Origin of the sequence: Rhizobium sp. LjRoot254, from assembly GCF_964254105.1 — a bacterium.
Classification (GTDB): Bacteria; Pseudomonadota; Alphaproteobacteria; order Rhizobiales; family Rhizobiaceae; genus Rhizobium_E.
This window is the reverse complement of the sequence record NZ_CAXUSM020000001.1, coordinates 1,293,634-1,350,732: the sequence shown is the minus strand read 5'-3', so window position 1 is coordinate 1,350,732 and position 57,099 is coordinate 1,293,634. Positions and strand designations below refer to the sequence as shown.

The window sequence follows — 57,099 nt, the reverse complement described above, 5'->3', positions numbered from 1 at the left end:
GGCGGCTGCGCCTTCCACGAGCGCATTCTCGGCGCCACCGGCCTGACCGGCGACGGCTACCTGATGGCGGCGGAAGCCGGCGCGATCCTCTCAGGCATGGAATTCACCGGCAAATACACGCTGGCGCCGTACGGCTCCTCGCTCAACAAGGGCCTGCCGTTCCGCTGGGCGACATTCCACCGCGAAGATGGCACGGCCATCATGAACAGCGATGGCGAGCCCTTGATGAACGGGATCGGCGAACGCGAACGCGATATCGCCAAGGCGATGATCGAGGCGCCTGTCTACGCCCGGCTCGACCAAGCCGAACCGGCCTTGCAGGATTGGTTGCGCCAGGGCCAGCCGAACTGTTTCGTGCCCTATGACAGGATGGGCATCGATCCCTTCAAGGATCTGTTCCGGGTGACATTTCGTGCCGAGGGCACGGTACGCGGCACTGGCGGCATTCGCGTCGCGGGTTCGGACTGTGCCACCGACGTGCCGGGCCTCTATGTCGCCGGTGATGCGGCTAGCCGGGAAAACATGACCGGCTCGACCTCCGGCGGCGGCGCGGTCAACTCGTCCTGGGCAATCGCCTCGGGCTGGTGGTCGGGCCACGGAGCCTCGCTTTATGCCAAGCGCCACGGCTCGCGCGGCGCCTTCCGTGCTGTCTCGAAGCCGCTCGGTGAAGCCGGCCTCCGCCCGGCCGGCAGCGTCAAAGCCGGACTGACCGCCAAGGATGTCATTTCCTCTGTGCAGGCCGAAGTCCTGCCGCTCGAAAAGAACTATTTCCGCGACGGCAGCCGACTTGAGGCCAGCCGCGAAAAGCTCGACGGGCTATGGAACGATGTGCGCCAGCATCTCTCGGGCGAAGGACCAGACCGGATCCGCGCGCGCGAAGCAGCATCGATCGCCGCCGCCGGGCGCTGGTCGCTCAAATCAGCGCTCGCCCGGCAGGAAAGCCGCGGCATGCATCGCCGTGCCGATTTCAAGGCCACGGACCAGGCCTTCACCCGCGCCGTGCTGGTCTCCGGCGTCGATGACATCCGCGTCGAGGCCACACCTGTCGAAAACCGCAAGGAGCGCGCCTGATGATTGAAGTCATCTCCGAAACCCGCTGCATCGAATGCGATATCTGCGTGAAGGTCTGCCCGGCCAATGTCTTCGACAAGACATCAGCCGTGCCCGTCATCGCCCGGCAGGATGATTGCCAGACCTGTTTCCTCTGCGAGATCTACTGCCCGACCGACGCGCTCTATGTCGCTGAATTCGCAGACGGGACGGTCGCGATCACCGAAGCCGAGGTCGAGAGCCGAAAGCTGTTTGGCAGCTATTCGCGCGCGCTGGGCTGGAAGCGCGGCAAGCCCAACGGCACCCAATTCGACCCGACGCACCGCATCCGCGTCGCACAGGTCTAGGCACGAGACAAGAAGGACCCATGATCATGGACCGCATCACCATATCAGACGTGCAGAAGACATTCCAACTGAAGCCCGGCCAGTTCATCAATGTCGACGGGCGGGACACCAACGCGATCACCGTGCTCAACGGCGTCGACCTGACCATCCGCAAGGGCGAGTTCATCACACTTGTCGGCCCGAGCGGCAGCGGAAAATCGGTGCTTCTCGACATCATCGGCGGCCTGACCGATGCCTCGCAGGGCGTGGTGAAGATCGACGGCAAGCACATCGTCAAGCCGGATTCCAAGACCGGCTATGTGTTCCAGCAATATGCGCTGTTTCCCTGGCGCACCGCGCTCGACAACATCGAATATGCACTCGAAGTGCGCGGCGTGCCGAAGAAGGAGCGCAGCGACAAGGCGCGCTATTTCCTGTCGCTCTTTGGGCTCTCCGGCTTCGAGGATCGCTACCCCAACCAGCTCTCGGGCGGCATGCAGCAGCGCGTGGCAATCGCCCGGGCGCTTTCGACCGATCCGGAAGTGCTGCTGATGGACGAGCCCTTCGCAGCGCTCGACGCCCAGACCCGTGAAATCCTCCAGACCGAACTCCTCCGCATCTGGGAGAAGATCAACACCACCGTAGTATTCGTGACCCACTCGATCGACGAGGCGATCTACCTCGCCGACCGCATCGTCGTCATGACGGCCCGTCCCGGCCGGGTGAAGGAGATCATCGATATCGACCTGCCGCGTCCGCGCGACGGCGACATCCGTTCCAGCACGGAATTCAACAATCACCGCGGCCGCGTCTGGGAGGCGCTCCGCGACGAAGTGAACAAGGCACAGAAGGACTGGGCGCTGTCGCCCGCCTACGCCGCCTGATCATCGAGGGAAACATCATGGCCTACGTCACCGACAAGACCGGCTTCGTGCCCGGCATCACTGCCCGCCCGCGAGAGAATTCGCGGACGTTGCCGTCAGCGCGGACAGCGCCCGTCGCCAAGCCCACAACACCAGCAAAATCCGCGCGCCGTCCCTTCCAGCTCGGTACGACCGGCTATGGCCTGCCTCTGCTGGCTCTGTTCTTCCTGCTCTGGGAGGTCGCGCCACGCCTCGGCTGGCTCAACTCGCTGTTCTTTCCGCCGCTCTCTGAAGTGATAGTCGCCTGGTGGGCGATGCTGCTCGATGGCACGCTGACGGCCAATATCGGCATCAGCCTGCAACGCGCCTTCATCGGCTTCGGCCTTGCGGTCATCGTCGCCATTCCGCTCGGCTTCCTGATGGGACGCTACAGCACTTTCGAGAAAGTGTCCGACCTACTCGTCCAGACACTGCGCAACACATCGCAATTCGCGCTTCTGCCGGTCTTCATCCTGCTGCTCGGCATCGGCGAGGAATCCAAGATCGCCATCACCTTCTATTCCTCGATCTTTTTCCTGCTGATCAACACGATCTCCGGCGTGAAATCCGTCGATCCGCTGCTGCTCAAGGCGGCGCGCTCCATGGGCACGTCCGACCTCGATCTCTTCCGCAAGGTGATCCTGCCGTCGAGTATTCCCCACATCGTCGCCGGCGCGCGTCTTGCCGTGAAGGCCTCGATCTTTGCCGTGATCGGCGCCGAGATGCTCGCCGCGAAATCCGGCCTCGGTTACCTGATCCAGCAGTCACAGCTGATGATGGAGACCGCCGACATGTATGCCGGCATCCTGACAATGACCATAATCGGCCTCTTCGTGAATTACCTGCTCGTCTGGTTCGAGCGCTGGGCCACGAGCTGGAAAGGCCCGTCCGACAGCGTGACCCACTGACACCCACGACGCTGCACATTAAGTTCAACAAAGGATCCCAACCCATGACAAAGACTCTCACATTGCTCCGCCGGAGCGTGATCAAGGGCATTGCCGCCGCAGCCCTCGGCATCGCCGCGTTCAGCGCTGTCGCTCACGCGGAGGACAAACCCGAAGTACTCCGCATCGGCACCACCGCGCCCGGCCACCTGAAGTTCGTCCTCGCTCGCCACAATGGCGCCTTCGAGAAAGAATTCGCCAAGGACGGCATCAAGGTCGAGCTCGTCGCCTTCACCAATGGCGGCGGCGAGGCACTGACCGCGCTGGCGACTGGCGCGATCGAAGTGACCTATACCGGCAATAATCCCGCCCTTCGCGCCGCCGCCAAGGGTGCCGATGTCAACGCCGTCGGCCTGTCGAGCTTCACCAAGAATTCCTCGACCACGATCATCGTGCTGAAGGATTCGCCGATCAAGACGCTTGTGGATCTCAAGGGCAAGAAGGTCGCCTACCTGCCCGGCACGGTGCGCCATTCGGTGTTTTCCAAGGCGCTCAAGCTGGTCAACCTGACGACCGATGACGTCGATTCGCTCAATCTCGATTTTGCCGCATCCGGCCCGGCACTGATCCGGGGCGATGTCGATGCCATTGTCGAATCCGACAGCTCGACCTCCAAGCTGATCGAAAGCGGCCAGGCGCGCGTCCTTCTCGACAGCAACAAATATCCCGAGTGGTCGGCGCCCTACATCATCTCGGTCAATGGCGAATATGCCAGGAAATATCCTGATATCATCAAGCGCCTGCTGAAGGTCGATATCCAGCTCGCGCGCTGGGCCGACGCCAATCCGGAAGACACGATCAAGATTTTCGTCGAGGAAACCAAGACATCGGAAAAATCCGTCCGCTCGACCTATGAAGGCGGCAAGTTCTATCAGGATCCCAGGATCACGCCCGAGGCGCTGAAGGCGCTGAAGGAAGAGGAAGCATTCATGAAGGAAGCCAAGCTGCTCAAGGGCGCGGTCGACTACGACACCTGGATCGATACCAGCTATCTCGACAAGGCCTACAAGGAAGTTGACGCCAACCAGTGAACGTTGAACACCTGCCCAAATGCCGCCGGGTTTGCGTCTGAGGACCAAACCCGGTGGTTATCGTTTTGCTGCGGGGTATCATCCTAGCCCCCGCGCAGGACAGTGGGGCACCATTCATATCGGATTTTCCGGTATTCAACTTATCCCCATTCTTCCAGATTATCGCTATCCGTGGATAAAGCACTTGACGGAGCGCATTTCCTCGCGCTTATAATGTCATACAAATGGATATGTACCGGAATATCAGGTACAAAGGCTTTCTGGGGAGGAACATGGAAGCTCGGGTCACGGCACACGCACGCTATACGATCGCCGACATCGATAAAAGGCTCTACGGTTCGTTTCTCGAGCATCTCGGGCGCGCCGTCTATACCGGCATATATGAACCCGGTCATTCGACCGCCGACGCAAACGGCATGCGCGGCGATGTTCTGGATCTGGTTCGGGAACTGAATACTCCTGTCTGCCGCTATCCCGGCGGCAACTTCGTGTCCGCCTACAATTGGGAAGATGGCATCGGGCCTAAGGATCAGCGCCCGACCCGCCTCGATCTCGCCTGGCGCACGTCGGAATCAAATCATGTCGGCATCCACGAATTCGCCACATGGGCCGAAGCGGCCAACACGGAAATGATGCTGGCGGTCAATCTCGGCTCGCGCGGCCTCGATTCGGCCCGCAGCTTCGTCGAATATACCAACCATCCCGGCGGGACCTACTGGTCGGACCTTCGCAAGAAGAACGGCCGTGCCGAGCCCTGGGATGTCAGGCTCTGGTGCCTCGGCAACGAGATGGACGGCCCCTGGCAGGTCGGCCACAAGACGGCCGCCGAATATGGACACCTCGCCAACGAGACCGCCAAGGCCATGCGTGCCTTCGACGACAAGCTCGAACTCATCGTATGCGGTTCGTCGCATTCGGAAATGCCGTCCTATCCGCAATGGGAAGCGACGGTTCTGGAGGAGACCTACGAACAGGTCGACTACATCTCGCTTCATATGTATTTCGAGAACTACGAGAAGAACACCGCCGAGTTCCTGGCTTTGCCCGAGAAGCTAGATCGCTACATCGGCACCGTCGGCGGCGTGATCGACTACGTCAAGGCGAAGAAGCGTTCCAAGAAGGACGTCAAGATCTCCTTCGACGAGTGGAACGTCTGGTATCACGAGCGCCGCAACGATTCCAAGCGCATGAAGGAATGGGACTGGCCGCATGCGCCAGTGCTGCTGGAAGACATCTACAATTTCGAGGATGTGCTGCAGGTCGGCTGCATTCTGAACACCTTCATCCGCCGGTCCGATGTCGTGCGCATTGCCTGCATCGCCCAGTTGGTCAACGTCATCGCCCCGATCATGACGGCGCCGGGGGGTGCTGCCTGGCGGCAGACGATCTATTATCCCTTCAAGTTCGCCTCGCTTTATGGCCGCGGCACTGCCCTTTCTCTCGACGTGACCTGCGCCGGCTACGCGTCGAACGTGGCGCCCAATGTCTCTTATCTCGACATATCGGGCGTGCATGATGGCGACGCCGGAACCCTCACCTTCTTCGCGATCAACCGGCACGGCAGCGAGCCGATGGCGGTCGACATCTCGCTCGAAGGGTTCGGGGCGGCCAAATCGGTCGAGCATACCTTGATCAAGCATCAGGACCTGGAGGCCAAAAACACCAAGGAGAACCCGGACAATGTGAAGCCTGTCAGCACGTCTGACGCGGTCCTCAGCAACAATGCGGTACAGGTAACCGTGCCGCCCTATTCCTACTCGATGATCAGAGTACGCTTGTAGATCAATATCCACGTTGCGGCGGGAGGCCGTATAACACATGGGAGGAGAATACAGATGCCGAGACTTATGACTTTGGCGAAGTGCATGGCTTTGGCTGCGGGGTTGTTCGCATCCTCCGCGCATGCCGAGGAAACCGTCGTGTGGTGGGACTTCCTCAGCGGCGGTGACGGCGTCCGGATGAAGCAGTTGCTTTCCGACTTCAACGCCCAACACCAGGGCAAGATCAAGATCGACGCGACGACGCTGGAATGGGGCACCCCCTTCTACGCCAAGGTGCAGACCTCGGCGGCTGTCGGCGAAGCTCCCGACATGATGACCTATCATGCCAGCCGGCTGCCGCTGGCGGTGAAGCAAGGCGTCGTGCAGGAAATCACGGCGGACGACTGGAAGACGATGGGCATCACCAAGGCCGATTATGCAACGGCCACCTGGGACGCAGTAACGGTCGATGGCAAGCAATATGCCGTGCCGTTCGATACCCATCCCATCGTGCTTTATTATAACAAGGACATCCTCAAGAAGGCCGGCCTGCTGACCGACGACGGCAAGCCGAAGGGCATGGAATCGCGCCAGGCCTTCACCGATACGCTCAAGGCTCTGAAAGCAGCCGGCGTAAAATTCCCGCTCGGCTCGGTGACCGCCGACGGCAACTTCATGTTCCGCACCGTCTATTCGCTGATGGGTCAGCAGGACGGGGAACTGATGACCGACGGCAAGTTCCTTGTCGGTGACAACGCCAAGAAGCTCGAAAACGCGCTTGCCGTGCTGCAGGAATGGACGAAGGAAGGGCTGCAGTCGACCTATACTGACTATCCTGCGACGGTGGCGCTGTTCACCTCGGGTGAAGCGGCGATGATGATCAACGGCGTCTGGGAAGTACCCACGATGACCGACCTCAAGAAGGACGGCAAGCTGTTCGAATGGGGCGCCGTGGAACTGCCCGTCATCTTCAACCATCCCTCAACGTACGCGGATAGCCACACCTTCGCCATTCCCGCCAACAAGGGCAAGGACATGACGCCGGAGAAGCGCGCGGCCGTGCTGGAGGTCATCAGCTGGATGGATAAGAACTCGCTCTTCTGGGCGACGGCAGGCCATATCCCTGCCTATGGGCCGGTCACTGCGACTGCCGAGTACAAGGCGATGCAACCGAATGCCACCTATTCGGTGCTGACATCCAACATGATCTTCGACCCCAAATCGCCTCTTGCAGGCATTGCCGGTCCGATGTTCGATGTGATGTCGAATTTCTTCGTCCCGACCCTGAACGGCGAAATGGAGCCGGCCAAGGCCGTTGAGGAAATCAAGGCCGGATTGGACGATCTTTGATCCGATCTGATTGCCGGGTCGTCGAGAGACGGCCCGGCCTACTTCTTGGATGCCGGGAGACCCATAGGCCATGCTCAGGAACAGACAGAGCGAAGCTCTTGTCGCATTCGTCCTCATCGCGCCCTTCGTCGCCATCTATGGGCTCGTCTTCATCTATCCGCTGGTCAAGCTTTTCATCATCAGCTTCACCGACGCTCCGCTTATCGGCGAGGGCTCCTTTGTCGGTGTCGAGAATTACACGCGTCTGATCGGTGACCGGAAGTTCAATACGTCGTTCTGGAACACCGCCTATTTCGTGCTGCTGACCGTCGTGCCCGGCACACTTGTCGCCTTTGGCATTGCGCTCGGCGTCAACCGCCTCGCGGGCAGGATACAGGCGCTGGTCTTGTCGCTGTTCTTCCTGCCCTATATCCTGCCGGTCTCCGTCGTCTATTACATCTGGGACTGGACGCTGAACCTTCAGTTCGGCGTTGCGATGCACGTCTTCGATCTGTTCGGCATTCCCCGCGTGCCGGTGTTCAAGTCGACGACCTGGTTCATGCCGGCCGTGGCGGTCGTGACGATCTGGTGGACGGCCGGCTTTTCCATTCTGCTTTTCCTGGCCGGCCTGCGCGCCATACCGGTCGAGATCTATGAGGCTGCGGCGCTCGACAATGCCGGCATCTGGCCGGCCTTCCGCCGCATCACCTGGCCCTTGATGTGGCCGATCACAGCGCTCGTTCTGACGATCCAGCTGATCCTGCAGCTCAAGATATTCGATCAGGTCTATCTGTTCTCGGTCGGGGGGCGGGTGAACGACAATCTCGTCCTCGTCTATTATATCTTCCAACGTGCGTTCCAGTCCGACCAGGGCGGACGCGCGGCGGCCATCGCGGTCGTGCTGTTCTTCATGGTGATCGTCGTCTCGGTCCTCAATTTCCAGCTGACCCGGCTCTCCGGAGGGCGCAACCGATGAACGCAGTCACCGCCCGCCGCCTCAACGTCGCCGGCCTGATCATCACGCTTCTCACGGTCATCTGCGCCGTGCTCTGGGCGTTTCCCCTCTATTGGGGCGTGGTCTCGTCGCTGAAGCCCGAGGATGAAGTGATCAGGCCCTATGTCGAACTCTGGCCGGATACGCTGACTTTCTCGCATTACATCTTCGCGCTGACCAAGACGGAAATCGGCCGCTGGTACATAAATTCGGTCGTGGTGGCCTTGGCCGTGACAGTCCTGACCGTCGGTTCGTCGCTCCTTTGCGGCTATGCGATCTCGCAGCTCCACTTCCCGTTCCGCAATGCGCTCTGGTGGCTGATCCTGGCGAGCTTCATGGTTCCGCTGCAAACCCTGATCGTCAACCATTTCGAACTGGTCGCCAGCCTTGGCCTGCTCAACACATGGGCCGGCATTGTGCTGCCGCAGCTCATCCATCCGGTCATCATCATCGTCTACAAGCAGTTCTTCGACAGTGTGCCGAAGGACTTCAGGGAGGCGGCCGTGATGGACAACGCGTCGGAATGGCGCATCCTGACGCGGGTCTACATTCCGATGAACTGGGGTGTGACGGCGGCGCTGTCGATCGTCTGCTTCATCTGGGCCTGGAACGCCTTCCTCTGGCCATTCCTGGCGGTCACCAAGACCAATATGATGACCATCACCGTCGGCATCACCCAGGTGAACGACGCCTTCGGCCTTTCCTACGCACGACAACTCGCCGCCGCGGTGCTGGCCGGCATGCCGGTCGCGCTCGCTTACCTGATCTTTCAGCGGCGCGTGACCCAGGCGATCACGCTCTCGGCGGGTATCAAAGGCTAGGGCGGGCGCCCTACCCTCAGTCCTTCGACTGGGCGTGATAGGCCTTGCCGTCGCTGTCGAAGAGATGGACCGCCGAGGTGTCGAAGCTGAGCGTCACCGTGTCGCCGGTCTGGACCGTCGAGCGGCCGTTATCCTGCGCGATCAATTCGGAGCCATCCTCCAGCGTGCAATACACCAGCGTCCGCTCGCCCAGCCGCTCGACCACGCCGGCCGTGGCCGTGGCGGTCGCCACTGCGGTGGCACCACCTGACACGACACGAACCGCCTCGGGCCGTATCCCGAGTTCATAGGTGCCGGGACCTGGGTTTGCGATATCGATCTCGAATGCATTGCTACCCGCCAGTTTCACGCTGGCTCTTCCGGTACCCGAGACTTCGGCCTTGGGGAAATTCATGCCGGGGCTGCCGACGAAACCCGCGACGAATCGGGAGGCGGGTCGGAGATATACCTCCATCGGCGTCCCAATCTGCTCGATCCTGCAATTGTTCAGCACCACGATGCGATCGGCCAGCGTCATTGCCTCGGTCTGGTCATGGGTGACATAGATCATCGTCGCCTTCATGCGCAAATGAAGCTGGGCGAGCTCAACACGCGTGCGCACGCGAAGCGCCGCATCGAGGTTGGACAAAGGCTCGTCGAACAGGAACGCCTTCGGTTCCTTGACGATAGCACGGCCGATCGCGACACGCTGGCGCTGGCCACCGGAAAGCTGGGCCGGGCGCCGCTTCAGCAATGCTTCCATTTCAAGCATGCGGGCAGCTTCGCTGACGCGGGCGTCGATATCCTTCTCCGCCATCCCGATATTGCGGAGGCCGAAGGCCATGTTCTCCTGCACGGTCATATGCGGATAGAGCGCGTAGTTCTGGAACACCATGGCAACGTTACGCTGGCCCGGCGCGAGATTTTCGCTGCGCTTGCCATCGATCGTCAGCGTGCCGCCATCGATCGTTTCAAGTCCGGCGATCATGCGCAGAAGCGTCGATTTTCCGGAACCCGACGGCCCGAGAAACACCATCAACTCGCCGGGATTCACGGCAAACGAAATGTCATCGATGACATTGACGCTGCCAAAACTCTTCGACACGTTGTTGAGCGTAATCTCCGCCATGCAATCCTCCCGGCTTTTGATCCATCATTCCCGGTATGTATCAGAAGTCAAGATATAGTTTGCCAGAAGCGACCTTCCCACAGGGTTCCGCGGACCTCAGACGCCGCCGCGATTCCAGCCGCGGCCGCGTTCGCCGAACATCTCGTAGCCGCCTTCCTTGATCGTCAGCGTATCCTCGAGCTTGATGAAGCCTCGCTTGGGATGCAGCATCGTTGTTTCCACCGAAATGACCATGCCGACCTCGAGCGGCCTGTCGCCGTCAATGCCCTCATAGGCAACGGGATGGTTGGTCATCAGGAACGGCGCTTCATGCGTAATGAGGCCCATGCCGTGGCAGAAGAAATCGGTGAAGGCGACCGAGGGCGACTTCTTCAGCAGCGTCTCCGCCGCCTCGATCATCTCTGTGCCGGGAGCACCGGCTTTGACTTTCGAAAACGCCGCCTGCTGGATCGCATCGACTTCCGCCAGCAGGTCCTGCAGCTCCGCGTCGGGTTCGCCCAGCACACCCATGCGGCAGAGATCGCCGATATAGCCGTGGTAATTGCCGCCGGAATCGATCGACAGGATCTCGCCCTTGGCCCAGGCCTGCGGCGACCGGGCACGGTTATGGCTCGAACCCAGCGTCAGCAGGCAATATTCGAAATGAAGACCGCGATTAGTCTCTTCCCGGCGCAGATGTTCGATGATCTCGCCCTTGGTCGTGCCTTCGCGCGCGACGGCGATCGTCGCCAGCATGGAATCGGTGATCAGCTCGGACGCGAGCCTCAGCTTCTCCAGCTCCGCCGGCGTTTTGATCGAACGAAGCCGCTCAAGCGCATGGGTCGCATCGACAAACCGTGCGCCGTCGAGATGCGAGCCGATGAAATCGCGCGCGTCGGATGGCAGGAAGCCCGGCTCTATGCCGATCCGCGCGCCTGATTTGCCGATCTTCTTGATGTGTTCGACCGCCAGCGCTGCGGCATCGAGCGTGCCCCAGGTCGCGGCATGGACATTGGGTGTCCAGAACGGGTTGTTGTGATGCTCGGAGCCCTCCATCTTGTTGCCGACATAGGCGGAATGATCCGGAGCACCCTTCTCATAGACCACGATCGGCAGGTAGCGGCTGTGCCCGATCGCATCCATCGCGGCAAAGAAGATGAACTTGTAGCCGCCGAGCAGATATTGCGTGTTGTGCTTGGAGGTCGCGAGCAGCACGTCGATGCCCGCCTCCTCCATCAGCCTGTCGAGCCGCGCGGCATCGAAGGGCGGCTCTATGGCTATCGTCTGTCCCGCGTTGATATTCATGTCGATCCTCCCAAATCGCGTCTCGACTATCGCCTCATTGACCCGCTGGAATGAGGCGGAAATCCGGCAGTTCGCGCAAGCCCAGTTCGGGGCCTGCCGGCGAATATACGACAAAAAGCTGCATCGGTCCCGCACCGGTATTCCTGGTCGAATGGAAACGGCTCTCGGGAACGTAGACGGTGCAGCCCGGACCCACCTTGCGGGTCATCGGATTGCCGCTCTCGTCCTCGACCATCTGCTCACCCTCGCCCGAAATGACGAAGATGATCTCTTCGGCGCCAGGATGATTATGGCGGGAATGGCCTTGCCCGCTCGGCAGATCGACCACGCCGCCGGAAAACCGCGACGCGCCATTCACCTCCGGCGCCACGGTCAGCGCCAGCCGACCCCAATCGAAACCGAAGCTGTCGACGTCTTTCGGATAGAGAAACAGATCCTTCATATCATCGCCTCCACGAATTCTTGATTGCCTCAAGCCATCTTGCCGATGGCCAATCCCTTGAAATCTTCGGTCTGCCTGCGGATCGCCGCCTCGGCCGGTAGGCGCTCCATGGAACTCGCGCCGTAGAACCCGTTGCAGTCGGCGCAGCGCTCGAGAATATAGCGTGCGTCGTCTGGCATCGAGATCGGGCCGCCGTGGCAGAGCACGATCACGTCGCGGCGCACCGAACGGGCCGCCGCCGCAATCGCCGCAATCTCACCGACGCAATCGTCGAGCGACTTGGCCGACGTGGCACCGATCGAGCCGCCGGTCGTAACACCCATGTGCGCGACGATAATGTCAGCGCCGGCCTTTGTCATCGCAACGGCTTCATCGGCATTGAACACATAGGGCGTGGTCAGCAGATCGAGCCGGTGCGCCTCGGCGATCATGTCGACTTCGAGACTATAGCTCATTCCGGTCTCTTCGAAACTTTGACGCATCTGGCCGTCGAACAGGCCGATGGTCGGGAAGTTCTGAACACCGGAAAAGCCCATCGCCCGCAGTTCGGCCAGGAATTGCGGCATCAACACGAAGGGATCGGTGCCGTTCACACCCGCCAGAACCGGCGTCTTCTTGACCACCGGAAGCACTTCCACCGCCATTTCCTTGACGATCTGGTTGGCATTGCCATAGGCGAGCAACCCCGCCGCCGAGCCGCGCCCCGCCATGCGATAGCGCCCGGAATTATAGATGATGATCAGGTCGATGCCTCCCGCTTCCTCTGCCTTGGCCGAGAGGCCGGTGCCCGCCCCGCCACCGACGATCGGCTTTCCCGCGGCGATCATGGCATGAAATTTTTCGAGAATGGCTTTGCGGGGGATCGCAGGCATGTCTGTTCATCTTTCTTGGGTGTTGGCGATTTCGCAATACGCGGCGACAAGACCGTCTGCGAATTCGGGATCGTTGATGTGATATGGCAGGCGCTGAATGCGGCGGTCGGCCGTGATCTCGACCGTTGCCTCAAGCGCTGAGAAAAGCGCCGCATCCGCCGCCGGGTCGAAAAACTGGCCACCCTCGCTATCCAGGGCGGAAACGCCCTTCTCCGGGATCAGCAGGCGGACCGGGCCACGGCACAGATTGAGCTTCGCGCCGATCCAGCGACCGATGGCATCGCATTCCTCTGGTGTCGTGCGCATCAGCGTGACGTTGGAATTGTGCCGGTAGAAAAGCCGGCCGGCATAGCGCTCCGGCACGGTTTCCGGCGCCCAGAAATTGACCATGTCGAGCGCGCCGACCGAAACGACACACGGCAGCCCCGTCCGCGCAATCGCGCCGAAACGATCCTCGGTCGCCGGCAGCACGCCGCCGAACAGCAGGTCGCAGACCTCTGTCGTCGTTACATCCAGCACGCCCTCAAGCAGGCCGCTGTCAACAAGCTTCTCCATGGAGCGGCCGCCCGTGCCCGTCGCATGGAACACCATGCAATCGTAGTCAGCCTTGAGATAATCGACGACCGTGGTGACGCATGTCGTGGTCACCCCGAACATGGTCAGACCCAAGGCTGGCTTGGACTCACTTGGCGTTGGCGGCTTGCTCGCCATCGCGGCAATCCCCTGCGCGGCATTGTGCAGGATGACGCGGCTGAGGCGGTTGAGCCCGGCCATATCGGTCACAGCAGGCATCATCATGATATCGGAGACATCGACATAGGGCGCGACATCACCTGAGGCGAGCGTCGAGACCATGATCTTCGGCACGCCCAGAGGAAGCTCGCGCATGCCGGATGTGATGATGGACGTGCCGCCCCCGCCGCCGATGCCAATCATGCCCGCTATATCGCCCTGCGCCAGCACGAAGCGGCGGAAGGCCTCTGCCATGGCAGCGACCGCGGTTCCGCGATCGTCCGTTCCGAGAACGGCGCCTGCCCCCAACGGATGAAATGCGGCGATCTCCGCTGCCGTCACATCGGTGGTGATCGTCGCCGCGCGTGTTCCGACATCAAGCACGCGAATGGAACCGCCAGCCGCCCTGATGCGGTCGGCGAGATAGGCAAGCTCCTCTCCCTTCGTGTCGGCGGTGCCAACGACGTAGACGTAACCCATGCCCCCTCCCGGAACCATGCATGCAAGGCGTTGATTTGGACCTTGAAAATTTTAGAGACGGCCGTATCATATCGATATGCAGGTCTCAGGTCAACAAATCGAAATGAAGCCGATCAGCGAGCGCGGCCCCCGGGCGCGAACACGGCGGCTAATGCTGGAAACAGCTATCCGCCTCATGCAATCCGGCATCACCCCATCGGTGACCGAGGTGGCAGAGGCGGCGGAAGTCTCGCGGGCGACAGCCTATCGCTATTTCCCGAGCCAGGCCGCACTCGTGCATGCGGTGGTGGATGAGGCGCTGGGACCTATATTGAAGTGGAAATCTGGCGAGACTGACGCCCGAGTACGCATCAAGGATTTGTTGGCCACTGCATTGCCGCGGATCGACGAATTCGAGGCCACCTTCAAGGCGGCGCTCAAGCTCTCCATCGAACAGTGGTCGCAGCGTCAGGCGGGCACACTGGGCAGCGAGCCGCAATTCACCCGCGGACATCGCATCGATCTCCTGCGCGATGCGACCTCGCCACTGGAAAACAAGCTTGCGGAACCGGCCCGAGAGCGTCTGGCACAAGCCCTGTCGCTCGTCTTCGGCGTCGAAACCCTGGTCGTCCTAAAGGATATTTGGGGGCTTTCGGGCGTGCAGGCGCAAGCCGTGGCAGAGTGGGCGGCAGTCGCCCTTGTAGATGCGGCAATCAACGAAACAGAGGGAATGGACACGGCCAAAGCCCCGAGATCTGGTTAGACCAGTTATGCCAGGACGGATTTCACTGGCCGTCACATCAGGACGCCAGTATGGGCCGTCATGGGCTCTACATGCCTTGCTACTGAGGCAATTAGGTAAGTATCGACTGAATTTCCGCGTTTGAAAACAGAGTCATAGAGTTCTTGACATTCTCTTGGTTTGGTAATACCAGACGATCACTGGTAGGTCGGTTGACTTGAACCCTCCAGCTGTGAGCGGAAGTCGAGGAGGGCTTCCGCTGGATATATCCGAAAGGATTGTCGAGTCGGACTTTTTGCCCGTGGGTAGGCGGGTGTTGTGCATATCTGGGAGGAAAAACTATGCGCAGAACGATAGCCGGCCTGTTGGCCGGGATGAGCATGCTGATCGCACAAGGCACGTACGCACAGGCGGCGGAATTGACGATCTTCTGGGCCGAATGGGACCCCGCCAACTATCTCCAGGAACTGGTCAACGAGTACGAGAAGGAAACAGGGGTCAAGGTCACTGTCGAGACCACGCCCTGGTCCGATTTCCAGACCAAGGCATTCACCGAATTCAACGCCAAGGGTTCCGCTTACGACATGGTCGTCGGCGACTCCCAGTGGATTGGCGCCGCCTCCGAGGCAGGCCACTATGTGGATCTGACCGATTTCTTCAACAAGCATAAGCTGACTGAAGTCATGGCTCCGGCCACCGTGAAATACTATTCCGAATATCCCTCGGCTTCCGGCAAGTACTGGTCGGTCCCGGCCGAGGGCGATGCGGTCGGCTGGTCCTATCGCAAGGACTGGTTCGAAGACCCCAAGGAAATGGAAGCCTTCAAGGCGAAGTACGGCTACGATCTCGCTCCGCCGAAGACCTGGAAAGAGCTGCGCGACGCCGCCGAATTCTTCCATCGTCCGGATCAGAAGCGCTACGGCGTCGCGATCTACACGGACAACTCCTATGACGCATTGGTCATGGGCGTCGAGAACGCGATCTTCTCCTACGGCGGCGAGCTTGGCGATTATGTCAGCTACAAGGTCGATGGCATCATCAACTCCGAGCAGAACGTGAAGGCGCTCGAAGCCTATCGTGAACTCTATGGCTTCACTCCTCCGGGCTGGGCAAAGAGCTTCTTCGTCGAAGACAACCAGGCGATCACCGAGAACCTGGCGGCGATGAGCATGAACTACTTCGCCTTCTTCCCCGCGCTGGTGAACGAAGCGTCCAATCCCAACGCCAAGAATACGGGCTTCTTCGCCAATCCGGCTGGTCCGGGCGGCGCCCAGTTCGCGGCGCTCGGCGGCCAGGGCATCTCGGTCGTCTCCTATTCCGAAAACCAGGAAGAGGCGATGAAATTCCTCGAATGGTTCGTGAAGGACTCGACCCAGAAGCGTTGGGCCGAGCTTGGTGGCTATACCGCCAGCGCCAAGGTGCTGGAGTCACCTGAGTTCCAGAACGCCACACCCTACAACAAGGCTTTCTACGAGACCATGTTCAAGGTGAAGGACTTCTGGGCGACCCCGGAATATGCCGAACTGCTGATCCAGATGAACCAGCGCGTCTATCCCTATGTAACAGCTGGTCAAGGTACGGCAAAGGAGGCACTCGATGCACTCGCTGCCGACTGGAATGCGACCTTCCAGAAGTACGGCCGCAACAAGTGACAGGAAGCCGGAGCGGGTCTTTCCGCTCCAGTTGACATCTGAAATACAAATGGCGCCGCGTCACAAAACGCGGCGCCGACCATGAAGAATGGGCGCAGAGGAAGCTTGAACGCTTCCGCAATGATGCGCCGGCTGTCGGAGGAATAGCGCTTTGGCCACCGCTGTCATGACGTCGCTCGACGCGAGCACCCGCGCTGCGGCGCGAGGGATGAGCGATATCAAAATTCGCAATCTTTTCATTATCCCTACAATCCTGTTTCTGATCATCTTCAACATTTTTCCGTTGATCTATTCGCTGGGATACTCGTTTACCGACTTCAGGGCATCATCGAACGCCCCGGCGAACTTCGTCGGACTGCAGAACTATCGGGAACTTCTGAGCGATCCCTTCATCTGGAACAATTTCGCGATCACGGCGAAGTACGTCATCGTATCGGTGACCGGACAAGTCATCGTGGGCTTCGGCACCGCCATGCTGCTCAACCGCGACATTCCGTTCAAGGGGCTTCTCACCACACTCCTGCTTCTGCCGATGATGCTCTCCATGGCGGTGGTGGGGCTGTTCTGGAAGCTGCTCTATGACCCGTCCTTCGGCATCATAAACTATGCGCTCGGCCTGGGAACCTTCGAATGGCTCTCCAATCCCGACATGGCGCTCTATGCCGTGGCGCTGACGGATATCTGGATGTGGTCCCCCTTCGTCATGCTCCTGTCGCTCGCCGGCCTGTCGGCGGTGCCGAAGCATCTCTATGAAGCCGCCGCGATCGACAGGGCCGGCCCCTTCTACACCTTCTTTCGGATAACGCTGCCGCTGGTGGCGCCGATCCTGATGATCGCGATCATCTTCCGAACCATGGAGGCGTTCAAGACCTTCGACCTCGCCTACATCCTGACCAGCCAGCCGACGACCGAGGTGATCTCGATCCGGCTCTACAAGATGGCCTTCCAGGAATGGCAGACCGGGCGCTCCTGTGCGCTGGCCTATATCGTGCTCATCATGGTGCTCGCCATCACCAACATCTACGTGAAGTATCTCAACAAGGTGAAGGAGCGCTGAAATGGCCCAAGTCACGACCCGCTCCGAACGCGCGCTGAACCGGGTGGCGATTGCATCGGTACTCGTCATCACGCTGATCTTCCTGGCGCCGATCTATTGGATCACTTCGACGGCATTCAAGCCACGCAACCTCTCGACCACCATTCCGCCGACGGTGATGTTCACGCCGGAGATTTCGCCCTTCGTGAAGCTGTTCACCAAACGGTCGCAGCTTCGCACGCAGCCCACATCAGAGGAATACGAGGCGGCGCCCTGGTGGGAACGGCTGGTCTTCGATGGCGGCGAGAAAGTCACCCGGTCCGGCAAGGGCGAGATCCAGCTTTCCGGCTATCCGAGCCGTTTCATGAACTCACTGATCGTGGCGATCACTTCGACTGTTCTCGCGGTCGGCATGGGAACGTTCACCGCCTATGGCTTCTCGCGCTTTCGCGTGAAAGGCGAGGCAGACCTGCTCTTCTTCATCTTATCGACGCGCATGCTGCCACCCGTCGTGGTGGCCATTCCGATGTTCCTCATGTACCGCGTCGTCGGCCTCAACGACACCCATTGGGGGCTTATCATCCTCTATACGGCATTCAACCTGTCCTTCTCGGTCTGGCTGATGAAAGGCTTCATCGATGAGATTCCGAAAGAATACGAGGAAGCGGCGCTGGTCGATGGCTATACCCGCATGCAGGCCTTCTTCAAGATCGTCATCCCGGAGGCCGCAACCGGCATCGCCGCCACCGCCGTGTTCTGCTTCATCACTGCGTGGAACGAATATGCCTTCGCGCTGATCATGACAAACCGCCGCGCGCAGACCGCGCCTCCCTTCATCCCGAGCCAGGTGGGATCCGGCCTGCAGGACTGGACAGTGATCGCATCCGGCACCTTCCTGTTCCTGCTGCCGGTCGCCATCTTCACCTTCCTGTTGCGCAACCACCTGCTCAGGGGCATGTCTTTCGGAGCCATTCGCAAATGACCTTCCGGGCCTTCAACCAGAAATATCTCGAGCCTTTCTTCGAACTCCTGATGATCTTCGGCATCATCGCGCTCTGCCAGCCGTGGATCGAACCCCTGCATCGCTACGGGTTGACGATCATCCTCATCGGATTGGTCGGCTTCTCGGTCGTCATCAAGATACCGCGCGAAGAAAGCCAGGCAGACGAGGGCAGCCAATGACGCAGATCGAACTTCGCGGCATCGAAAAGTATTTCGGCGCCGTCCAGGTCATCAAGGACCTCAATCTGTCAATTGCGGATGGCGAGTTCATCGTGCTTCTCGGCCAGTCCGGCTGCGGCAAGACCACGACGCTTCGTGCCATCGCGGGGCTCGAAACTATCGACGTGGGCGACATCCTCATCGACGGCCAGCCGGTACAGCATCTGAAGGCATCGGATCGCGATATCGCCTTCGTGTTCCAGTCCTTCTCGCTCTACCCGCACATGAGCGTCTACGAGAACATCGCTTTCCCGCTTCGTGCAACCCGGCGGGACCGCGCCGGCATGGACGAGGAGGTGCGAGCCGTCGCAAAGACCTTGCAGATCTCGCATCTTCTGTCGCGCAAACCATCGGCTCTCTCGGGTGGCGATATGCAGCGCGTTGCCATCGGCCGTGCGCTGGTGCGCCGTCCCAAGGCGATGCTGATGGACGAACCGATCGGTGCGCTCGATGCGAAGCTCCGCGAGGAGATGCGCGCCGAAATCAAGCGGCTGCACATCAAACAGGGCTCGACCACGATCTACGTCACGCACGACCAGGTCGAGGCGATGTCGCTCGCAGACCGTATCGTCATCATGCATGAGGGCGTGCTGCAGCAGATCGGCAGCCCGTCGGAAGTCTATAGTCATCCCTCGAATTTGTTCGTCGCACAGTTCGTCGGCAGCCCGGTCATGAACGTGGCGGAGACCACCGTCGCCGACGAGGGTGGACAACTGCGCGCCAAACTGCGTGGCGCCAGCCGCGGGTTCGAACTGCCGTCCGCACTTTCCGGCACGCTTTCAGCGGCCAGGGCCGAGAACGGTAATCTCACGCTCGGGGTCCGCCCCGAGGGCGTTCTCGTATCGCGCGAGGCTCGCGACGGCTTCATTCCCGTCGAGGCGCATATCATCGAGCCCCTCGGTTCCCATGACATCGTAGACCTCAAGCTGGGCGACCAGATGCTGCGCGCGCGCACCAAGAGCGGTTTCGTGCCGCAGGCGGGCACCGAGGTCTGGGCACGGATCGATCCGGCGCAGGCACATTTCTTCAATACGGCGACTGGCATGTCTCTGGGGATCAGACTCTGATGGCGCATATCGAACTCAAGGGCATTACCAAGACCTTCGGCAACCACACCGCGCTCAAGGACCTGAACCTGCAGATCGCGGACGGCGAATTCTTCGTGCTGCTCGGACAGACCGGCGCCGGCAAGACGACGACGTTGCGCCTGGTCGCCGGCCTGGAAAAGCCGACGGCTGGCACGGTGCTGATCGACGGCAAGGACATGGCCGACTGGGGTCCGGCCGAGCGTGACGTGGCACTCGTCCTGCAGCAATATTCGCTCTATCCACGCTATACGGTGCGTGAGAACCTCGAATTTCCGCTCAAGCCCGCAATCCGGCGCGTTCCGCCCGCCGAGATCAAGGAGCGGGTGGACCGCGTCGCCAAAACGCTCCGCATCGAGCATCTGCTCGACCGCAAGACCGACCGGCTCTCCGGTGGTGAGATGCAGCGCGTCTCGATCGGCCGCGCGATCGTCCGCAAGCCGCGCGTCTTCCTGATGGACGAGCCGCTATCGGCGCTCGATGCCAAGCTGCGCGAGGCGCTCAGGACCGAGCTCAAGAACCTGCAGATGAACCTCGGCGCAACCTTCCTCTTCGTCACCCACGACCAGATCGAAGCGATGTCGATGGGCGACAAGATCGGCGTACTGAACAACGGCCAGCTTGTGCAGACGGGCACGCCGCAGGAGATCTACACCAACCCGGTCAACACCTTCGTGGCACGGGCAGTCGGCTCGCCGCCGATGAACCTCATCAATGGTCTGCTGTCCGATGGCCTGGCGGTGACGAGCGAAGGACTGCGACTGCCGATCGGTTCTGGCCACGCAAAGCCGGTCGATGGCCGTCCCCTCACCTTCGGCATCCGGCCAGAAGATGTCGTGCTGGAGAGCGGCGGCGTTGGCGAGGCCAAGGTGCATGACATCGAAAACCACGGCGTCGAGAAGATCGTCACCCTGAAGACCGGCTCACAGCATCTGCATGCGACCGTGCCGGCGCAGGTGGACGTCAAGATCGACGATGCGGTGCGCTTTTCGTGGAACCCTGATAAGGTCGTGCTCTTCGATGGCGGCAATGGCGTCAGCCTGCGGCATGCCGGGTAAGAACGCAGGGAAATCGCATTTGAAAACACCGGCGGCGACGCTTGCGCCCTCTTCTCCCCAGCGGGGAGAAGTGCCGAGCGAATGCGAGGCGATGAGGGGGTTTCGGGCACAGCTTTGGCGCTTCGCGCACCCCCTCATCCGGCCTTCGGCCACCTTCTCCCCGCTGGGGAGAAGAGGAAGCAAGTCCTTTGCCGAGCAACAAATCCACAAGCGAATACCGTGGTAAGGCCGATATTCAGAATGAGGCGCGTCAACCAAATCGGCGGCGGTAGTGCTCGACGGCCTCGGGATTGCGGAGGTTAACGGGCAACCCGCCATTCAGGATGCGGATGACCTCTTGCGCCGCGCCCAGCCCCATGCGCTTCATGCTCTCCTCCGTGATGCCGGCGAGATGTGGCGTCACGATCACATTGTCGAGCTGCAGGTAGGGATGGTCGGGCGGCAGCGGCTGGGTGGAGAAGACATCCAGCGCCGCGCCACGGATCCGGCCCTCGGTGAGCGCCGCGATCAGTGCGTCGTCATCCACGACGGGCCCGCGTGACACGTTGACGAGGATCGCACCCAGCTTCATCCGGTCGATGCGATCTTTGTTCATCAGCCCGGTGGTTTCCGGCGTCAACGGGCAGCAGAGAACAACGATATCCGCCGTAGCAACCAGATCATCGACACTGAGGAAACGGACGTCGCTCGGAAGGCTTGCGGCCGTCCGGCTGTTGGCGACGACATCGAGGCCGAAGCCATGCTTGCCGATGCGGTAGATCGCCTGACCGACATTGCCCATGCCGATGATGCCGAGAACCCTGCCGCCGAGATCGATCGCCTGATCGCTATGGGCACGGCCCGCCGCCCAGCCCTTGGTCCTGAGGTCGTGGTCCATCGGCCGAAACTGCCTGAGCAGCGCGAGCGTCACCATGAAAACATGCTCGGCGACCGTCGGCGCGTTGACGCCGGGCACATTGGCGATCAGCACGCCAGCCGCCGTTGCGTCATTATAGGGGATCATATCCAGGCCGGCGCCATGGCGCACGGCGGCGCGCAACTGCGGGGCGTCGGAGAAGAAGGCCGTCGGAATCGGCGCCCGAACGATGACGATATCGGCACCCCGCCCCTCGCGCAACAAGGTCTCGCCATCGAGCGCAGTGGCGATGCGCAGGTCGCCCGCACCCTTCAGCTTGGACTCAGCGGCGGGATGAAGCGAATGGGTGGAAAAGATGATCGGCATGGCCCCTCCAGAAGCTGCTGTCGTCAACTACTCTGGCATCGGAGGCCCGCCGATAAGGCCCTTCCAGTAGCTTTCCGCTCCTTGAAGATGCGCGCTCATCAGCGCCTGGGCAAGATTTCCATCGCGCGCCACCAGGGCTTCATAAATGCGCAGGTGCTCCTCATGCGAGCGCCGGCTTCGAGCCAGATCGCCGAAGTAGATCGGCAGCCGCTGCTCGCCCATGACGTAATAGACGCTGCACACCCGGAAGAAAACGCTGTTCTTGGTGGCCCGCACGATCTCGAGATGGAAATCCCTGTCTTCGCGGGCAAGCCCCTCGCCCTGGGCAAGCTTCGCTTCCGAGAGATCAAGGATTTCCCGCAGGCGTGCATAATTCTCTTCAGTCGCGCGCGCGCAAGCAAGTTCGGCCGCCTTGATCTCGTGGATCTTCCGCAGTTCCACCGTCTCGTAAATCAGGATCGGATCGAGCGGCACGCCAGCCCGCGCAAAGAGCGCCATCGCATCGACGCTTGCCTCGGTGGTGGTGAGGTAGATGCCCGACTTGGCGCGCCGCTCGACGATGCGCATCGCTTCCAGGATAGCCAGCGCCTCGCGGATCAGGCCGCGGCTGACATTGAAATGCTCCGCCAGTTCCCGTTCCGAAGGCGTGCGCCCGTTGCCGCTCGAATTCGAGAAGAGGTATGCGGCCAAATCCGAGAGGAGACTGTTTTCTTTCATCGTCACTGTCTTTGCGCGTGGGCCTCCAGAACGCGTTCATTGATCGTAAAGCCCAGGCCAGGTTTATCAGGGATCTCTATCATACCATCCTTCACCGATACGGTTTCCTCGACGAGTTCATGGATCATCGGGTTCGCGCCGAGCGAATATTCGATGATGAAGCTTGCCGGGGAAGCCGCGCACAGGTGCAGGCCGGAGAAGAAACACGGCGCGCCGGCCCATAGATGCGGAGCGAAACGGAGATTGAAGGCGCTGGCGATCGTGCTGATGCGCATGGCTTCCGTTATGCCGCCGCAGAAGGCCGGATCGGGCTGGAATATATCGGCGGCGCGCAGCATGGCAAGGTCGCGGAAGGCGAAACGCGTCGCCTCACTCTCGCCCGCCGCGATCGGCACATTACCCGAGGCGCGGACTTCGGCCATGCCCGGCTTGTCGTCGGCGATCACAGGCTCCTCGAACCATGCGAGATCGCAATCATGGATCAGCTGGATAAACCGCTTGGCTTCGGCGACGGTATAGGTTCCATGCGCGTCGACCATGAGCTCAACGGACGGCCCGAGCGACTTGCGCGCCGCCTTGACACGTTCGGCCGAAACGAGAGGCGCGCCATCCATGGCACCGACCCGCATCTTGACGGATTTGAACCCGCCGGCGGCGATATAGCACTGCAGCTGGTCGCCGATCTTCTCCGCACTTTCCCAGCCGCCCGAGGCATAGGCCGGCAACCGGTCCGCCTTGCGTCCCCCGAGCAAGGTCCAGACCGGCACGCCGAGCGATTTTCCGAGAATGTCCCAGAGCGCAATATCGACAGCGCTGATCGCGGCCACCGAAAGCCCCCGCCGGGACAATTCCGGCATCGCATGCCCTGCCTTCGACGCCGATTCATGGCGGACGCCGTTATAGAGCATCTCCCAGATCGCGGTGATATTCGTGGGGTCGAGCCCGATCAACTTCGGCGCAACCTCATGATTGAGCAGGTGCACGAGACCGGCATAGGTTCCCGCGCTGCCGGCCGCATTCTTGCCCTCGCCCCAGCCGACGACACCGTCATCCGTCTCGATACGCAGGATCGCGGCATCGAAAGTCGTCAGCCGCCCGAAATCGCTGCGATGTTGGCGACTTGCTTCGATGGGAATGCGAACCCACCAGGCTTGCACGGTCTTGATACGCATTTAGGATCCTCTTCCCTCGCAGCGCCTGCGAGGGCTCGCTCTCGGCGAAATTCACTTGATCAGCGGAAGGATGGTCTCGGCGGTGATCCGCATCTGATCGTCGTAGAATTTCTCGGTCAGCAGGCTCGATCCGTGGTCCTGGATGAACTTGAGCTGTTCCGGCGGAATATCGACCGGGTTGCGCTCGACCATGTCAGGGTATTTGGCCGCGGGCGTGCGATCCACAGGCGCCACGAACTCGTTGGTGACCGCGCCGTCGTAGCCGATCTCCTTGAGCGTGCCGATGATCTTCGGCCAGTCGAGATGCCCGAGACCCGCCGCGAACCGGTTGTTATCGGCGACATGAAAATCGAACAGCCGCTTGCCCGCCCGCCGGATGGCGTCATACATATTCTCCTCCTCGATATTGAGGTGGAAAGCATCGAGGCAGACGCCGCAATCCGGATGCACGGCTTCGGCGAGCGCCAACGCCTGGTCGCCGCGATTGAAGAAATAGGTCTCGAAGCGGTTGAGCGGCTCGATCGCGACCCGCACGCCCTTCTTCTGGGCATGGGCGAAGCATTCCTTGGTCGCATCGACGACCCACTTCCACTCTTCCTCCTCGGTGCCATCCGGCACGACCTTGCCCACGGTCGCCGGCACGAGCGTGATGATCTCGCCTTCCAGTTCACTCACCATGGTGATCACGCTCTTCACGTAATCCACCGATCGGGCGCGCTGGCCTTCGTCCTTGGCCGCGAGATTGCGTTCGCCGAGCGTCAACGTCACCGCGCCCCAGCAGCGGATGCCATGTTCCTTGAGCAGCGCGCGGGTTTCCTTGACATCATACTGCGTTGGCTCGCCCGAAATCTCGATGCTCTCATAGCCGTATTTCTTGATGCGCTTCAGCGTCACCGCGAGCGGCTCTGCCCGCATCCAATTGTGCGTAGAAAGATGCATGAAGTCCTCCCAGACTTTAAAAGCGTCGCGGACCTTCCAGCAACTCCGCGTCCTTGTCATCCAAGCCAAATCAGATCAATCTGGTTCGGCCACTTCATATTTTTTGAAGCTGTAGCTCAATTCTCTCCTCTCCGCAAGACCGAGCACAAATCGAAATTTATCCTTATCTTTCAGTAATTACGGCGAAACCGTCAGTGAAATCGTTTACATCGGCACCCAACCGACGTGTCATCTGGCTTGACCAGATTTTTCTATTTGGTATGACCAGACTGGCGATATCGCGCAGTCGGCTGTCGCCACTATCCATTCGCCTGGGAGGGGACTATGAAGATCGGCATGTGCATGTTCTTGTGGACGACATCAGTCACCAAGAAACATGAGAAGCTGCTCGTCGACATCAAGCAGACCGGCTTTGACGGGGTGGAAATACCGATTTTCGAGGGAAATCCGGATGACTATCGCCGGCTCGGCGCACTCCTTGACAGGATCGGGCTGGAACGCACCGCCGTCTCGGCGATGGGCGATCCATCGATGAACCTGATCTCACCGGATACCGCGACCCGCAAGCGCGGCGTGGAATACATGAAATGGGCGATCGATTGCGCCGAGGCGCTGGGCGCCAGGACGCTGAGCGGACCGCTGCATTCGACGCTCGGTCAATTCTCCGGCAATGGCCCGACTGCCGCCGAACTCAAGTGCTCCATCTCCTCACAGCGGGCAATCGGCGATCATGCCGGCAAGCATGGCGTGACGATCGGGCTTGAGGCGCTCAACCGTTTCGAATGCTATCTGGTCAATACGATGGCCGACCTCGCCGCCCATATCGACGCGATCGGGCACCCGAATATCAAGGCGATGTACGACACATTCCATTGCAATATCGAGGAAGCCGACCCGATCGCCGCTTATACCAAGTACCGCGACCGGATCGTCCATATCCATATTTCGGAGAACGATCGCGGCGTGCCGGGCCGGGGCAACATCCCCTGGGCCGAGACATTCAAGGCGATCCGCAGGAGCGGCTATGACGACTGGCTGACGATCGAAGCCTTCGGCCGCTCGCTCAAGGATCTGGCGGCGGCAACCAAGGTCTGGCGGGATTTCTCCGAGACCCCGGAGGAAGTCTATCGCGACGGCTTCAAGCATATCAAGAGCGGCTGGAAGAAGGCGGCCTGAGGGGCATGTCGTCTTCAAAGGAAATCCGGCGCGATCAGATCGCGCCGGATTTCTGTTTTCCACTCAGTTATGACGGATTTCCGTGCCGAGCACCTTCAGGCATTCGCGGATGAAGGCCGCCAGTGCCGTCCAGCCCTTGGCCGAAACCATGGTTCCATCGACATAGGCATCGGTCGGCGAAAGGTCGATATAGGTGCCGCCGGCGAGCGTCACTTCCGGCTCGCATGCGCCAAGTGCTCCGACCTTCTTGCCGCGCACCACGCCATCGACCGCGATCAAAATCTGCACGCCGTGGCAGATGGTGAAGATCGGCTTCTTCTCTTCGTGAAAATGCCGGACGATCGCCTGCACGCGCTTGTCGGTGCGGATATATTCCGGACCACGGCCGCCGGCGCAATAGACGGCGTCATAGCGGTCGAGCTTCTTTTCCGCGTCGGAGAACGTCTTGTTGATGACGAAATTATGGCCGAGTTTCTCGGTATAGGTCTGGTCGCCCTCGAAATCATGCAGCGAGGTGCGCAGGATGTCGCCGGCCTTCTTGTCGGGGCAGATGACATGCACCTTGTGGCCGACGGCTTCCATGGCCTGCTGGAAGACGAAGATCTCGTATTCCTCGGTGAAATCACCCGTGAGCATCAATATTTTCTTGCCTGGCATATGTGGTCTCCTCCTCATGCTTTCATGTCTGAAATCAGCTAGCTAGTCGAACGCCGGCAGCAACCGGTCGCGTGAATGCTCGATGTGATCGTGCATCGCCTTCTGCGCCGCGCTGACATCGCCTTTTTCGAACGCGGCAAGAAGCGCCGCATGCTCGTCGAGCGCCTCCTCCGTCACGCGCGAATGGAACATCAGGCGGAATATGTGGAAATGCGTGTGCTGGAACGAGACCGTCTCCCGGATCAGTTCGTTGCCGGCGAATTCCATGATCCTGTCGTGGAATATCGCATCCTGGCGAGCGAAGGTTGAATAGCGAATGCGCTCGTCCGTGCTCTCCTTGCGCAACATCACGCCTGCAGCTTCGCGCAGCACGGCGAGCTTTTCCTCATCCATGACGGCAGCCGCCCTTCCGGCGGCATCGGGCTCGAGCAGAAGACGCATCTGATAGAGTTCATCGAACCGCCGCCGGGTGATCTGCGGCGCGGCGCTGTAGCCGATGAGATGCTGCTTGACCACGAGGCCTTCGCCCTCGAGCCGGCCGAGCGCCTCGCGGATCGGGGTCTGCGAAACATTGAATTCCCGCACCAGGCCATCGACGGTGATCCGCGAGCCCGGTGGAATTTTCAGCGACATCAGCTGAGCGAAAATCGCATCGTAGACGTCGCCTGACAGGCTGTTCGCCCGCTGGATCTGCGAACTGCCAGCCACTGTCTCCCGGGGTATCGACGAAACCGGATGCTGCATATTTTTGCCTCTTGACATGACCCACCGCTAGCATGATGCTCCGGCCAATGCAATCATATATCCTATACGATTTTATTTCGAACGTCCAAAGGTATCGCAAATGACCCTGTTCGCTGCCCTGCGGCTCCCGCGTGAAATCCTGTTCGGCAAGGGACAACGCCACGCTTTGCCCGTCGTCGCCAGGAAGCTTGGATCGCGGGCCTTGATCTGCACGGACGAGCGGTTTGCCGCTACGGCGATCTTTGCCGAGATCATCGCGTCACTGCAGGCGGCAGACATCGATGTGCTGGTGCACGACCGGGTTCTGCCGGATGTGCCGCGCGACACGGTCGCGGCCTGCGTCGAGGAAGCATTGGCCTTCGAGCCCGACATGGTCATCGGCATCGGCGGCGGCAGTTGCCTCGACATGGCCAAATGCGCGGCGCTGCTGATCACCCATCGCGGCAAGCTTCAGGATTACTATGGCGAGTTCAAGGTGCCCGGCCCCACCCTGCCGCTGATCGCCGTGCCGACGACAGCCGGCACCGGCTCTGAAGCAACCCCCGTCGCCGTAATCTCAGATCCCGACCGGACCCTGAAAGTCGGCATTTCCAGCCCATACCTGATCGCCACGGCTGCGATCTGCGATCCCGAATTGACGATGACCTGCCCGTCCGGATTGACTGCCATTGCCGGTGCCGATGCCCTGACACATGCGATCGAGGCGTTCACGGCAGCACGGCGCGGCGGCGACCACAGCCTTGCCCAGAACCACGTGTTCATCGGCAAGAGCGACCTGACCGATCACTTCGCGCTGCTCGCCATCAAGCTGCTCGGCGGGAGCCTGGAAAAGGCCTGCAAGGACGGCTCGGACGAAGATGCCCGCGCGGATGTAATGATGGGTGCGCTCGCCGCAGGTTGCGCATTCGGCACGGCGGGAACGGCGGCAGCCCACGCGATCCAGTATCCCGCGGGCGCGCTGACCCATACGCCGCACGGTCTCGGCGTCGCGACCATGATGCCCTATGTCATGAACTACAATCGCTCCGTCTCGACCGACGAGATGGCCGAGATCGGCGTCGCACTCGGTCTCGACGCCAAGGCCCGCAATGCCGACGAGATGGCCGAGGCCACGATCCGGGAAATCTCACGCCTGTTCGCCGCGATCGGCATCACGCCGACGCTCGCCGCACTTGGCCTCGCCGCCGACAAGCTCGACTGGACCGCCGAACAGGCGATCGGCATCGAGCGGCTGATCAAGAACAACCCGCGTCCGTTCGACCTCACCGCCATGCGTCGCCTGATCCAGGCCGCCTATGACGGCGACCTCGCTGCCGCCGCCCTGTGACCCGATAGAAGCACACCGATGAACATGATCCAGCAGAGCATTGATCCCGAGGAGGATGACGAGGTGAACTTCCAGAGCTTTTCGCACGGTCTCCATATCGGCGGCAGATGGGTTCAGGCGAGCAATGGCCGACAGATCGAGGTCGTCGATCCCTCGACCGAGGCCGTGATCGCCGCGGTGCCGGATGCGACCCTCGAGGACGCGGCATCTGCCGTCGAAGCCGCCGCCCTTGCCGCGCCGGGCTGGCGCGAAACCGCGCCGCGCAAGCGGTCGGAAATCCTGCGCCGCTGTTATGAACTGATGGTCGAGCGCTCCGAAATGCTCGCCATGCTGATCTCGATGGAAAACGGCAAGGCACTGCGCGACGCCCGAGGCGAAGTCGCCTACGCCGCCGAGTTCTTCCGGTGGAATGCCGAGGAGGCCGTACGCATAACAGGCGAGTTCGGCATCGCCCCATCAGGCACCAACCGCATCGTGGTCGATTACCAGCCGATCGGCATCTGCGTGCTGATCACGCCGTGGAATTTTCCCGCCGCGATGGCGACGCGCAAGATCGCCCCGGCGCTCGCCGCCGGCTGCACGGTGATCCTGAAGCCCGCAACGGAAACACCGCTGACCGCCTACGCTCTGGCCGCGATCTATCAGGAGGCGGGCGTGCCGCCGGGCGTTGTCAACGTCCTGACCACGACCAGCCCAGGCCCGCTCACATCGGCCATGCTCGCCGATCCGCGCGTGCGAAAGCTGTCCTTCACCGGCTCGACCGGCGTCGGCCGCACGTTGCTTGCCGAGGCGGCCAAACACGTGATCTCCTGCTCGATGGAACTCGGCGGCAATGCCCCGCTGATCGTCTTCGATGACGCCGATCTCGATGTCGCGCTCGACGGCGCCATGGTCGCCAAGATGCGCAATGCGGGCGAAGCTTGCACCGCCGCCAACCGCCTCTATGTCCAGTCAGGCATCCATGATGCATTCGTCGAAGGGTTGACCAAACGCATGGCGGCCCTTGTCGTCGGAGCGGGCACCGACACTGCAACCGAATGCGGGCCGATGATCACGCGCAAGGCGGTCGCCAAGATCGGCCGGCTGGTTGAAGAAGCAACATTGCGCGGCGCCAAGGTGCAGTGCGGCGGCACGATACCGGATGGCAAGGGCTTCTTCTATCCGCCGACCGTGCTATCCGAAGTGCCTGATGATGTGGAAATGGCGCGCGAGGAGATTTTCGGACCGGTCGCGCCGGTCTTCCGTTTTGAGAGTGAGGAAGACGTGATCGCCCGCGCCAACGACACGGAATATGGCCTCGCCGCCTATATCTTCACGCGCGATCTCGCGCGGGGCATGCGCGTGGCATCGAAAGTCGAGGCGGGCATGATCGCCCTCAATCGTGGACTTGTCTCCGACCCAGCCGCCCCGTTCGGCGGCGTCAAGCAGAGCGGCCTCGGCCGCGAGGGCGGCCAGCATCACGGCATCGCCGAGTTCATGGAGGCGAAATACATCGCCGCCAGTTTCTGAGGACGGTTGATGGAGACTGATCCATTCCGCATTCGCGCCCATGTCGCGGATTTCGACGAGATTGTCAGCGAGATCGTCAGCCGCAGCGAAGTCACGCGCGCCACGCTGCCGATGGTCGCCGACATGGCCTATGGCACGGATGCGACCGAAACCGTGGACTTGTTCTTTCCCGACCGGCCGCGCGCTGGATTGCCTGTCCACATGTTCATCCATGGCGGTTATTGGCGGATGTTCTCCAAACGCGATTATTCCTATGTCGCGGACACCATCACCAGGGCCGGCGCGATTGCTGTGATCGTCGATTATGCTCTGATGCCCGCTGTCCGCATGGCGGATATCGTCGGGCAGGTCAGGCGCGCCAGGCGCTGGGTCGCCGATCACATCGCCAAACACGGAGGCGATCCCGTCCGGCTCACCGTCAGCGGTCACTCCGCCGGCGCGCATCTCTCGACGTTCCTGTTCAACGAACCCGGCATTCCATCCGGCATTCGCGCAGCTTTGCTGCTCGGGGGACTCTACGAACTCAAGCCGCTGCAATCGTCATTCCTGCAGCCGGAGATTGGGATCACCGACCGCGAAGCCGCCGACTTCACGCCGATGACCCATCGCCACGATCCGGCGACGCAGGTCGACATCCTTGTGGGGTCGGATGAGACCCCGCCATTTCACGATCAAGCGAACGCATTCGCCAGCCTGCTCAAGGAGCAAGGCCTGCCGGTCTCGACGCTGAGCCTCACCGGCCGAAACCACATGAACAGCGTCCGCGACCTCGGCCTGCCCGATTCCGAGGCCGGGGCGAGACTCACGAAACTGATCCGTAGCGGCTGAGGGAATCCAGCCCGACCTCGCCACCCCTTCTGTAGCGCTTCAGACGCCGGATGTTACGTCCTGTTACGTCCGGCGTAACTGTTACGTACTGTGAATTGGCGACACCTCGCGCCCTAATGCAAAACGACCGGAATGTCGGTCAAATGCTCGACTGTCTCGACGAACTCGGCATCGCAGACAATACGGTCCCCGCATGAACTCCTGGCCCGGCGCTGGCATGGGAAAAATGACTGAAGCGGCCAGCGGCGCCAATCAATGTCCTCCCAGGACCACGCGGCGGGCGTCCATCGCCCGCCGCACCCTGCCACGGAGCATGACCGATGTCCGTTCTACCCTCCTGGAATGACGGCCCGGCAAGATCCGCGGTCCTCGACTTCGTGACCCGAATTGCCGATGAGGAAGGACCGGATTACGTGGCCCCGTCGGAGCGCATCGCCACCTTCGACAATGATGGCACGCTGTGGTGCGAGCAGCCAATGCAGCCGCAGGTCTTCTTCCTCATCGACCGCGTAAAGCAGCTCGCCGAGAAGGATCCTGATATCCGCGAGCGCCAGCCGTTCAAGGCGCTTCTCGAGCACGATCATGCGACAATGCATCAATTGGGAAAGCAAGGGCTGATGGAACTCGCCTTTGCCACCCATGCCGGCATGACGGAGGAAGCGTTCGACGAGATCGCCGTCGCCTGGCTTACCACTGCAAAGCATCCCAGATACGACCGGCCTTTCACCCAATGCATCTACCAGCCGCAAGTCGAGCTGCTGGATTTTCTCCGCGGCAATCTCTTCACGACCTTCATCGTTTCGGGTGGCGGCATCGACCTGATCCGCGCCTTTGCCGAGGATGCCTATGGCATCCAGCGCCACAAGGTCATCGGCTCAAGCGCCCGTCTGCGCTATGAATTGCAAGGCGACCATGCCGTATTGATGAAGGCCGCGGAACTCACCAGTTTCAACGACCGCGACGTGAAACCCGTCAATATCGGCCTGCATATCGGCCGGAAGCCGATCCTCGCTTTCGGCAATTCCGACGGCGATCTCGCCATGCTGCGCTACACGAAATCGGGACCGGGCCAGCGCTTGGCGCTGCTGATCCACCATGACGACGGTGAGCGAGAGGTTGCGTATGATCGGGAGTTCAGGCTGAGCCCTCTTGCGGAAGCCCTCGACAAGGCCACCGACTACGGCATCACCGTAGTCAGCATGAAGCGGGACTGGAATACGGTGTTCGGCGACTGAACTGGAGGTGGCGAATGAGCAAGCCGCTTGCAACCACCAGCAAGCATGCGACGGTGCTCATCGATTTTCTCGTTCGCGGCGATTGCCCTGATCCGCACGTTCCTCAACTGTTTCCTCGGGCGCGATCTCGGGGAGGTGCGTGACAGGCGGCAGGTGAACAAAGTTGGCGGGACTTCGTTTCAGACGGCCGACCGGGCACCGTACGTAACAGTTACATGACGACAGCTGCTTGGAGAGCTGCGGCGGAGCGATAAATTGTTACCGTAACGTACTCGCTTTGCGACAAAGTTTCTGTCTACAATTCCCGAAACCTCCACCTGCAAGCCAATGTGCGAAAACTCAGGGAGGATCGCGAGCGCTGAGATGATTAGGGTCCCCGTCTCGAAAGGCCTTCTCCGTTTGATGGTCAGGCTGCCCGCAATAAGGGGCGAGCTTCAGATCATACACGGCCGGGATCAACTGATTCGGGATCTCACGGAAGCCTATGAGGATGCGATAGAGACACTCGCGGGCCTGCAATCGAACCCGGTTTCGCAGCGTGGCCTGATACACGAATACGAGACCATTTGCGCCGACATCGAGGAAGAGATCGTCCGCCGATGTGCGGCCTGGAGGCTCTGAAAAGCAGTGCCAAAACGGACCAGCTGAATAAAATCCGTTCACCATGCAAATTTTAGCCCTTCCGAACTATCGCAATAGTAGTATAGTCCTACACGCATACAAACTTGCGTGCGGGGGGTGCGCCTTGAACGGTGATGCTGAACAAGCACGTGCGGACATGGTCGCAGCGGACGAAGCGAGAGCCGAACTCGAGCGCCTGCTCGCCGACCCGCGTTTCAAGCTGACCGATCGGAACCGGGCCTTTCTGCGCTACATCGCCAACGAAAGCTTTACGGGCGAATCCAAGGGCGTGAAAGCCTATTCCATTGCCATCGACGTCTTTGGAAGATCTGCGGATTTCGACGCCAACATCGATCCGATCGTGCGGATAGAGGCCACGAGGCTCCGGGCGTCACTCGATCAATATTATGAGGCATATGGAGCCGATCTGCCGATCCGCATCCACCTGCCACGCGGGCACTACATCACCGAATTCACCAGGTCACATGCATACAGAGAGATCGCCAGCCCGATCGCATACGCGGACGTCTCCGCGCCTGAGATGGTAGAAGAGCCACCGCACCGGCCCGAACGACCGACTTTTTTAGCGAATATAGGGAAATTCGCCATCGGCATTGCGCTGTTGGCCGTCATTCTGGCGGCAGTCAATCAACTGGCCACATCCTCAAACACATCTGGACAATTGACACTCAAGCCGCTCGTGAAGCTCTCTGTCACGGCCCGCAATCCCGCGGACCAAGCCGAGGCGGAGCAGCTTGAGGATGATCTTCTTATCTCCCTGATACGCTTCGGCACGCTGCGGCTGGCCTCGATATCGAGCGCCGACGAGGCCAAGACGCGGACAGTTGACGCCGTGGCGACAACATCCAATCCGGATGATGAGGGATATCAGGTCAATCTGAAATATGGGTCCGACAAGGATTTCAGGTCGGTGTCTTGGCGCATTGTTGACACGTCGACCGGAGAGACCAGATCTTCAGGCGAGGAGCAGACTTCAGCGAACGCTTCTGCCGGAGCAGCGAACGACGCGTTGCTGTTCGCTCTCGCCCAGCATTTCGGCGCCCCAATCGGAGAGCTGAATTCGCTGGAACTGGCCAGGAACCAAGGTCAACCGCGACTCGGAAACAGCTGCGTGCTCGAGGCCGAGAGCGCCATAAGTTTCTATGACCGCATCAAGATCAACCAAGTGGTGGAATGCCTCGAACGAACGCTCAAACAAAATCCGGCCGACGCCGATGCCGCTGCCGTTCTGTCGCGCGTCCTCCTGTTCCAGGATGCCTTCACCGGGCAACAGATCAATGGCCAGCGCGCCTTGCTGCTCGCGGATGACGCTATCGCAGCATCGCCCTCGTCCGATCGAGCACAGATCGCAAGGATCTCCGCGCTCTACGCCGCTGGTCGTCGTGACGAGGCATTTGTCCTGGGCCGGGATGCCATTCAGCGTAGCCCCTACAACAAGGATCTGGCCGCCGTTGTCGGCGTCAGGATGTTTCTTGGGGGGGATGACCGTGAGGGCCTGGAACTCGTTCGGAAAGCCGGAATGATAGACGCGATCCGACCGAGAAGTGCTTTGATCGTTCTCGCGATGTCACAGTATTGCGACGGAAACGCCGATAAGACGATCGAGTTGCTGCGGGACGTCCCGGTCGATGGCGGACTGGTCGAGGCGACGCGAATCGCGGCATTTGTCCGTTTGAACATGCGACAGGAGGCCATCGCAGCGTTCGCCAATGCGCGCACTGTGAGGTCGGATTTCCCCAGAGGCATTGATGCGTTGTTGCGAGCTCCTTTTTTCAATTCTCACCTGGGAACCATGCTCAAAGCCGATCTCGCCGTCGCGGGCCGGTGGTATTCCGAAGCCACGATACCAGTGAGCAGCAACGTACATTAACAGTAATGTGAGACCCCGCTCGCGACACAGCTTAAAGTTTTCCACGAATTCACCGCTGTGAAGCGCGAGGAAGGTAACGCCATTTTGGCAACGATCACCATCCCGCTGTCGATCCCCAAGCCCGCGACGCCCTGAGGCTTCATGCCCGGGCCTCCCCACAATAGATCGTCGCGCTTGCGGCGGGATTTACGCTGTCTTGTTACAGTAACGTACTTGCCGAACCGGCCAATGCCGTCAGTCTATCCGGACACCCCATGTCGAGGGATGGAGAACGTCATGGCAATCGACGACCTTCTGGAACGTCCACTGGAAAGCGCAACCACCGACCGGCAGCCGGGCGGCATGGTCTGGATACCGGGCGGGCAATTCATGATGGGCTCGGATGACCATTATCCCGAGGAACGGCCCGCCCATCCCGTCAAGGTCGCCGGCTTCTGGATGGATCTGGCGCCGGTGACGAACCGTCGGTTTCGCGAATTTGTAGCCGCGACGGGTTACGTGACGGTCGCCGAAAAAACCCCCTACGCCGAAGACTATCCAGGCGCCCTGCCCGAAATGCTGCGCGCCGGTTCCCTCGTCTTCACGCCACCGAAGTCCGTCGATGGACCCGACATCACACAATGGTGGAATTTCAAGACCGGCGCCAATTGGCGGCGTCCTTATGGACCGCGCTCGGACGTGCGCGGCAAGTTGGATCACCCGGTCGTGCACGTCGCCTTTGCCGACGCGCTCGCCTATGCCGAATGGGCCGGCCTGCAACTGCCCACCGAGGCCCAGTGGGAATTCGCCGCCCGTGGCGGCCTCGAGGGCGAGGAATTCGCCTGGACCGATCGGCGGCCGATCACCGACATGGCCAACGTCTGGGACGGATCGTTCCCGATCTACAGTACCAAGCCCAGGGGCAAGGACCGGACGACGCCGGTGGGATCGTTCCCGCCCAACGGATACGGCCTTAGAGACATGATCGGTAATGTCTGGGAATGGACTTTGGATTATTGGTCGGATCAGCACCCCGAGCCGGCCGCCAGCCCGTGCTGCGTGCCGGTCGATCCGCGCGGCGGCCATATAGACCGCGCCTACGACCCAAGACAGCCGGAAATCCGTATCCCGAGGCGTGTATTGAAGGGCGGCTCGCATCTTTGCGCTCCCAATTACTGCCGCCGCTACCGGCCCGCGGCGCGGCATGCAGAGCCCGAAGATACCGGCACCAGCCATGTCGGTTTCCGTTGTATCAAGCCGGTGCCCTGACCGGGCAGCATAGTAACGAAGAGTCCATTCAGGCGCGGCGCAGGCGGGAAACGCGAGGGAGGTCGTTGGCGTCAGAGAAATCCAGAACCATCCGGGGCTTGTCGCTTCGATTGCTGTTGAGCGTCACGATGGTCACGCTTCTCGCTGTCGTCGCCGGCACGCTCATCGCGCTGGGCTTCTATCGTGCGCGCACTGTGGCGCTCGAGAATGTCCAGCAACAGATGGTCGCCTTTTCCGACCGGCTCACCTACCGCCTCGCGGCGATCTCCAACGACACATCGACGCTGGTCGGCATGATCGGTTCAGTGCCGAACTCGTTTCTGTCGCCGCCCCGTGAACGTCTTGATAACAAGGTTGCGGCTTTGCGCGAGGCTCTGCTGCGCTCGCGCCATATCGACGGTATCTATGTCGGCTATCCCGACGGCTCGTTCTTCCACACCGTCAGCCTCGCGGACAGTGCCTGGCGCCAGGTGTTGAAGGCGCCCGCCCAGGCAGCGCTCGCCATTCGCATCATCGATCGCAGCAAGGGCAATCCCCTGTCCAGCGTCATCTTCATCGACATCGGCGGGAAGCATATGAACGAGGTTCCAACCCAGCCCACCGGCTACGATCCCCGAACCCGCCCCTGGTATTTCACGGCACTGCAGCAGCGCGGCATGGTCGCCACCGGCCCCTATCAGATGGCGACCACGGGAGCGCTGGGGATGACGATTTCGCAGATCCATCGCGGCAATCCCGCGGTCGTCGTGGGCGCCGATGTGGTCCTGACGACGATCACGGATTTCCTCAAGGAAGAACTGCTGACGCCGGGCTCGATGGCCTTCATCGCCAACGAGCAAGGCGAGCCGATTGTCCATTCCGATCCCGTGATGATGCAGAACATCCTGTCAGCCCTCGAAAACCGCGACGTCGACGCTGCGCCTGACAACAGCGGCCTCAGCGCCAAACTGGCCAGCTTCTCCGGAAACGAGGGCCGTCCGATGCGGATCACCCTGCGCGGCCGCGACTACCTCATCCTTGCGACGAAGATCGACAACGCCGTCCTGTTCAAGGGCGACCGGATCGTCATCGCGGCTCCCTATGACGAACTCATGGCGCCGGCAAACCGCATGGCCGCGGAGGGGCTGGCGATCGCTGGGCTGATCGTGCTGCTCGGAATCGGAGGCGCGCTGCTGCTCGCTTCGATGATATCGAGTTCACTTCACCGGTTGAAGAACGGCGCCGATCAGCTCCAGGAATTCGACTTCCAGACCCCAATCGTCGTGCCGTCGAGCATCACGGAAATTTCCTCGCTGAGCCAGGCCATGAACCGCGCCCGCGATGCGATCTTCACCTTTGCGCTCTTCGTGCCCCGCGAGATCGTCCGTAAGGGCATGGAATCCGGCAGCTTTTCCAGCCGCACGGCGGCCCGCCAGCAGGTGACGGCAATCTTCACCGATATCTACGACTTCACAACCATCAGCGAGCGCTATCCGCCCGAGGACGTGGTGACCATGCTCTCGGTCTATTTCGATGTCCTCAACCAGGCAGTGAGTGCACACAAGGGCACGATCATCCAGTTCCTCGGCGATTCCATCTTCGCCATGTGGAACGCACCCGGCACCGACGACGACCACGCCGAGAACGCCTGCCTGAGCGCGCTCGCCATGCAGGCAGCCCTCGCTGAGTTCAACGAGGGCCAGCGCCTCAAGGGCCTGCCGGAATTCCAGACCAGGGTCGGCATCCATACCGGCGCGGCGGTGGTGGGCAATGTGGGTGCGGCGGACCGGCTTCAATACACGGCGATGGGCGACACGATCAACGTGGCATCCCGCCTCGAAGGCATGAACAAGACATATGGCACGAGTATTCTGGCGAGCGCCGAGGTCAAGGCGCGTTGCAGCGACCGCATCCTGTTTCGTCTGATCGGTTTTGGCCAGGCCAAGGGCCGACACACCGAGATCGAGCTTTTTGAAGTGACAGGCGTCCGCTCCCTGTAACCCGCATCTAACGCATCGCTGCGGATTCGACTGTCATCGGCTACAGCAGGATGGCCATAGGCCACGGTCGCATCGTTACTCTGCCGGGCCGGTTGAATTTCTAGACAATCAACCAGCCCGAAGCGCCGTCGTCAAAATTGTCGGCGCCGTGCCAGCTGATAGCCTGGTTATCCGCGAGATGGCGGCCGGCGTCGATTGCAGTGAGGTTGATCTGATCGTCACGATGATCAATGTCGGCGATGGGATTGCTTATACTCCTGCTAGTCCCTGGATCGCTGGTCGGCTTGAAGACGAAATTGTCGGAGCCAGCGTTGTCATCGCCAGCTCTTTGACGATGATCGTCGTTCTTGATCCTGGCGCCCAATCTGTCCCTGTCCGGATTTATGCTGCCGTCTCCGCTCGTTCCCGTCAGCTTCAACACGACGTTCTCGTCGTGTTCGAAATTCCTGTCCGGCGTGACCGAGATGTGGACCTTTGCGGTTTTCTGGCCCTCCGCAAAACTCACGATGCCGCTCGGAGCCGTATAGTCCGAACCTGGATGGGCTTTTCCGCCGACCGTATAGGTGACATCCTCGGCCTCCGATGTCGCGCTGCGCCGGATGGTGAAGACGAGGTCGCCTCCCGTGCCGGCCCTCGTTCCCTCATGATCCGACTTGGCCCTGGTCAGTGAATAATAGGATGCGGTGTTGATCAGGATCGACGTCGTGTTCGAACCGAAGTTCGCGCTCGAAATGTCGAGGTCGCCATCTTCGTCGAAGTCGCCCAGCGTGATACCGCCTGGGGAAACGCCGACAGGGAAAGGCGAGCCGTTCGCCGGCATGAAGACGCCGGAACCATCGTTGAGCAGCACCGTCAGCGAACTGCTGCCGGAATTGCTGACCACCATATCGAGGTCACGATCGCCATCGAGGTCCCCGAGTTTCACGTCGTAGGGATTGTTTGCGGTCGCGAAATGGGTCGCGGGATTGAAACCGCCCCTGCCCCTGTTAAGCATCACCGAGACGGTGTTGGCGCCGAAATCGGTCGCCACGAGATCCTGGTCGCCGTCGCCGTCCACATCGCCCGCGGCAATCCCGCGTGGCCCGGTTCCCGTAGCCACGGGCGCGCGTGCCGTAAAAACAGCATGGCCGTTGTTGATGAAGATACCGACAGTATTGGTGTTGTTGCTGGTGACGGCAAGGTCGCGGTCGCCGTCGCCATCAAGGTCCGTTATCACCATCTGTACCGGGCGCGTTCCCGTGGCAATTGGCGAACCGGCCTTCTGCGTGAAGGAGGCGTTCCCGTTGTTGATCATGACGGACAGATTGTTGGACTGGTAGTTGACCGAGATGAAGTCGATGTCACCATCGCCGTCAAGATCGGCCGCCCCGAGACCACGCGGAACGTTTCCCACCGGAACGGGCGTCCCTGGCGTGAATGTGCCATTGCCGTTGTTGAGTGCCACCGAAACGTTGTTGCCGCTATAATTGGTGGCAAGAAAATCAATATCGCCATCGCCGTCGAGGTCGCGGGCCTTGATCTGGCGTGGACCGTTGGTAACCGGAACCGGCGCGCCTGCCGTGAAGCCGCCATTGCCGTCGCCGAACAGCACCGAGACGTTATCGGAGATGTAGTTGACAAACAGAAGATCGAGATGGCCGTCGCCGTCCAGATCGGCGGTGGCATTGGAGACGGGGTTGGTGCCAACAGGAAAAGGCGAACCGGTGCCCGCACGAAACATCGCCATCGATACATCCTCCCATACGCTAAGAGATATGCTTTCGCCGGAATGCTATGCCCCGCCAGATTTAAGCAGATTGATCGGGAACCGGCAAATCAAGAATGATTTCAGCGATCTCCCTTCAGGGCGTTCGCCGCTCGATGGTAATCTCGCGCTGGATGTCATCGAATTTGAACCCGATCGCTTCGGCCGATCGCACGCCGGGCAGGACGGCGACATCATAGAGTTCATCGATCGTGTGCTCGAAGCGCAGCCATTCGACAACGTTGCCGGTGTCGAGGTCGACGATCACCAGGCCGCAGCGCGCCGCCGCATCCTTCTCGGTGAGACGCTGGTCAAGCGCGAGCCCGGCAAATGCACCACCGCGTCGCGGCCGTGAAAGCCCGATGACGGCATAGTGGCCGATGAAGGCGAGCCCGCGGGCGTAGCCCGGACAAAAACAGACCGGAGTGAAAATACCATCGGCGGGATCGACGGTTCCGAATTCGCCGGTGCCTGAGTTCAGCAGCCACAGTTTGCCACCATAGAGCCTTGGAGAATGCGGCATCGACAGGCCGCTGGCCACGATCTCGCTGGTCGCCACGTCGATCAAGACGCCGCCATCGTGGCGGCGATCGCGCCAGCCGTCGGCCACATCGGAGCGGCTCACCGCGGTGGCGAAGGCGGCACGGGCGCCATCCATCGCCAATCCGTTGAGATGGCACCGGTCTTCCCCCACCAGCGCGCTGATGAATTTTGGCCGCCAGAGCGGACGGAAACTCGCCGTATCACTGAAGGTCGCAAGACAATTGTAGAGCGTGTTGACGAAGACCGGTCGCCTGATGCCATCGACCTCGCCAAGCCCGATATCGTGCACATCGATCCGCCCGACCACGCGGCCTTCGACGGGCACGAACTTGCGGTCCGCTCCCGCCGGCGTGGTCTCGCCCTTGCGCAACATGTTCTCGAAACGCCACAGCATGTAGAGGCCGCTTGTCCAGAGCGACTGGCCGTCCGTCCAGAGGCCCTGGCACTGCTCGATCATGCGCTCATGCGCGCGCACCCCGCCGTCAACCTTGCGGCCGACAAAGAACAGCCGGCCGGCCTGGTAGGTCGTCAGCGATAGCGATGCGTCAACCGATGCGAGCCACTCCGCAAAGCGCGACGAAAGCGTTAGCAAGGGACCCTTGTCGCCCTGATTGTTGGCCGGCGTTTCGCTCACGTTGTCGTCATCCTTGCATCCCAGTGGCTCTATATCTAGCATGGCGACGCCGCTTTTCGCAGACCCAGCCTACGCCCATTCCACACCAAAACAGTTGCGATAGGCCAACCCGATACTTAACATCAGGCAAAACTGCAAAAGCAGAGATTCATGGATGGAGGCGACCGGTGAACATCGGAATCATGGGTGCCGGCGCGGTCGGATGCTATTACGGCGCGGTGCTCGCACGCGCAGGCCACAACGTGACCCTCGTGGGTCGCCAGGCCTTCGTCGATCGCGTTGCCGCCCATGGCCTTCGGCTGGAGACGGCGGGTTTCGACAATGTTGTGGCGGTCACGCCATCAACCGACGCGGCCTCTCTTGCTGAAGCCGATATCGTGCTGTTCTCCGTCAAGTCAGGTGACACCGAGGAAGCCGGCAGGTCCATGGCGCCCTATTTGAAACCGGACGCCACCGTCTTCACATTCCAGAACGGCGTCGACAATGCCGAGCGATTGCAGGCTATTCTCCAACGGCCCGTCATTGCCGCCGCAGTCTATGTGGCAGCCGAAATTGTTGGCCCGGGCCATGTCAAGCACAATGGGCGTGGCGATATCGTCATCGGCGTTTCGCCCGAGAGCAGCAACATTGCCGAGACGTTCCGCGCCGCCGGAGTTCCCGTAACGATATCGGACAATGTGAATGGGGCTCTATGGAGCAAGCTGATCCTGAACTGCGCCTATAACGCCCTTTCCGCCGCAGCACAGGTGCCATACGGCCCAATGATGGAAACCGGCGGCGTGCGGGAGGTCATGACAGATGTCGTGCGGGAATGCGTCACAGTCGGACGCGCGATGGGTCTCGACATAGCGAATCCAGATATGGAAACCCTCTTCGGTCTCGCCCGCTCCATGCCCAACCAGTATTCGTCCACGGCCCAGGACCTCGCAGCTGGCAAGCCGACGGAGATCGACTACCTGAACGGTTTCATTGTGCGCAACGGGCAAGAGCTTGGAATTGCAACGCCGGCAAATCGCGTGCTGCAAGTGATCGTGAAATTGCTGGAGTCAAGGAATGTCGCTCGGTCCGTCCGTTCGGCACACCGGCCTTAGAGCCTCTTGCATTGAAATACCTGATCCGGGATGCGATGAAGCAGGAGTTGGGTATCGAGGAGGCTAAGACCGCGTGAAGCAGCCCAGACCGGTGCGACCACGAGCACGATTTGGCTGCTCATGGTCACGCCGCCTAAGTCTGCAACATGCAGCCCATCCTCAGCCGGCCCGCAAGCACCAGCGGGCTGGTCACAAATACGCGGTTTTGTCTTTCAGGCAGCCTTGCTCATCACCGACAGCACGTCCGCAACCGTCTCGCCAAAGGATGACGGAGTGGGCACGATCGTGACGCCGGCGCCTTTGAGGATCTCGACCTTTTCCTGTGCCGATTCCCCGAAAGCCGAGATGATCGCGCCGGCATGACCCATGCGTCGCCCCTTGGGCGCGGACAGGCCGGCGATATAGGCGATCAGCGGTTTCTTCATGTTGCTCTGCGCCCAGAGCGCGGCTTCCGCTTCCTGTGGGCCGCCGATCTCACCGATCATCAAGACCGCATCAGTGCCCGGATCCTTCTCGAAGAGTTCCAGCATGTCCTTGAAGGACGAACCGTTGACCGGATCGCCGCCGATGCCGACCGAGGTAGACACACCGATGCCGAGCGCCTTCATCTGGCTCGCGGCTTCGTAACCCAGCGTGCCCGAGCGGCCGACGATGCCGATGCGGCCGGGCAGGTAGATCGAGCCCGGCATGATGCCCATCAGCGCCTGGCCGGGCGTGATCATGCCCGCGCAGTTCGGCCCGATCAGGGTCATGCGATCGTCGAAGCGGTAGCGCCTCATATATCGCTTGACCCTGATCATGTCCTGGGAGGGAATGCCGTCGGTAATGCAGACGCAGAGTCGGATACCGGCATCCGCCGCTTCCATGATCGAGTCGGCCGCAAACGGCGGCGGCACGAAGACGATCGATGCATCCGCGCCGGTTTCCTGTATCGCGCCCTTCACCGTGTTGAAGACCGGCATGTCGAGATGGCTCTGGCCGCCCTTGCCGGGCGTGACGCCGCCAACCACGTTGGTGCCGTAGCGCTTCATGTCCTCGGCGTGAAAGCTGCCGATCTTGCCGGTAAAGCCCTGGACGATGACCTTTGTATTTTTGTCGAGTAGAATGGACATGTCTCGATCTCCCTCAAGCAGCTTTGTTTGCGGTGAACGTACGCCACGCATCGACCGCCTTGGCGGCAGCCTCGGCCAGCGTTTCCGCGACGATGATGTCTTCGCCCGACTCGGCGAGGATGCGCCTGCCCTCTTCCATGTTGGTGCCGGAGAGACGCACGACGAGCGGCACCGGTACGCCCACTTCGCGAAGGGCCTTGATAACGCCCTCGGCCACCCAGTCGCAGCGGTTGATGCCGGCGAAGATATTGACGAGGATCGTTTCGACGTTCTTGTCGCGCAGCACGGCGCGGAACGACTTCGCCACGCGCTCGGGCGACGCGCCGCCGCCGATGTCGAGGAAGTTGGCCGGCTCACCGCCTGCGATCTTGATCATGTCCATCGTCGCCATGGCGAGGCCAGCACCGTTGATGATGCAGCCGATATTGCCCTCGAGGCCGACATAGGAAAGGCCGCGATCGGAGGCAAAGGTCTCGCGCTGGTCTTCCTGGCTCTTGTCGCGCATCTCCGAGATATGCGGACGGCGGAAGAGCGCGTTCTCGTCGAAGCTCATCTTGGCGTCGAGTGCCACGAGGTCACCCCGCTTGGTGACGACCAGCGGATTGATCTCCAGCATCGAGGCATCGTATTCGACGAAGGCGCGGTAGCAGCCGAGCAGCGTCTGCGTCGCGCGGCCGATCAGGGCATTGTCGATGCCGAGACCAAAGGCGATCTCGCGGGCCTGGAAATCCTGCATGCCGACGCCGGGATCGACGGTGGCGCGGATGATCGAGTCGGGCTCGGCCTCGGCGATCTCCTCGATCTCCATGCCGCCCGAGGACGAGGCGACGATCATGATGCGCTCGGACTTCCGGTCGAGCACGAAGCCGATATAGATCTCACGCTCGATGTCCATCGCCTCCTCGACATAGAGGCGGCTGACCAGCTTGCCCTGCGGACCCGTCTGGTGCGTCACCAGCTTGCGGCCGAGCATGCCGTCGGCGGCCTCGACGATCTCATCGTCGGACGAGCAGAGCTTGATGCCGCCCGCCTTACCGCGCGCGCCGGAGTGTATCTGCGCCTTGACCACCCAGCGGTCGCCGCCGATCTCGCTCGCGCGATAGGCCGCCTGTTCGGGGCTGTAGGCCAGACCGCCGCGCGGAATGTGGATCTGGTAACGGGAGAGGAGTTCCTTCGCCTGATATTCGTGGATGTCCATTGGTGTTCCTCCTACCTGCCGGCCGAGATGGCGTCATGCGTGGCGAGCACGTTGCGCGCCATGCGTTCGGATGCGGCGTCGATCATCTTGCCGTCGAGCGACGCGGCGCCCTTGCCCTGGCTTTCCGCGACCTTCAGCGCGTCGATGATACGGCGGGCGCGATCGACCTCCTTTTCGGGTGGCGAGAAAATCTCGTTGGCGAGTGCGATCTGGCTCGGATGGATCGCCCACTTTCCTTCGATGCCGAGTGCGGCAGCGCGGCGGGCACCGGCCCTGTAGCCGTCGGGATCGGAGAAATCGCCGAATGGTCCGTCGATGGCGCGCAGGCCATAGGCGCGGCAGGCGACCGTCATGCGCGACAGGCCGAAATGCCACTGGTCACCGGGATAATCCGGATTGAGGCCACCGATATTGACGGTGCGGGCCTTGAGGCTCGCGGCATAGTCGGCGACACCGAAATGCATCGCCTCGAGCCGTCCGCCGAACTGCGCGATCGCCTCGACGTTGGCCATCCCCAGTGCCGTCTCGATCAGGGCTTCCAGGCCGACGCGGGTCTTGTAGCCCTTGGCGATCTCGATCTGGTTGACCATGGCCTCGACCATGTAGAGGTCGGCGGGCACGCCGACCTTTGGCACCAGCAACGTGTCGATCCGATCGCCGGCTTGCTCCATCAGGTCGACGACGTCGCGATACATGTAGTGGGTGTCGAGACCGTTGATGCGGACGGAAATCGTCTTGCCCTTGGCGCGCCAGTCGATCTGGTTGAGCGCCTGGACGATATTGGCACGGGCGCGCTCCTTGTCCGGCGGCGCGACGGCATCCTCGATGTCGAGGAAGATGTAGTCGGCGTCCGAATTCGCCGCCTTCTCGATCATCTCGGGGTTCGAGCCCGGCACCGCGAGTTCGCTGCGCTGCAGCCGCAGCTTGCGAAGATGGTTGATCGTATGGCTCATGATGTCCTCCCTCTGGTCTTTTCTCAGGCCGCCTTGGCGGTCGTCGTCGCGTTGGCTGAGCGGAACTGGTTGATCGCAGCCCCCACACCCGAGCCCGGCTCGATCTTCACGCCGCAATCGAGCAGCGTCAGTTCAGCGGCGCCGAGCGCGCCGAGCACCATCACTTCGTTCAGCGAACCGAGATGGCCGATGCGGAACACCTTGCCCGCCACCTTCGAGAGACCGCTGCCGAACGAGGTATTGTAGGTGCGGTAGGAGTGCTTGATGACTTCGACGCCATCCACGCCCTCGGGGAGCCGGATCGCCGAGACCGTGTCGGAATGCCACTTCGGTTCCGTCGCGCAGAGTTTTAGGCCCCAGGCGGAGACCGCCGCGCGCACACCGTTCGCGAGGTGATGGTGCCGGGCGAAAATGTTCTCGAGGCCCTCTTCGAAGATCAGGTCGAGCGAAGCGCGCAGGCCGCGCAGCAGCTGCGTTGGCGGCGTATGGGGGAAATAGCCGGTGTCGTTGGTCTTGATCATATCCTCGAAGGAAAAATAGCAGCGCATGTGCCGGGCCGTCTTCGAGGCCTCCAGCGCCTTCTGGCTGACCGACAGGAAGCCGAGGCCGGCGGGCAGCATGAAACCCTTCTGCGAACCGGAGACGGCGCAATCGACGCCCCACTCATCCTGGCGGAAATCGATCGAGCCGATCGAAGAGACGCCATCGACGAAGAGCAGCGCCGGATGGCCGCAGGCATCGAGCGCCGCGCGGACGGCGGCGACATCAGAGGTCACGCCGGTCGCGGTCTCGTTATGCGTCACGAACACGGCCTTGATTGTGTGCGCCTTGTCGGCGGCGAGACGTTCCGCATAGAGCTCGACCGGCACGCCCGTTCCCCATTCCATGTCGAGGCAATCGACCTCGAAGCCGAAGCGCTCCGCCATATCGACCCAGAGATGCGAGAACTGCCCGAAGCGGCTCATCAGCACCTTGTCACCGGGCGAAAGCACATTGGTCATCGCCGCTTCCCAGGCACCCGTACCGGACGACGGATAGATGAAGACGCGGCCGTTCTGGTTCTTGAACACCTTTTTGACATCGGCGAACAGCGGCAGGATCAAATCCGGAAATCTGGGCGAGCGCTGGTCTTCCATCGGCAGGTTCATCGCCTGGCGAACCTGTTCGGGGATGTTGGTGGGGCCGGGAATGAAGAGATGATTGTAGCCTGGCATGTGTTCCTCCGATGCATGCAGCGTCCGCGAGCGGACTGTTCCTCGACATAAAGATTGCCTTTTGCCGGATCGCTCCGCCACACTCTCCCGGGCAGAAAAGAATAGCGGATGGGCAGCGCGAAACGTCGCGGTCGGGTAGTGGCTTTGGGGAGATCGGGTAGGTTTGACCTACCCGTAAGACTTAGAGCCCCTTGCATTGAAATGGAATCGATTCTGTTGGCTCAAACGGAGTCGGATATTCGATCGGCTGGCGCGCGGCGTAGCCAAGCTCTACGGCCAAGCCAGCCGATCGAGGAGCCGGCCCGTTTCAGCCAACCCGGAGGGCCGGGCATCTTTCCGCCAGGATCAGAGGCGATCGGCTCGGCCGTACATCTGGGTATGCCCTTCGCCAATCGCCTCTGCCCTGAACGAAAACCTGCTCCGGCAGAACCGGTTCCATTTCAATGCAAGGGGCTCTAAACCAGCTTGCGCCGGCGCTCCTTGGCGTAGAGTGCTACGGCCATGGCGCGATTGCGCACCTCGAGCTTGTCGTAGAGATTCTTGAGGTGGTATTTCACCGTATTCTCGGAAATTCCGGTGCGACTGGCGATCTGGGTGTTCGACCAGCCGTTGGCGAGCATGCCGAGCAGTTCCGCTTCGCGCGAGGTGAGGTGCTGGAAAGGGGTATTGGTGACCTTCGACAACACGGTGTAGGGAATGCAGATGCGCCCCTTCATGACCGCCGTCAGCGTTGCGAAGAGGATCTCCGGATCCTCGAACTGGTAGCAGAGCCCGTTGACGCCCATGCGGATCGTCTCGGTGACCACGGCGGAATTCTGCGTATCGGCGAAAAGAACGATCCGCGGATCGAAACCGTGCCGCCCCAGATCGGCCATCACATCGGGCGCCTCCGCATCGGCGAGTTGCCAGCCGAGCAGCACGCAATCAGCCTCGACATAGGCCAGCTTCTCGCAGAGTTCGACCGATGACCGCGCCGTGTCGGCAACGGTAAAGCGCGCATTTTCGGCGAACAATCCGCGCAGCGCGGCAATGACGAGGGGATTGCGTTCCGCGATCAGAACGCGCCCTGCCACTTCCTGCGATGCGGATGATGCCATGCGTCGCTCCTCCCAAGCGCCGACACTTTCGACTAAAGAGGAATCTAACATCGAGGAATAGTCTCATGCACCCGTGCTGCGACGGATGTTATTCTAAAATACCCGATAATGCGACGCGCGATCAGCCAGCGCACGATCAATGCGGCTCGATCGGCATCTGGTGGAAGACATCGCCGGCGGGAGGGATGACCTGGCGCTCGATCATGCGGTGCACGTCGGGCAATCCACCACCCTGGTGCAACTGGCGCAGCCGGTCCAGATTTTCCGCATCGGCTTTGGTCCGTCTGATATTGTGACGGACGTAATCGACCCAGGTCGGCGTGTGATAGGTTTCCGTCCAGCGCTGGGGATTTTGCAGATCCCGCATCAAGGCCCATGCCTGGGCTCCATCGCGAATGCGGATGCGCCGTCGTTCGACCATCAAATCGAGAAACTCGGTCTGGTCTTCGTCGCGGATTTCGTAGACCACTTGAATGGCGATCGGACCACTGCGCGGCAGGATATCCAGCTGTAGTTCAGGCTCCCTGAATATGTTCAACGGATCAAGATCGAGGGATGCCAGAAGTGGCATCGGCAGAGCGAAGCCAATCAGCAACCCGCCCGCAGTGACGATGGCGGCAATCGAAAACGAATTGCCGACGCCATAATTTTCGGCAAGGCTACCCCATAGCCAGGCGCCGGCTGCCATGCCGCCGAACGTCGCCATCTGGTAAAAGGACAAGGCCCGGCCCACGACCCAACGCGGCGTCGAAAGCTGAACGATCGTGTTGAACAGCGAGAGCGCCATGACCCAGCACCCGCCCGCGATAACGACTGCGATCCCGATCAGGACGATATTGCCGGTCGCGCCCATGATGGCTTCACTCAGCGCAAAGCCGGCAAAGGAGCAGCGGACGATCGTCTCGCTTGTCATCCGCTCACGCAGACCCGTGTTGAAATAAGCGCCCGCCACGGCGCCCAGGCCGAAGCCTCCGAGCATGAGACCATAGGTCAGCGGACCGCCGCCGATGATGTTGCGCGCAACGACTGGCAACAGCGCCAGGATCGCCACCGCCGAGAAGCCGAACACGAAGCCGCGCGTAAACACCTTGAGCAGGTTCGGCGACATCGACACATAGCGCAGCCCGGCCGCGATCGCCTGGCCGATCTCCTCACGCGGCAGCGTCCTGGCCTCCCTTGGCGGCGTCCATCGCAGAAGGACGGCGACAAGCGCCACGTAGCTCGCCGCGTTGACCAGGAATGCCGCCGCCGCCCCGCCGATGGCAACAATGGCGCCGCCAATCGCCGGCCCGACACTGCGGGTAAGGTTGAAGCCCATCGAGTTCAGCGACACCGCCCCCGCCACGTCGTCGCGCGGAACCATGTCGCCGACCGACGCCTGCCATGCCGGATTGTTGAGCGCTGTGCCGCAGCCGAGGAGAAACGTGAATGTCAGCAGGAGCCAGGGCGAAATCCAGCCGAGATAGGCAGCGGCGGCAAGCAGAGCGGACACCGAGAACAGGAAGGCCTGCGCTATCAGCATCACACGCTTACGATCGAAGTTATCGGCAACCGCGCCCGCGACGAGCGAGAACATCATGATCGGCAACGTCGTCGAGGCCTGTACCAGTGCGACCATGTTTTCGGATGATGTAATCGAGGTCATCATCCACGCAGCGCCCACGCCCTGGATCAGCCCACCAAGGTTCGACACGATGCTCGCTAGCCAGATATTGCGAAACGTGTCGTTCGAAAGGGGCGCAAGAAAGGGTCTTCTATCGGGCATGGCATGTTTCCGGCGAACTGGCTTCGCCCGTGGGGTCGCTGTACTCGCCCATGTAGCATAATCCCGTCTCGATTCGCTTGCTACGTCGGCCGCCGCGGATATCGAACACATCGTTGGCGAACCTCACCCCAGGCAAGGATTTTGTGGATGCCAGTCCGCGCAGGTTTGACAGGTGACGCCGGGAGGCAGGCCCGCATTCAGTTCATCGAGTGGAACGTCTCGAAAATCAACGCCCTCAGCCAGCGATGAATGGGATCCGCGTCCATCCGGGGATGCCACGCCTGAACGATATTGAAAACCGGCACGGCGACTGGCAACTCGAAGGTCCTGATCTCCCCCATCGGTGCGGCTTTGCAATAGGACTTCGGAACCGATCCGATCAGATCGGATGCCGCGGCAACGGCGATCACCGCTGGGAAGCTTGGTACGATCAGTCTGACGTCACGGGAAAGGTTCAATTCGGCGAGCGCCCTGTCGACCGGACCGGCAAAGTCCGCATACGGCGAGAAGAGCACGTGCCCCAAGGCGGCATAGCGCAGGGCCGTTATGGGCTCTCTGTCGAAAATCGGGTGCCCCGTCCGTGCGACGCCGATATAGCGATCCTCAAAAAGGGTCTGGCAACGCAGTTCCCCGCTGTCCCGCGGAAGGACCCCGATATCCAGATCCACGACCGCATCCCTCAAGGACTGAACGTCCTTATCCGATCGCGGTGCGAAGCGTAGCCTTATCCCCGGCGCAGCGGTGGCCACGGCGGCGCTAAGAACCGCGGCGAAGAGCAGCACGAATGCTTCATTGGCACGGATCGTGACATCACGCCGCACCTCCCTGATATCCACGGTCGACGGCGGACTGAGCACCGTTTTCACGGCGTCTTTCAACGAATGCACCTCCTCGGCAATTGCCAGGGCATGGGGTGTCGCAACCATGCCGCGTCCGGCCGGAACGAGGATCGGATCACCCAGCGCGGTCCTCAACCGCGACAGCGTCCGGCTCATCGCTGATGTGCTGAGGCCAAGACGGCGGGCGGCCGCCGTGACGCTCCGCTCGCTGAGCAACGCGTCAAGTGCCACCAGGAGGTTGAGATCGAGATCAGACATGGCTCAATTCTATGACCGCATGGCGTTCCACGCAATGGTCAATTGATTCTGTTGCGTCTGGCGCGAGCCATTGGCAAAGTCTAGGTAATGGGGCGTCCGATAATGCCTGGAGTTTTTCCATGTCCCTCACCGATACCGCACCGGTTTTTCAAGACGGTCTCGCTTCGCCTCGGCGATACCTCGCTGTCGCCATGTTGCTTCTGTCCATCGTTCTCGTCGTCTTGGACGGTGCCATTGCCAATGTCGCCCTGCCCGCGATCGCGCGCTCCTTGCATGCAGAGGCCGGTAGCACGGTGTGGGTCGTCTCGGCCTACCAGCTGGCCGTGCTCGTCGCCATTCTTCCATGTGGTGCGCTGGGTGAAATCTACGGCGCGCGGCGGGTCTTCCTCATCGGCGTCGCGTTGTTCACCGTCACGTCCGCAGCCTGCGCCTTCGCGGGCAACCTTCCACTGCTGATCCTTGCGCGTTTCGCGCAGGGCCTTGGCGCAGGCGCGATCATGGCACTTGCGATGATGAACCTGCGCTCGGCCTTGCCGCAGCACATGCTGGGTCCCATCATCGGCGTCAACGCCATGGTCATCGCAATCTCGGCCGCTGCCGGCCCGGGCATTGCCGGCGTCATTCTTTCCGTCACGACCTGGCCCTGGCTGTTCGCGGTGAACATACCGCTCGGCGCCATCATTCTTCTGGGCGGCGGCCTGCTGGGTCAAACCCAGGGCGTGAAGCGAAAGCTCAACGCCAGGGCGCTACTGGCCAACACGCTGATGTTCATCCTTTTCTTCTGCGGCGCCGACCGGATAGCGACAGCGCCACTGAGCGGCGCGGCCCTCATCGCCGCCGCCTTGGCCTGTCTCTTTGTCCTGCTGCGCCTCGAACGGAACAGCGAGGCCCCGATCATTCCCACGGACCTCTTGTCGATGCCAGCGTTCCGCGTTTCGGTCATCGCCTCGATATTCTGCTTCTGCGGACAGATGCTGAGCTATATCGCGCTGCCCTTCTATCTCGTGCACACTTTGCACATGACGCCGGTTCAGGCCGGTCTCTACATGATGCCCTGGCCGGCCGCGACCGCAATCATCGCACCCATTTCGGGACGCCTGGCGAACCGCGTCAAGACCGCGTGGCTTTGCGCCATCGGTGGGGCACTGCTCGCCGTTGGCTTGATGGTCGCGGCTCTCAGCCCTCCCGATCCGAGAGCCATCGCGTTTGTCGTCGGTACGGTGATCTCCGGCCTCGGCTTCGGACTGTTCCAGACGCCGAACAACCGCATTCTGCTTCTGTCGGCACCGAAAGCCCGAAGCGGCGCGGCAGGCGCCATGCAAGGTACCGCGCGGCTTCTCGGCCAAACCCTGGGCGGGATTTCCATGTCGATCATCTTCGCGACGCTGCCGCTCTCGGTCGCGCTCGAATTTGCGGTCATCATGTCGGCTGGCTGCGCGGCAATTGCCAGCCTGGTGAGCCTGAGTCGGGCACGCTACGAATTAGTAGCACAGCCCGGAACAGCCTGAGAGAACAGTAAAAAAGCCCCGCAGCGACGCTCCGGGGCTAGTTGGGAGACAGAGGTGCGTTCTCAGAACTTGTAGGCTACGCCGATCGTCGCCGTATGCTGGTCGAGATCTACTTTGACGCCTCCAAAGTTCCTATCGCTGTAGTCCGTATAGCGATACTCAGCGCGAACGAAGACGTTGTCGGTCACGGCGTAATCGATGCCTTTTCCAATTGTCCAGCCATTGAAGTTCCGGTCCCAATTCTTACCGGGTGTCTGGTCGACGTGGGCATTCGTCATCGCCCAGCCGCCTGTGACATAAATGAGGACACGATCGAACGAATAGCCCAGGCGAGCGCGCAGAGATCCAGACCAATCGGTGCCTACGTCGCCTCGCACTCCGCCTACGCGGTAGTTGTTGTCATTCCAGTTGTAGTTGATATCGCCCTCGGCGCCAATGACGAAATTATCGAACGTGAAATTGTAGCCGATAAATTTGCCGACGAATCCACCGTTGAAGTCCTGGTCCGCGCTGTCGCCGTCGGCACTGAATTCACCATTGAGCCATGAGCCGCCAGCCTGGATACCGATATAGGCACCCGACCAATCGAACGCGGTCACTACCTCGGTTGCAACGGGCTCGGGGGGAGCCTCGACCATGTCAGCAGCGAATGCCGGAATTGCAAGGGCGGATAGCAGTGCAGTCAAAACCAAGGTCTTCATTTTTGTGCTCCTATTGCTAGATTAAGAATATTAGCAAATACACAGAAAGGCTATGACAGAAATGTCACACCTGTCTCGTAGATTGCAGCATGACTCAGATTTCGTCGTTTCCATTGCCTCGTTCCCAGCGTGGGGTAGCCGGACAAAACCCAACGAAGGGCCTGAATTTCAGCAGGTACAGCGCGTTTCTCAGACCATCGCCTGCCACACAACCCGAAGCCGGATTGTACGAAACCGCACCAAATACAAAGCAGTTGGAACAGTCGATCGGCCCTGTCGTTTAGGCGAAATCATGTGGAGGGCTTTCGATGCAAGATGATCGGATCGCAATGGAATTGCGTGCCGTGGTTGCGCAGCTTGATACGGTGCGGCGCGGACTGATGGCCGACGAACCGCGTCGCCGGACCTACCTGCGGGCGGTCAAGGCACAACAGGACGCCCAGAGCCTGCTTGAGCAAATCGAGGAAAAGAAGACCTACTTCCGTTTCGCCGCTGCATGATGCCTCACGCGGAGCATCATTGGCGGGAAGACGTCAGCGTCCGATCACGCAAGTGCTTTCCAATGCCTCGAGGCTCTCTGCCGTCAACGCAGCGAACAGGGCCTGGAGTGGCTACTGTTCGAGCAACATTACAGCGATCAGAACTCGCGCTGAAAGCGCAGCATGCCAGCCTTGGTGTCGGAGCCCTTGTCCGGGTTGAAGTAGATGCCTTCGGCGAGAACCGAGAAGCCCGAGGCAACCTGCCAGTTGACGTCGCCGACCAGGCGCCAGTCGCCATTGTCGAACCACTGGATGTCCTTCGCGACATAGACGCTTTCGGTAACCTGGGCCGAGAAGCTGGCGATGGCGCTGAAGCCGTCATAGGCGAAGTAGATGTTTTCCGAGCTGGTCGAATAAAGGCCGTAGAACGTGAAGCCGTATTTATCGATGTCGGCCTTGAACACCTTCTTGAAGGCGAAGGATTCATCGGATTCGTCATAGGCAATCGCCGCACCGGCCTGATAATTGCCCCACGTGCCCATGAAACCACCGGAGATATCCGGCAGGTACTGGCGACCACGCTTGCCGGCGACGCCGTCGCCGTCATGATCTTCCGGCTTGTAGAACTCGTCGGCATCGTTATCGAGCGAGATGAAGGCCTTGATGCTGCCGAAGTCGGCCGTGTAGCTCACATACTGGCGCGAATCCGGATAGTTGAAATCGGTCGAATAGATGCTGCCGTCGTCGGTGCGGCTGCCGTCGCCCATGAACTTCGCCCACAGGCTGTCGTAATTGCCGAATTCGAGACCGCCGATGCCGAAATAGAAGTAGTAGGTCAGGTAGCTGTTATTGCCGTCGCCATAGATGTTTTCGCCGTTGTTGACGGAGTCACTCTGGATACGAAACCAGCTGAAGGCGGTGCCCCATTCGGTATCGTTCTTGGCTTCGGTATCGAGCCGGAGGCGCGTGTGGTTGTCATAGGAATCCTTCGTCGTGACGGGGGTGATGCCGTCGCGCTTGAACATCAACGCACCGTTGCGGTCATACTTTTCAGTGCCGTCGGAGGAGAAGCGCTTTTCATAGCGCAACTCGCCACGAATCTTCAGGCAGGTCTCTGTGCCTGGGATGTAGAAGAAGCCGGTGCCGTAGGCATCGCAGACGCGGACATATTCCATCGGTTCCGGCTCGGCGGCAACGACCGCGTCGGCGGCCTGGGCGCCGGAGACAACTGCCAGAGCAGCGGCGGAGCCGAGAAGCAGGCTCTTGATGTTCATGGTATTGGTCCCCCTCGATTGAGCATTCAGAACAGGCTGGAACAGAGAGGCCTCCCGCAGGCCTGGAATCTCACTCCGCGTTCAAGAATCTACTGCCCGAACGGCGCGGTAGCCAAACGGAATTGAGTCACCCTCCGCTCACGGGCTCTAATATACGATGTAACAGTTGCGCTTGTGCAACTAACCCCACGTTAGCCGACCTGCACCAAGGCAAGACGCTGCCCGCCACCGTCGCAACACCAGACCCATCCGGCATTGCCCCCTCGAACGGAATTACCGATCGCTTTCAACCGCAAACAGATTTGTGTTACAACAACACAGGCGGGGTTGAGGTGCGTGCGCGCACCGGGGGACTGGACATTTCAAATACGCTCACTCGGAACCTGAGGAGTCTTTCCGGCTCCATGATCAAGCAGTCGATCAGGAGGCGGATCGTTGCAATCGCGGCCGGGCTGATTGTCCTCATGATGGCGACTTCGGTACTGTCGATGGTGATGGTCGGTCGCGTCGGCAACCTGCTCGACGAACTGACCGCCAGGTATAATCCGGCCAACGAACATCTGATACGGATTGATACCCTCTCGTTGGAAAGAGCGCTGGCGCTCAGGCGCATGGTGATCGCCAGGATGCAGGAACCTCCCGATGAGGCCGGATACAAGGCGCGCAAGCAACTGTACGAATCCAAAGGCGCCGAAGTCGACGCGCAAGCCCGCGCGGCGCGCGATCTGATCAACGCAATCATTGCAGATACGAATACGCCCTCGAACAATGCAGCGCTGGCACGCATCGAGAGTCGGATCGACAGCTTGATGACCGACGGCCGCAGCCTCCTCATGCGGGAAACTGCCGAACTGCTTGCGGCCCTCGACACACGCGATTTCGCCGTTGTGAGAGACCGCCTTGCTCGCGTCGACGTGCTGCGCGACGAACTATCCCGAAAAATCGAAGTGCTTCGCAACGAGATGGTGCAGGAAAGCTATGCCGCGATCGCGACGATCAGGGCTGAGCAGTCCCGGGCGGTCGTGATCTCTGCGCTCGCTACCGTGCTTGCCGCGGTCGTCGGGTTGATCTTCGCCAATCTCGTCAGCGGCGGCATCATTCGCTCGGTCCGGCAATTGCTGGAAGGCACGCGCGCGGTGGAAGCCGGCCATCTCGATCAATCCATCGATATCAGGACGCGCGACGAAATCGGCGAACTGGCTGGCGCGTTCAACCGGATGGTCGTGCAGTTGCGCGACAACCAGCGCGTCCGGGAGACGTTCGGCAAATACATCGATCCGCGCGTGGTCGAAGGTCTGATCGACCGCCCCAACCTGACCGCCGCCGAAGGTCAGCGCCGATTGATGACGGTGCTGTTCTGCGATCTCAAGGGATTTACCAGCTTGAGCGAAGGCCTTGTCCCGCAGGGTCTGGTCAAAATCATGAACCGCTATTTTTCATTGATGTCGGAGCCGATCCGGTCCAATCGTGGCATCATCGACAAATATATCGGCGACGGCATCATGGCCTATTGGGGCCCTCCTTTCGTCGACGAGGCCGATCACGCGCGCCTTGCAAGCCTGGCTACGCTGGAAATGATCGAGCATATAGAAACCCTGCGCCGGGAAATCCCGGATCTGCTGGGTGTTCGCGGCACGCCGATGGAAAGATGCGATCTCAGGATTGGTGTTGCGACGGGTGAGGCGCTCGTCGGGAGCATCGGCTCCGATGTCATGATGAGCTACACCGTCATGGGCGATGTCGTCAATCTCGCCTCGCGGCTGGAGGGCGCCAACAAGGCTTACGGCACGCGCAATCTGGTATCCGCCAACACGATCGCTGCTGCGGGCGCCGCGGTCGAGTTTCGCGAGATTGACCGCATCGTCGTCGAGGGCCAGACGCGTCCGGAGGTCATATTCGAGATCCTTGGACGTTCGGGCGAAGTGACCCCTGAAAGACTGGCGTCACGGGATCAATACGGACGAGCACTCGCAGCATACCGCGAACGCCAATGGGACGATGCTCTCGGCGCCCTCGGGTCGTCACTGAAGGCCGTTCCCGGTGACGGGCCGTCGCTCTGTCTGCTGGCTCGCGTCGAAAGCATGAAGACGAACGGCGTGCCCGCAGGCTGGGACGGCTCGTGGCACGTACAAAAATAAGAGTGGGGCGCCGGCAATCACAAAGACGGAGATCGACGAGGCGCTCCCGGCGCGCAAATTGGCTTTCCATAGCCGGCTAATATATGCTACCATTGATCGTTGAATAAGGCTGTCACAATTGAACTGCTCTTGAATTGACACCCCTGCCTGCCCCCCTGAGACAAACCTGCGAAGTGCTGTGCGACGGCTGAAGCAGGCATGATACAGCTGATGCGATATTCGTGTAGGGATCACACGGGATGTCGTCCTTCGTTTATTCGCGGAACGCGACCGTCATGCCTTCAAGTCATTTGAGATGGCTCCTTGGTGCCTTCCCACCAACATGGATGAACGCCCCATGCTAACCCTTCCGTTCATTTCCAGCATGCGAGGATATCGCGCCGAATGGTTTCGGTTGGATGTGACTTCCGGATTGGCGATCGCGGCAGTCGGCCT

Annotated in this window: 52 protein-coding genes (2 of these 52 cut by a window edge); 30 read left to right on the top strand and 22 right to left on the bottom strand. The window is 60.9% G+C overall.

Features of this window, described 5'->3' with window-relative positions; all coding sequences use genetic code 11:
- From ACSQ26_RS06650 to ACSQ26_RS06610, 9 genes are all read left to right on the top strand, one after another.
- On the top strand, positions 1 to 1,071 hold the 3' portion of the coding sequence (locus ACSQ26_RS06650; protein WP_436007465.1) for an FAD-dependent oxidoreductase. It extends 564 nt beyond the left edge of the window; the window shows 1,071 of its 1,635 coding nt (coding positions 565-1,635); its start codon lies off the left edge, out of view; the stop codon is at positions 1,069 to 1,071.
- Entirely contained in the window at positions 1,071 to 1,397 is a 327-nt protein-coding gene (locus ACSQ26_RS06645) for a 4Fe-4S binding protein (RefSeq protein WP_436007463.1), read from the top strand. Before ACSQ26_RS06650 ends, ACSQ26_RS06645 begins: the two co-directional genes overlap by 1 nt.
- Positions 1,398 to 1,423: 26 nt before the next feature.
- Positions 1,424 to 2,260 carry an ABC transporter ATP-binding protein gene (locus tag ACSQ26_RS06640; protein ID WP_436007461.1) on the top strand — a complete coding sequence of 279 codons (837 nt, stop codon included), beginning with the start codon at positions 1,424 to 1,426 and terminating at the stop codon, positions 2,258 to 2,260.
- Between the two features lie 17 nt (positions 2,261 to 2,277).
- Positions 2,278 to 3,186 carry an ABC transporter permease gene (locus tag ACSQ26_RS06635; RefSeq protein WP_436007459.1) on the top strand — a complete coding sequence of 303 codons (909 nt, stop codon included), beginning with the start codon at positions 2,278 to 2,280 and terminating at the stop codon, positions 3,184 to 3,186.
- A 44-nt stretch (positions 3,187 to 3,230) separates the two neighbouring features.
- Entirely contained in the window at positions 3,231 to 4,256 is a 1,026-nt protein-coding gene (locus tag ACSQ26_RS06630; RefSeq protein WP_436007457.1) for an aliphatic sulfonate ABC transporter substrate-binding protein, read from the top strand.
- Positions 4,257 to 4,528: 272 nt separating this feature from the next.
- Positions 4,529 to 6,037: an arabinosylfuranosidase ArfA gene (gene arfA, locus ACSQ26_RS06625; RefSeq protein WP_436007455.1), complete on the top strand. Its 1,509-nt coding sequence runs from the start codon at positions 4,529 to 4,531 to the stop codon at positions 6,035 to 6,037.
- Positions 6,038 to 6,091: 54 nt separating this feature from the next.
- On the top strand, positions 6,092 to 7,366 hold the full coding sequence (locus ACSQ26_RS06620; protein ID WP_436007453.1) for an extracellular solute-binding protein: 1,275 nt from the start codon (positions 6,092 to 6,094) through the stop codon (positions 7,364 to 7,366).
- A 70-nt stretch (positions 7,367 to 7,436) separates the two neighbouring features.
- On the top strand, positions 7,437 to 8,321 hold the full coding sequence (locus ACSQ26_RS06615) for a carbohydrate ABC transporter permease (protein WP_436007451.1): 885 nt from the start codon (positions 7,437 to 7,439) through the stop codon (positions 8,319 to 8,321).
- Positions 8,318 to 9,160 carry a carbohydrate ABC transporter permease gene (locus ACSQ26_RS06610; RefSeq protein ID WP_436007449.1) on the top strand — a complete coding sequence of 281 codons (843 nt, stop codon included), beginning with the start codon at positions 8,318 to 8,320 and terminating at the stop codon, positions 9,158 to 9,160. Before ACSQ26_RS06615 ends, ACSQ26_RS06610 begins: the two co-directional genes overlap by 4 nt.
- 16 nt (positions 9,161 to 9,176) lie before the next feature.
- Here the strand turns inward: ACSQ26_RS06610 and ACSQ26_RS06605 are convergent, their stop codons facing one another.
- The 5 genes from ACSQ26_RS06605 to ACSQ26_RS06585 all read right to left on the bottom strand — a co-directional run bounded on the left by ACSQ26_RS06605 (position 9,177) and on the right by ACSQ26_RS06585 (position 14,078).
- Positions 9,177 to 10,268 (bottom strand): ABC transporter ATP-binding protein, encoded by a 1,092-nt coding sequence (locus ACSQ26_RS06605; RefSeq protein ID WP_436007447.1) that lies wholly within the window; start codon positions 10,266 to 10,268, stop codon positions 9,177 to 9,179.
- Between the two features lie 96 nt (positions 10,269 to 10,364).
- The gene (locus ACSQ26_RS06600; RefSeq protein ID WP_436007445.1) at positions 10,365 to 11,552 is read right to left on the bottom strand and encodes a M24 family metallopeptidase; all 1,188 of its coding nucleotides are present in this window, start codon (positions 11,550 to 11,552) and stop codon (positions 10,365 to 10,367) included.
- A 34-nt stretch (positions 11,553 to 11,586) separates the two neighbouring features.
- Entirely contained in the window at positions 11,587 to 11,994 is a 408-nt protein-coding gene (locus ACSQ26_RS06595) for a cupin domain-containing protein (RefSeq protein ID WP_436007443.1), read from the bottom strand.
- A gap of 29 nt (positions 11,995 to 12,023) precedes the next feature.
- A complete protein-coding gene (locus ACSQ26_RS06590) occupies positions 12,024 to 12,866 on the bottom strand; it encodes a phosphoenolpyruvate hydrolase family protein (RefSeq protein ID WP_436007441.1) in 843 nt (280 codons plus the stop codon).
- Positions 12,867 to 12,872: 6 nt separating this feature from the next.
- The gene (locus tag ACSQ26_RS06585) at positions 12,873 to 14,078 is read right to left on the bottom strand and encodes a Tm-1-like ATP-binding domain-containing protein (RefSeq protein WP_436007439.1); all 1,206 of its coding nucleotides are present in this window, start codon (positions 14,076 to 14,078) and stop codon (positions 12,873 to 12,875) included.
- Between the two features lie 76 nt (positions 14,079 to 14,154).
- On the opposite strand from ACSQ26_RS06585, the gene ACSQ26_RS06580 reads away from it, so the two are divergent.
- The 7 genes from ACSQ26_RS06580 to ACSQ26_RS06550 all read left to right on the top strand — a co-directional run bounded on the left by ACSQ26_RS06580 (position 14,155) and on the right by ACSQ26_RS06550 (position 20,851).
- Complete coding sequence (locus ACSQ26_RS06580) at positions 14,155 to 14,820, top strand: TetR/AcrR family transcriptional regulator (RefSeq protein WP_436007437.1); 666 nt, start codon at positions 14,155 to 14,157, stop codon at positions 14,818 to 14,820.
- Positions 14,821 to 15,140: 320 nt separating this feature from the next.
- Positions 15,141 to 16,451 (top strand): ABC transporter substrate-binding protein, encoded by a 1,311-nt coding sequence (locus ACSQ26_RS06575; RefSeq protein ID WP_436007435.1) that lies wholly within the window; start codon positions 15,141 to 15,143, stop codon positions 16,449 to 16,451.
- Between the two features lie 151 nt (positions 16,452 to 16,602).
- A complete protein-coding gene (locus ACSQ26_RS06570; RefSeq protein WP_436007433.1) occupies positions 16,603 to 17,508 on the top strand; it encodes a carbohydrate ABC transporter permease in 906 nt (301 codons plus the stop codon).
- A gap of 1 nt (position 17,509) precedes the next feature.
- Positions 17,510 to 18,469, top strand: a complete 960-nt coding sequence (locus ACSQ26_RS06565; RefSeq protein WP_436007431.1) for a carbohydrate ABC transporter permease — start codon at positions 17,510 to 17,512, stop codon at positions 18,467 to 18,469.
- Complete coding sequence (locus ACSQ26_RS06560) at positions 18,466 to 18,669, top strand: hypothetical protein (protein ID WP_436007429.1); 204 nt, start codon at positions 18,466 to 18,468, stop codon at positions 18,667 to 18,669. Before ACSQ26_RS06565 ends, ACSQ26_RS06560 begins: the two co-directional genes overlap by 4 nt.
- A complete protein-coding gene (locus ACSQ26_RS06555) occupies positions 18,666 to 19,775 on the top strand; it encodes an ABC transporter ATP-binding protein (RefSeq protein WP_436007427.1) in 1,110 nt (369 codons plus the stop codon). Before ACSQ26_RS06560 ends, ACSQ26_RS06555 begins: the two co-directional genes overlap by 4 nt.
- Positions 19,775 to 20,851 carry an ABC transporter ATP-binding protein gene (locus ACSQ26_RS06550; RefSeq protein ID WP_436007425.1) on the top strand — a complete coding sequence of 359 codons (1,077 nt, stop codon included), beginning with the start codon at positions 19,775 to 19,777 and terminating at the stop codon, positions 20,849 to 20,851. Before ACSQ26_RS06555 ends, ACSQ26_RS06550 begins: the two co-directional genes overlap by 1 nt.
- A 250-nt stretch (positions 20,852 to 21,101) precedes the next feature.
- Here the strand turns inward: ACSQ26_RS06550 and ACSQ26_RS06545 are convergent, their stop codons facing one another.
- The 4 genes from ACSQ26_RS06545 to ACSQ26_RS06530 are packed head-to-tail and all read right to left on the bottom strand — an operon-like array spanning position 21,102 to position 24,901.
- A complete protein-coding gene (locus tag ACSQ26_RS06545; RefSeq protein ID WP_436007423.1) occupies positions 21,102 to 22,073 on the bottom strand; it encodes an NAD(P)-dependent oxidoreductase in 972 nt (323 codons plus the stop codon).
- Positions 22,074 to 22,100: 27 nt separating this feature from the next.
- On the bottom strand, positions 22,101 to 22,790 hold the full coding sequence (locus tag ACSQ26_RS06540; protein WP_436007421.1) for a FadR/GntR family transcriptional regulator: 690 nt from the start codon (positions 22,788 to 22,790) through the stop codon (positions 22,101 to 22,103).
- 2 nt (positions 22,791 to 22,792) lie between these two features.
- A complete protein-coding gene (locus ACSQ26_RS06535; protein WP_436007419.1) occupies positions 22,793 to 23,962 on the bottom strand; it encodes a mandelate racemase/muconate lactonizing enzyme family protein in 1,170 nt (389 codons plus the stop codon).
- Positions 23,963 to 24,013: 51 nt separating this feature from the next.
- Entirely contained in the window at positions 24,014 to 24,901 is an 888-nt protein-coding gene (locus tag ACSQ26_RS06530) for a sugar phosphate isomerase/epimerase family protein (RefSeq protein WP_436007417.1), read from the bottom strand.
- A gap of 324 nt (positions 24,902 to 25,225) precedes the next feature.
- On the opposite strand from ACSQ26_RS06530, the gene ACSQ26_RS06525 reads away from it, so the two are divergent.
- On the top strand, positions 25,226 to 26,077 hold the full coding sequence (locus tag ACSQ26_RS06525) for a sugar phosphate isomerase/epimerase family protein (RefSeq protein ID WP_436007415.1): 852 nt from the start codon (positions 25,226 to 25,228) through the stop codon (positions 26,075 to 26,077).
- 63 nt (positions 26,078 to 26,140) lie between these two features.
- Here ACSQ26_RS06525 and ACSQ26_RS06520 read toward each other — a convergent pair whose 3' ends face one another.
- Positions 26,141 to 26,734 (bottom strand): DJ-1/PfpI family protein, encoded by a 594-nt coding sequence (locus tag ACSQ26_RS06520; protein ID WP_436007413.1) that lies wholly within the window; start codon positions 26,732 to 26,734, stop codon positions 26,141 to 26,143.
- 42 nt (positions 26,735 to 26,776) lie between these two features.
- Positions 26,777 to 27,478: a GntR family transcriptional regulator gene (locus tag ACSQ26_RS06515; RefSeq protein WP_436007411.1), complete on the bottom strand. Its 702-nt coding sequence runs from the start codon at positions 27,476 to 27,478 to the stop codon at positions 26,777 to 26,779.
- Positions 27,479 to 27,578: 100 nt separating this feature from the next.
- Between ACSQ26_RS06515 and ACSQ26_RS06510 the strand changes: the two genes are divergently transcribed.
- The 8 genes from ACSQ26_RS06510 to ACSQ26_RS06475 all read left to right on the top strand — a co-directional run bounded on the left by ACSQ26_RS06510 (position 27,579) and on the right by ACSQ26_RS06475 (position 38,116).
- Positions 27,579 to 28,805 carry an iron-containing alcohol dehydrogenase gene (locus ACSQ26_RS06510; protein ID WP_436007409.1) on the top strand — a complete coding sequence of 409 codons (1,227 nt, stop codon included), beginning with the start codon at positions 27,579 to 27,581 and terminating at the stop codon, positions 28,803 to 28,805.
- Between the two features lie 24 nt (positions 28,806 to 28,829).
- A complete protein-coding gene (locus ACSQ26_RS06505) occupies positions 28,830 to 30,314 on the top strand; it encodes an NAD-dependent succinate-semialdehyde dehydrogenase (RefSeq protein ID WP_436015131.1) in 1,485 nt (494 codons plus the stop codon).
- A 9-nt stretch (positions 30,315 to 30,323) separates the two neighbouring features.
- Complete coding sequence (locus tag ACSQ26_RS06500; RefSeq protein ID WP_436007407.1) at positions 30,324 to 31,142, top strand: alpha/beta hydrolase; 819 nt, start codon at positions 30,324 to 30,326, stop codon at positions 31,140 to 31,142.
- A gap of 320 nt (positions 31,143 to 31,462) precedes the next feature.
- Entirely contained in the window at positions 31,463 to 32,377 is a 915-nt protein-coding gene (locus tag ACSQ26_RS06495; protein WP_436007405.1) for an HAD family hydrolase, read from the top strand.
- A 363-nt stretch (positions 32,378 to 32,740) separates the two neighbouring features.
- Positions 32,741 to 32,998 (top strand): hypothetical protein, encoded by a 258-nt coding sequence (locus ACSQ26_RS06490; protein WP_436007403.1) that lies wholly within the window; start codon positions 32,741 to 32,743, stop codon positions 32,996 to 32,998.
- A gap of 124 nt (positions 32,999 to 33,122) precedes the next feature.
- Positions 33,123 to 34,889, top strand: a complete 1,767-nt coding sequence (locus ACSQ26_RS06485; RefSeq protein WP_436007401.1) for a tetratricopeptide repeat protein — start codon at positions 33,123 to 33,125, stop codon at positions 34,887 to 34,889.
- 276 nt (positions 34,890 to 35,165) lie between these two features.
- On the top strand, positions 35,166 to 36,137 hold the full coding sequence (locus ACSQ26_RS06480) for a formylglycine-generating enzyme family protein (RefSeq protein WP_436007399.1): 972 nt from the start codon (positions 35,166 to 35,168) through the stop codon (positions 36,135 to 36,137).
- Between the two features lie 128 nt (positions 36,138 to 36,265).
- Entirely contained in the window at positions 36,266 to 38,116 is a 1,851-nt protein-coding gene (locus ACSQ26_RS06475) for an adenylate/guanylate cyclase domain-containing protein (protein WP_436007397.1), read from the top strand.
- A 100-nt stretch (positions 38,117 to 38,216) separates the two neighbouring features.
- On the opposite strand, the gene ACSQ26_RS06470 is transcribed toward ACSQ26_RS06475, so the two are convergent.
- Together ACSQ26_RS06470 and ACSQ26_RS06465 are read right to left on the bottom strand one after the other, a co-directional pair.
- Entirely contained in the window at positions 38,217 to 39,842 is a 1,626-nt protein-coding gene (locus tag ACSQ26_RS06470; RefSeq protein ID WP_436007395.1) for an FG-GAP-like repeat-containing protein, read from the bottom strand.
- A 115-nt stretch (positions 39,843 to 39,957) separates the two neighbouring features.
- Positions 39,958 to 41,037: a TIGR03032 family protein gene (locus ACSQ26_RS06465; protein WP_436007394.1), complete on the bottom strand. Its 1,080-nt coding sequence runs from the start codon at positions 41,035 to 41,037 to the stop codon at positions 39,958 to 39,960.
- Between the two features lie 167 nt (positions 41,038 to 41,204).
- On the opposite strand from ACSQ26_RS06465, the gene ACSQ26_RS06460 reads away from it, so the two are divergent.
- The gene (locus ACSQ26_RS06460) at positions 41,205 to 42,128 is read left to right on the top strand and encodes a ketopantoate reductase family protein (protein WP_436007392.1); all 924 of its coding nucleotides are present in this window, start codon (positions 41,205 to 41,207) and stop codon (positions 42,126 to 42,128) included.
- Between the two features lie 212 nt (positions 42,129 to 42,340).
- On the opposite strand, the gene sucD is transcribed toward ACSQ26_RS06460, so the two are convergent.
- From sucD to ACSQ26_RS06425, 7 genes are all read right to left on the bottom strand, one after another.
- Entirely contained in the window at positions 42,341 to 43,240 is a 900-nt protein-coding gene (gene sucD, locus ACSQ26_RS06455) for a succinate--CoA ligase subunit alpha (RefSeq protein WP_436007390.1), read from the bottom strand.
- Positions 43,241 to 43,253: 13 nt separating this feature from the next.
- The gene (locus ACSQ26_RS06450) at positions 43,254 to 44,438 is read right to left on the bottom strand and encodes a malate--CoA ligase subunit beta (protein ID WP_436007388.1); all 1,185 of its coding nucleotides are present in this window, start codon (positions 44,436 to 44,438) and stop codon (positions 43,254 to 43,256) included.
- 11 nt (positions 44,439 to 44,449) lie between these two features.
- Positions 44,450 to 45,391, bottom strand: coding sequence for an HpcH/HpaI aldolase/citrate lyase family protein (locus ACSQ26_RS06445; RefSeq protein WP_436007386.1), 942 nt, complete (start codon positions 45,389 to 45,391; stop codon positions 44,450 to 44,452).
- 23 nt (positions 45,392 to 45,414) lie between these two features.
- Positions 45,415 to 46,605, bottom strand: coding sequence for an aminotransferase class V-fold PLP-dependent enzyme (locus tag ACSQ26_RS06440; RefSeq protein WP_436007384.1), 1,191 nt, complete (start codon positions 46,603 to 46,605; stop codon positions 45,415 to 45,417).
- A gap of 455 nt (positions 46,606 to 47,060) precedes the next feature.
- Positions 47,061 to 47,702, bottom strand: a complete 642-nt coding sequence (locus tag ACSQ26_RS06435) for a LuxR C-terminal-related transcriptional regulator (RefSeq protein WP_436007382.1) — start codon at positions 47,700 to 47,702, stop codon at positions 47,061 to 47,063.
- A 136-nt stretch (positions 47,703 to 47,838) separates the two neighbouring features.
- Positions 47,839 to 49,467, bottom strand: a complete 1,629-nt coding sequence (locus ACSQ26_RS06430; protein WP_436007380.1) for an MFS transporter — start codon at positions 49,465 to 49,467, stop codon at positions 47,839 to 47,841.
- A 197-nt stretch (positions 49,468 to 49,664) separates the two neighbouring features.
- Entirely contained in the window at positions 49,665 to 50,564 is a 900-nt protein-coding gene (locus tag ACSQ26_RS06425) for a LysR family transcriptional regulator (RefSeq protein ID WP_436007378.1), read from the bottom strand.
- A gap of 191 nt (positions 50,565 to 50,755) precedes the next feature.
- Between ACSQ26_RS06425 and ACSQ26_RS06420 the strand changes: the two genes are divergently transcribed.
- Positions 50,756 to 52,072, top strand: coding sequence for an MFS transporter (locus ACSQ26_RS06420; RefSeq protein WP_436015129.1), 1,317 nt, complete (start codon positions 50,756 to 50,758; stop codon positions 52,070 to 52,072).
- 62 nt (positions 52,073 to 52,134) lie between these two features.
- On the opposite strand, the gene ACSQ26_RS06415 is transcribed toward ACSQ26_RS06420, so the two are convergent.
- The gene (locus tag ACSQ26_RS06415) at positions 52,135 to 52,773 is read right to left on the bottom strand and encodes an outer membrane protein (protein ID WP_436007376.1); all 639 of its coding nucleotides are present in this window, start codon (positions 52,771 to 52,773) and stop codon (positions 52,135 to 52,137) included.
- 308 nt (positions 52,774 to 53,081) lie between these two features.
- Between ACSQ26_RS06415 and ACSQ26_RS06410 the strand changes: the two genes are divergently transcribed.
- Positions 53,082 to 53,273: a hypothetical protein gene (locus tag ACSQ26_RS06410; RefSeq protein WP_436007374.1), complete on the top strand. Its 192-nt coding sequence runs from the start codon at positions 53,082 to 53,084 to the stop codon at positions 53,271 to 53,273.
- Between the two features lie 137 nt (positions 53,274 to 53,410).
- Here ACSQ26_RS06410 and ACSQ26_RS06405 read toward each other — a convergent pair whose 3' ends face one another.
- Complete coding sequence (locus tag ACSQ26_RS06405; protein ID WP_436007372.1) at positions 53,411 to 54,526, bottom strand: porin; 1,116 nt, start codon at positions 54,524 to 54,526, stop codon at positions 53,411 to 53,413.
- Positions 54,527 to 54,930: 404 nt separating this feature from the next.
- Here ACSQ26_RS06405 and ACSQ26_RS06400 point away from each other — a divergent pair, with 404 nt between their 5' ends.
- A complete protein-coding gene (locus tag ACSQ26_RS06400; protein ID WP_436007370.1) occupies positions 54,931 to 56,664 on the top strand; it encodes an adenylate/guanylate cyclase domain-containing protein in 1,734 nt (577 codons plus the stop codon).
- Between the two features lie 337 nt (positions 56,665 to 57,001).
- Positions 57,002 to 57,099: the start of a SulP family inorganic anion transporter gene (locus ACSQ26_RS06395; RefSeq protein ID WP_436007368.1), read on the top strand. 1,591 nt of this gene lie beyond the right edge of the window; the window shows 98 of its 1,689 coding nt (coding positions 1-98); the start codon lies at positions 57,002 to 57,004; its stop codon lies off the right edge, out of view.

What these genes read in the sequence shown, in the direction of transcription:
- ACSQ26_RS06645 (WP_436007463.1), top strand. Translation starts at nt 1,071, where the DNA reads ATGATTGAAGTCATCTCCGAAACCCGCTGCATCGAATGCGATATCTGC.
- ACSQ26_RS06640 (WP_436007461.1), top strand. Translation starts at nt 1,424, where the DNA reads ATGGACCGCATCACCATATCAGACGTGCAGAAGACATTCCAACTGAAG.
- ACSQ26_RS06635 (WP_436007459.1), top strand. Translation starts at nt 2,278, where the DNA reads ATGGCCTACGTCACCGACAAGACCGGCTTCGTGCCCGGCATCACTGCC.
- ACSQ26_RS06630 (WP_436007457.1), top strand. Translation starts at nt 3,231, where the DNA reads ATGACAAAGACTCTCACATTGCTCCGCCGGAGCGTGATCAAGGGCATT.
- arfA (WP_436007455.1), top strand. Translation starts at nt 4,529, where the DNA reads ATGGAAGCTCGGGTCACGGCACACGCACGCTATACGATCGCCGACATC.
- ACSQ26_RS06620 (WP_436007453.1), top strand. Translation starts at nt 6,092, where the DNA reads ATGCCGAGACTTATGACTTTGGCGAAGTGCATGGCTTTGGCTGCGGGG.
- ACSQ26_RS06615 (WP_436007451.1), top strand. Translation starts at nt 7,437, where the DNA reads ATGCTCAGGAACAGACAGAGCGAAGCTCTTGTCGCATTCGTCCTCATC.
- ACSQ26_RS06610 (WP_436007449.1), top strand. Translation starts at nt 8,318, where the DNA reads ATGAACGCAGTCACCGCCCGCCGCCTCAACGTCGCCGGCCTGATCATC.
- ACSQ26_RS06605 (WP_436007447.1), bottom strand. Translation starts at nt 10,268, where the DNA reads ATGGCGGAGATTACGCTCAACAACGTGTCGAAGAGTTTTGGCAGCGTC.
- ACSQ26_RS06600 (WP_436007445.1), bottom strand. Translation starts at nt 11,552, where the DNA reads ATGAATATCAACGCGGGACAGACGATAGCCATAGAGCCGCCCTTCGAT.
- ACSQ26_RS06595 (WP_436007443.1), bottom strand. Translation starts at nt 11,994, where the DNA reads ATGAAGGATCTGTTTCTCTATCCGAAAGACGTCGACAGCTTCGGTTTC.
- ACSQ26_RS06590 (WP_436007441.1), bottom strand. Translation starts at nt 12,866, where the DNA reads ATGCCTGCGATCCCCCGCAAAGCCATTCTCGAAAAATTTCATGCCATG.
- ACSQ26_RS06585 (WP_436007439.1), bottom strand. Translation starts at nt 14,078, where the DNA reads ATGGGTTACGTCTACGTCGTTGGCACCGCCGACACGAAGGGAGAGGAG.
- ACSQ26_RS06580 (WP_436007437.1), top strand. Translation starts at nt 14,155, where the DNA reads ATGCAGGTCTCAGGTCAACAAATCGAAATGAAGCCGATCAGCGAGCGC.
- ACSQ26_RS06575 (WP_436007435.1), top strand. Translation starts at nt 15,141, where the DNA reads ATGCGCAGAACGATAGCCGGCCTGTTGGCCGGGATGAGCATGCTGATC.
- ACSQ26_RS06565 (WP_436007431.1), top strand. Translation starts at nt 17,510, where the DNA reads ATGGCCCAAGTCACGACCCGCTCCGAACGCGCGCTGAACCGGGTGGCG.
- ACSQ26_RS06560 (WP_436007429.1), top strand. Translation starts at nt 18,466, where the DNA reads ATGACCTTCCGGGCCTTCAACCAGAAATATCTCGAGCCTTTCTTCGAA.
- ACSQ26_RS06555 (WP_436007427.1), top strand. Translation starts at nt 18,666, where the DNA reads ATGACGCAGATCGAACTTCGCGGCATCGAAAAGTATTTCGGCGCCGTC.
- ACSQ26_RS06550 (WP_436007425.1), top strand. Translation starts at nt 19,775, where the DNA reads ATGGCGCATATCGAACTCAAGGGCATTACCAAGACCTTCGGCAACCAC.
- ACSQ26_RS06545 (WP_436007423.1), bottom strand. Translation starts at nt 22,073, where the DNA reads ATGCCGATCATCTTTTCCACCCATTCGCTTCATCCCGCCGCTGAGTCC.
- ACSQ26_RS06540 (WP_436007421.1), bottom strand. Translation starts at nt 22,790, where the DNA reads ATGAAAGAAAACAGTCTCCTCTCGGATTTGGCCGCATACCTCTTCTCG.
- ACSQ26_RS06535 (WP_436007419.1), bottom strand. Translation starts at nt 23,962, where the DNA reads ATGCGTATCAAGACCGTGCAAGCCTGGTGGGTTCGCATTCCCATCGAA.
- ACSQ26_RS06530 (WP_436007417.1), bottom strand. Translation starts at nt 24,901, where the DNA reads ATGCATCTTTCTACGCACAATTGGATGCGGGCAGAGCCGCTCGCGGTG.
- ACSQ26_RS06525 (WP_436007415.1), top strand. Translation starts at nt 25,226, where the DNA reads ATGAAGATCGGCATGTGCATGTTCTTGTGGACGACATCAGTCACCAAG.
- ACSQ26_RS06520 (WP_436007413.1), bottom strand. Translation starts at nt 26,734, where the DNA reads ATGCCAGGCAAGAAAATATTGATGCTCACGGGTGATTTCACCGAGGAA.
- ACSQ26_RS06515 (WP_436007411.1), bottom strand. Translation starts at nt 27,478, where the DNA reads ATGCAGCATCCGGTTTCGTCGATACCCCGGGAGACAGTGGCTGGCAGT.
- ACSQ26_RS06510 (WP_436007409.1), top strand. Translation starts at nt 27,579, where the DNA reads ATGACCCTGTTCGCTGCCCTGCGGCTCCCGCGTGAAATCCTGTTCGGC.
- ACSQ26_RS06505 (WP_436015131.1), top strand. Translation starts at nt 28,830, where the DNA reads ATGATCCAGCAGAGCATTGATCCCGAGGAGGATGACGAGGTGAACTTC.
- ACSQ26_RS06500 (WP_436007407.1), top strand. Translation starts at nt 30,324, where the DNA reads ATGGAGACTGATCCATTCCGCATTCGCGCCCATGTCGCGGATTTCGAC.
- ACSQ26_RS06495 (WP_436007405.1), top strand. Translation starts at nt 31,463, where the DNA reads ATGTCCGTTCTACCCTCCTGGAATGACGGCCCGGCAAGATCCGCGGTC.
- ACSQ26_RS06490 (WP_436007403.1), top strand. Translation starts at nt 32,741, where the DNA reads ATGATTAGGGTCCCCGTCTCGAAAGGCCTTCTCCGTTTGATGGTCAGG.
- ACSQ26_RS06480 (WP_436007399.1), top strand. Translation starts at nt 35,166, where the DNA reads ATGGCAATCGACGACCTTCTGGAACGTCCACTGGAAAGCGCAACCACC.
- ACSQ26_RS06475 (WP_436007397.1), top strand. Translation starts at nt 36,266, where the DNA reads ATGGTCACGCTTCTCGCTGTCGTCGCCGGCACGCTCATCGCGCTGGGC.
- ACSQ26_RS06470 (WP_436007395.1), bottom strand. Translation starts at nt 39,842, where the DNA reads ATGGCGATGTTTCGTGCGGGCACCGGTTCGCCTTTTCCTGTTGGCACC.
- sucD (WP_436007390.1), bottom strand. Translation starts at nt 43,240, where the DNA reads ATGTCCATTCTACTCGACAAAAATACAAAGGTCATCGTCCAGGGCTTT.
- ACSQ26_RS06450 (WP_436007388.1), bottom strand. Translation starts at nt 44,438, where the DNA reads ATGGACATCCACGAATATCAGGCGAAGGAACTCCTCTCCCGTTACCAG.
- ACSQ26_RS06445 (WP_436007386.1), bottom strand. Translation starts at nt 45,391, where the DNA reads ATGAGCCATACGATCAACCATCTTCGCAAGCTGCGGCTGCAGCGCAGC.
- ACSQ26_RS06440 (WP_436007384.1), bottom strand. Translation starts at nt 46,605, where the DNA reads ATGCCAGGCTACAATCATCTCTTCATTCCCGGCCCCACCAACATCCCC.
- ACSQ26_RS06435 (WP_436007382.1), bottom strand. Translation starts at nt 47,702, where the DNA reads ATGGCATCATCCGCATCGCAGGAAGTGGCAGGGCGCGTTCTGATCGCG.
- ACSQ26_RS06430 (WP_436007380.1), bottom strand. Translation starts at nt 49,467, where the DNA reads ATGCCCGATAGAAGACCCTTTCTTGCGCCCCTTTCGAACGACACGTTT.
- ACSQ26_RS06425 (WP_436007378.1), bottom strand. Translation starts at nt 50,564, where the DNA reads ATGTCTGATCTCGATCTCAACCTCCTGGTGGCACTTGACGCGTTGCTC.
- ACSQ26_RS06420 (WP_436015129.1), top strand. Translation starts at nt 50,756, where the DNA reads ATGTTGCTTCTGTCCATCGTTCTCGTCGTCTTGGACGGTGCCATTGCC.
- ACSQ26_RS06415 (WP_436007376.1), bottom strand. Translation starts at nt 52,773, where the DNA reads ATGAAGACCTTGGTTTTGACTGCACTGCTATCCGCCCTTGCAATTCCG.
- ACSQ26_RS06410 (WP_436007374.1), top strand. Translation starts at nt 53,082, where the DNA reads ATGCAAGATGATCGGATCGCAATGGAATTGCGTGCCGTGGTTGCGCAG.
- ACSQ26_RS06405 (WP_436007372.1), bottom strand. Translation starts at nt 54,526, where the DNA reads ATGAACATCAAGAGCCTGCTTCTCGGCTCCGCCGCTGCTCTGGCAGTT.
- ACSQ26_RS06400 (WP_436007370.1), top strand. Translation starts at nt 54,931, where the DNA reads ATGATCAAGCAGTCGATCAGGAGGCGGATCGTTGCAATCGCGGCCGGG.